41 protein-coding genes (1 of these 41 running past the window's edge) are annotated in these 57671 nt (G+C 43.3%); 21 read left to right on the top strand and 20 right to left on the bottom strand.

The features are described 5' to 3' along the window. The 4 genes from FSB76_RS23255 to FSB76_RS23240 form a co-directional block, all read right to left on the bottom strand. Positions 1 to 1805, bottom strand: the 5' portion of a protein-coding gene (locus FSB76_RS23255; protein WP_147057636.1) for a gliding motility-associated C-terminal domain-containing protein. It extends 727 nt beyond the left edge of the window; the window shows 1805 of its 2532 coding nt (coding positions 1-1805); its start codon is at positions 1803 to 1805; its stop codon lies beyond the left edge, outside the window. Between the two features lie 91 nt (positions 1806 to 1896). After that, a complete protein-coding gene (locus FSB76_RS23250; RefSeq protein WP_147057634.1) occupies positions 1897 to 2775 on the bottom strand; it encodes an AraC family transcriptional regulator in 879 nt (292 codons plus the stop codon). A 41-nt stretch (positions 2776 to 2816) separates the two neighbouring features. Further along, a complete protein-coding gene (locus tag FSB76_RS23245; protein ID WP_147057632.1) occupies positions 2817 to 3914 on the bottom strand; it encodes a glycoside hydrolase family 2 TIM barrel-domain containing protein in 1098 nt (365 codons plus the stop codon). A gap of 30 nt (positions 3915 to 3944) precedes the next feature. Continuing rightward, positions 3945 to 4763: a phytanoyl-CoA dioxygenase family protein gene (locus FSB76_RS23240; protein ID WP_147057630.1), complete on the bottom strand. Its 819-nt coding sequence runs from the start codon at positions 4761 to 4763 to the stop codon at positions 3945 to 3947. Between the two features lie 460 nt (positions 4764 to 5223). Here FSB76_RS23240 and FSB76_RS23235 point away from each other — a divergent pair, with 460 nt between their 5' ends. Next, positions 5224 to 6717: a TonB-dependent receptor gene (locus FSB76_RS23235; RefSeq protein WP_147057628.1), complete on the top strand. Its 1494-nt coding sequence runs from the start codon at positions 5224 to 5226 to the stop codon at positions 6715 to 6717. Between the two features lie 667 nt (positions 6718 to 7384). Here FSB76_RS23235 and FSB76_RS23230 read toward each other — a convergent pair. The 5 genes from FSB76_RS23230 to FSB76_RS23210 all read right to left on the bottom strand — a co-directional run bounded on the left by FSB76_RS23230 (position 7385) and on the right by FSB76_RS23210 (position 15892). Next, positions 7385 to 9220: an alkaline phosphatase gene (locus tag FSB76_RS23230; RefSeq protein ID WP_147057626.1), complete on the bottom strand. Its 1836-nt coding sequence runs from the start codon at positions 9218 to 9220 to the stop codon at positions 7385 to 7387. Between the two features lie 56 nt (positions 9221 to 9276). Then, positions 9277 to 10788 (bottom strand): RagB/SusD family nutrient uptake outer membrane protein, encoded by a 1512-nt coding sequence (locus tag FSB76_RS23225; RefSeq protein ID WP_147057624.1) that lies wholly within the window; start codon positions 10786 to 10788, stop codon positions 9277 to 9279. Positions 10789 to 10824: 36 nt separating this feature from the next. Continuing rightward, positions 10825 to 14181: a SusC/RagA family TonB-linked outer membrane protein gene (locus FSB76_RS23220; protein WP_147057622.1), complete on the bottom strand. Its 3357-nt coding sequence runs from the start codon at positions 14179 to 14181 to the stop codon at positions 10825 to 10827. A 111-nt stretch (positions 14182 to 14292) separates the two neighbouring features. Next, positions 14293 to 15237 (bottom strand): FecR family protein, encoded by a 945-nt coding sequence (locus tag FSB76_RS23215; protein WP_147057620.1) that lies wholly within the window; start codon positions 15235 to 15237, stop codon positions 14293 to 14295. A 46-nt stretch (positions 15238 to 15283) separates the two neighbouring features. Further along, a complete protein-coding gene (locus FSB76_RS23210) occupies positions 15284 to 15892 on the bottom strand; it encodes an RNA polymerase sigma factor (protein WP_147057617.1) in 609 nt (202 codons plus the stop codon). A 217-nt stretch (positions 15893 to 16109) separates the two neighbouring features. Between FSB76_RS23210 and rpiA the strand changes: the two genes are divergently transcribed. After that, positions 16110 to 16796, top strand: a complete 687-nt coding sequence (rpiA, locus tag FSB76_RS23205; RefSeq protein WP_147057616.1) for a ribose 5-phosphate isomerase A — start codon at positions 16110 to 16112, stop codon at positions 16794 to 16796. Between the two features lie 290 nt (positions 16797 to 17086). On the opposite strand, the gene FSB76_RS23200 is transcribed toward rpiA, so the two are convergent. From FSB76_RS23200 to FSB76_RS23190, 3 genes are all read right to left on the bottom strand, one after another. Further along, positions 17087 to 18634 (bottom strand): FG-GAP repeat domain-containing protein, encoded by a 1548-nt coding sequence (locus FSB76_RS23200; RefSeq protein ID WP_147057614.1) that lies wholly within the window; start codon positions 18632 to 18634, stop codon positions 17087 to 17089. Positions 18635 to 19207: 573 nt separating this feature from the next. Next, positions 19208 to 20983 carry a RagB/SusD family nutrient uptake outer membrane protein gene (locus FSB76_RS23195; RefSeq protein WP_147057612.1) on the bottom strand — a complete coding sequence of 592 codons (1776 nt, stop codon included), beginning with the start codon at positions 20981 to 20983 and terminating at the stop codon, positions 19208 to 19210. 11 nt (positions 20984 to 20994) lie between these two features. Continuing rightward, positions 20995 to 24255 carry a SusC/RagA family TonB-linked outer membrane protein gene (locus FSB76_RS23190; RefSeq protein ID WP_147057610.1) on the bottom strand — a complete coding sequence of 1087 codons (3261 nt, stop codon included), beginning with the start codon at positions 24253 to 24255 and terminating at the stop codon, positions 20995 to 20997. Between the two features lie 891 nt (positions 24256 to 25146). On the opposite strand from FSB76_RS23190, the gene FSB76_RS23185 reads away from it, so the two are divergent. From FSB76_RS23185 to FSB76_RS23155, 7 genes are all read left to right on the top strand, one after another. Next, positions 25147 to 26106, top strand: a complete 960-nt coding sequence (locus FSB76_RS23185; RefSeq protein WP_158642965.1) for a sensor histidine kinase — start codon at positions 25147 to 25149, stop codon at positions 26104 to 26106. Then, positions 26103 to 26810 carry a LytR/AlgR family response regulator transcription factor gene (locus tag FSB76_RS23180; protein WP_147057605.1) on the top strand — a complete coding sequence of 236 codons (708 nt, stop codon included), beginning with the start codon at positions 26103 to 26105 and terminating at the stop codon, positions 26808 to 26810. Before FSB76_RS23185 ends, FSB76_RS23180 begins: the two co-directional genes overlap by 4 nt. Positions 26811 to 28028: 1218 nt before the next feature. Beyond that, positions 28029 to 30353, top strand: coding sequence for a TonB-dependent receptor (locus tag FSB76_RS23175; RefSeq protein ID WP_147057603.1), 2325 nt, complete (start codon positions 28029 to 28031; stop codon positions 30351 to 30353). A gap of 5 nt (positions 30354 to 30358) precedes the next feature. Further along, on the top strand, positions 30359 to 31171 hold the full coding sequence (locus FSB76_RS23170; protein ID WP_147057601.1) for a DUF4249 domain-containing protein: 813 nt from the start codon (positions 30359 to 30361) through the stop codon (positions 31169 to 31171). Between the two features lie 110 nt (positions 31172 to 31281). Beyond that, positions 31282 to 31842 carry an elongation factor P gene (efp, locus tag FSB76_RS23165; RefSeq protein WP_147057599.1) on the top strand — a complete coding sequence of 187 codons (561 nt, stop codon included), beginning with the start codon at positions 31282 to 31284 and terminating at the stop codon, positions 31840 to 31842. A gap of 465 nt (positions 31843 to 32307) precedes the next feature. After that, the gene (locus tag FSB76_RS23160; protein WP_147057597.1) at positions 32308 to 33648 is read left to right on the top strand and encodes an SWIM zinc finger family protein; all 1341 of its coding nucleotides are present in this window, start codon (positions 32308 to 32310) and stop codon (positions 33646 to 33648) included. A gap of 7 nt (positions 33649 to 33655) precedes the next feature. After that, complete coding sequence (locus FSB76_RS23155) at positions 33656 to 36562, top strand: DUF6493 family protein (RefSeq protein ID WP_147057594.1); 2907 nt, start codon at positions 33656 to 33658, stop codon at positions 36560 to 36562. 75 nt (positions 36563 to 36637) lie between these two features. Here the strand turns inward: FSB76_RS23155 and FSB76_RS23150 are convergent, their stop codons facing one another. Together FSB76_RS23150 and FSB76_RS23145 are read right to left on the bottom strand one after the other, a co-directional pair. Continuing rightward, positions 36638 to 37801, bottom strand: a complete 1164-nt coding sequence (locus FSB76_RS23150; protein ID WP_147057593.1) for an FAD-dependent oxidoreductase — start codon at positions 37799 to 37801, stop codon at positions 36638 to 36640. A 31-nt stretch (positions 37802 to 37832) separates the two neighbouring features. After that, a complete protein-coding gene (locus FSB76_RS23145; protein ID WP_147057591.1) occupies positions 37833 to 38531 on the bottom strand; it encodes a GIN domain-containing protein in 699 nt (232 codons plus the stop codon). Positions 38532 to 38805: 274 nt separating this feature from the next. Between FSB76_RS23145 and FSB76_RS23140 the strand changes: the two genes are divergently transcribed. Then, positions 38806 to 39807: a helix-turn-helix domain-containing protein gene (locus FSB76_RS23140; RefSeq protein ID WP_147057589.1), complete on the top strand. Its 1002-nt coding sequence runs from the start codon at positions 38806 to 38808 to the stop codon at positions 39805 to 39807. Between the two features lie 275 nt (positions 39808 to 40082). Here FSB76_RS23140 and FSB76_RS23135 read toward each other — a convergent pair whose 3' ends face one another. Next, a complete protein-coding gene (locus FSB76_RS23135; RefSeq protein ID WP_147057587.1) occupies positions 40083 to 40787 on the bottom strand; it encodes a peptidoglycan-binding domain-containing protein in 705 nt (234 codons plus the stop codon). A 289-nt stretch (positions 40788 to 41076) separates the two neighbouring features. On the opposite strand from FSB76_RS23135, the gene FSB76_RS23130 reads away from it, so the two are divergent. The 4 genes from FSB76_RS23130 (at position 41077) to FSB76_RS23115 (ending at position 43160) form a co-directional block, all read left to right on the top strand. Beyond that, positions 41077 to 41898, top strand: coding sequence for an alpha/beta fold hydrolase (locus tag FSB76_RS23130; protein WP_147057585.1), 822 nt, complete (start codon positions 41077 to 41079; stop codon positions 41896 to 41898). Positions 41899 to 42070: 172 nt separating this feature from the next. Then, the gene (locus FSB76_RS23125; protein ID WP_158642964.1) at positions 42071 to 42472 is read left to right on the top strand and encodes a response regulator; all 402 of its coding nucleotides are present in this window, start codon (positions 42071 to 42073) and stop codon (positions 42470 to 42472) included. An 18-nt stretch (positions 42473 to 42490) separates the two neighbouring features. Then, the gene (locus FSB76_RS23120; protein WP_147057581.1) at positions 42491 to 42850 is read left to right on the top strand and encodes a response regulator; all 360 of its coding nucleotides are present in this window, start codon (positions 42491 to 42493) and stop codon (positions 42848 to 42850) included. A gap of 109 nt (positions 42851 to 42959) precedes the next feature. Beyond that, a complete protein-coding gene (locus FSB76_RS23115) occupies positions 42960 to 43160 on the top strand; it encodes a hypothetical protein (RefSeq protein WP_147057579.1) in 201 nt (66 codons plus the stop codon). A 152-nt stretch (positions 43161 to 43312) separates the two neighbouring features. On the opposite strand, the gene FSB76_RS23110 is transcribed toward FSB76_RS23115, so the two are convergent. Continuing rightward, positions 43313 to 44047: a WecB/TagA/CpsF family glycosyltransferase gene (locus FSB76_RS23110; RefSeq protein WP_147057577.1), complete on the bottom strand. Its 735-nt coding sequence runs from the start codon at positions 44045 to 44047 to the stop codon at positions 43313 to 43315. A 79-nt stretch (positions 44048 to 44126) separates the two neighbouring features. Next, positions 44127 to 46781, bottom strand: coding sequence for a phosphoenolpyruvate synthase (gene ppsA, locus FSB76_RS23105; protein ID WP_225976286.1), 2655 nt, complete (start codon positions 46779 to 46781; stop codon positions 44127 to 44129). Between the two features lie 348 nt (positions 46782 to 47129). On the opposite strand from ppsA, the gene FSB76_RS23100 reads away from it, so the two are divergent. Then, positions 47130 to 47723: a hypothetical protein gene (locus FSB76_RS23100; protein ID WP_147057575.1), complete on the top strand. Its 594-nt coding sequence runs from the start codon at positions 47130 to 47132 to the stop codon at positions 47721 to 47723. Positions 47724 to 47872: 149 nt separating this feature from the next. Here the strand turns inward: FSB76_RS23100 and FSB76_RS23095 are convergent, their stop codons facing one another. Then, positions 47873 to 49255 (bottom strand): right-handed parallel beta-helix repeat-containing protein, encoded by a 1383-nt coding sequence (locus tag FSB76_RS23095; RefSeq protein WP_147057573.1) that lies wholly within the window; start codon positions 49253 to 49255, stop codon positions 47873 to 47875. A gap of 403 nt (positions 49256 to 49658) precedes the next feature. On the opposite strand from FSB76_RS23095, the gene FSB76_RS23090 reads away from it, so the two are divergent. From FSB76_RS23090 to FSB76_RS23075, 4 genes are all read left to right on the top strand, one after another. Next, positions 49659 to 50927: an Hsp70 family protein gene (locus FSB76_RS23090; protein WP_147057571.1), complete on the top strand. Its 1269-nt coding sequence runs from the start codon at positions 49659 to 49661 to the stop codon at positions 50925 to 50927. A 126-nt stretch (positions 50928 to 51053) separates the two neighbouring features. Continuing rightward, positions 51054 to 51518 carry a hypothetical protein gene (locus FSB76_RS23085; RefSeq protein ID WP_147057569.1) on the top strand — a complete coding sequence of 155 codons (465 nt, stop codon included), beginning with the start codon at positions 51054 to 51056 and terminating at the stop codon, positions 51516 to 51518. A gap of 705 nt (positions 51519 to 52223) precedes the next feature. Then, positions 52224 to 52961, top strand: a complete 738-nt coding sequence (locus FSB76_RS23080; protein ID WP_147057567.1) for a 3'-5' exonuclease — start codon at positions 52224 to 52226, stop codon at positions 52959 to 52961. Beyond that, the gene (locus FSB76_RS23075) at positions 52958 to 54865 is read left to right on the top strand and encodes a DUF294 nucleotidyltransferase-like domain-containing protein (RefSeq protein ID WP_147057565.1); all 1908 of its coding nucleotides are present in this window, start codon (positions 52958 to 52960) and stop codon (positions 54863 to 54865) included. The genes FSB76_RS23080 and FSB76_RS23075 overlap by 4 nt, the downstream gene beginning before the upstream one ends. A gap of 246 nt (positions 54866 to 55111) precedes the next feature. On the opposite strand, the gene FSB76_RS23070 is transcribed toward FSB76_RS23075, so the two are convergent. Both FSB76_RS23070 and FSB76_RS23065 read right to left on the bottom strand, forming a co-directional pair. Then, positions 55112 to 55678 (bottom strand): thioredoxin family protein, encoded by a 567-nt coding sequence (locus FSB76_RS23070; RefSeq protein ID WP_147057563.1) that lies wholly within the window; start codon positions 55676 to 55678, stop codon positions 55112 to 55114. 141 nt (positions 55679 to 55819) lie between these two features. Continuing rightward, positions 55820 to 56452: a MarR family winged helix-turn-helix transcriptional regulator gene (locus FSB76_RS23065; RefSeq protein ID WP_147057561.1), complete on the bottom strand. Its 633-nt coding sequence runs from the start codon at positions 56450 to 56452 to the stop codon at positions 55820 to 55822. Between the two features lie 97 nt (positions 56453 to 56549). Here FSB76_RS23065 and FSB76_RS23060 point away from each other — a divergent pair, with 97 nt between their 5' ends. Beyond that, entirely contained in the window at positions 56550 to 57023 is a 474-nt protein-coding gene (locus FSB76_RS23060; protein ID WP_147057559.1) for a DUF2214 family protein, read from the top strand. A 1-nt stretch (position 57024) separates the two neighbouring features. After that, the gene (locus tag FSB76_RS23055; RefSeq protein WP_147057557.1) at positions 57025 to 57669 is read left to right on the top strand and encodes an NAD(P)-dependent oxidoreductase; all 645 of its coding nucleotides are present in this window, start codon (positions 57025 to 57027) and stop codon (positions 57667 to 57669) included. Positions 57670 to 57671: the final 2 nt, after the last annotated feature.

The following is a 57671-nucleotide window of genomic DNA, read 5'->3' as shown; positions in this document are numbered from 1 at the left end:
ATATCCAGGTTAGCGTGGTACGCGTTTGCCACAACAGCACCGCCTGAAGTTGAAGAACTGCCGGTAGTAGCAGCGCTTGTTACTACCACCCCGCTGATATCATTAGGAAAACTAAAGCTAAAACCGGCGCCTGTAACGTTATTTGGCCCGTTATTTTTTACCACCACCTTATATACCACCGGCTGGCCCGAACAGGCCGCCACAGCCGTTATACTTTCTACAGAAAGATCGGCTTCCTGCATTACAAAGCTCACGGAAGTTGTTACCGGCTTGCTTTTTATATAACTCCAGGTATCAATAGATTTATTGTTGCCAAAATCGGCATCATTGGTGGCTATACTGGTTGTAGTACCCCACTTATGCCCGTTGATGGCGCTGCTTAACCCTGTAAGGTTTTTTACAGGGTTTGATGGTGTGCCAACAATGCTGATAGGCGTATCGTCCCAGTATAGTGTGTCGTCGGGCGCATAGGTACCGTTTGTACGTGTAAGTAAAAGACCATTAACATTGCGCTCCACATCAAAAAACGGAAAATGAACTTCGCCTGCGGTGGTGGCAATGGTGATATCAACCTGTAGCGACAAGGAACTATTGCCCGCTACTTTGGCGCCAAGGCCATCAAGCCCGTCCCAATATACCTGGTTACCGCCGGTGGTTGCCTGCCCGGTTAATTTACGGTCGATGGCATCGGAATACACACCGTTATGATTTATATCAATACCAATTACATAATTACCGTTCCCGGTTATGTTAAAGTTAAAATTGCCGCCCAACGGGTTGGTTCCGGCCTTTCCAACGGTTCCTTCGGCACCTGTGAAAGTAACGTTACTTATAGCCGGCACCACGGGCGTATTTAAAAGCCATGTTGTGGCCGATCCGGGCGTATTGGCTACGGCGGGCATATCGGTAGCCGGGATATTGAAAAATATTTTCTGGGTGATATCGGTCTGGGTATCGGCCACGCGCGGGTCCTGCACGTTAACGTTGGCGCTAAGGCCATTGATGCTTTTGTACGATGCATTTCCATCCGCGCCTCTAAAACCTTTGTTATTTACAAAAAAGGTAAAGCCATTGCCGGCCTGGCCATTGTTGTTCAATATATATTGATATCCGTCTTTCGTCAGGATGTGGAATATAGCGTTAAAACCCACATTAAACGTACCCAGTATACCCGAAAACACCTGGGTATACACCCTGCCATTTATAAAGCCCGAATTTGAAGCATTGCGTACCGATACATCAAAGGCGGTAATATATTCGGCCTGCGGCTGTGTCCAGTTGGCATTAGCCGGGATGGTAGGCGGATTGCCGTTTAATACCGTTCCGGGATTTTCGGCTACAAAATCAATTTCCCAAACCCCCTCCTGCCCCGCGCCTGCTGTTTTTATAAATGGCGTAAACCCGCCTGCATTGGGCAATGGGCCTGCTACTTCCTGGGCACGGCTATTGATATTGCCGGTGTTTACATCTGTGCCGCTGGTATAATTGTTACCATCGGGCGCGCGCAGGTTAATGGTACCGCCGGCAATACCCTGGGCACTTGAGCCTACATAAATGCTTTCGCCTGCCTTTACGTAAACTTTAACTGTACCTAAAGTGGGGAACGGGAACGAAGAATTGGCCACCGTGCTGCTCGAAAACAGGTATGCGCGGTATCCCCCATTGGCGGCCAGCTCCTTACTGCCTTCGGCATATAAACCTCCAACCTGCAAAAAAAACAAAATTACAGCACAAAAAAAGCCCTTTATAATTAGCTTAAAATATGGATAAGGCATGCCGCAAAAAATTACCGCGCTGTTAAGCATTAAGGTGTATTTACAAAGCCGTAAGTTATAAAAAGCAGGCGAATTGGATACAAAAAATTTACAAGGCGCACCGTGCCGCGCTCAGGCCGTTTTAAACAACGTTCCTCAATTTTCTCAGGTACTCTTTACGGTAAACCTGGGGGCTATGTTTGGTGTACTGCCTGAAAAGTTTATGAAAGTAAGCCACATCTGCAAAACCGCTTTCGAAGCTAATTTCGGTGGCCGTTTTGTTACTGGCTATAAGCAGCTGCATGGCATAATTAAGCCGGTATTGTGTAACAACTTCTATCAACGTTTTGCCTGTCATTTTTTTATAAAACTTGCAAAAGGCGTTAGGTGTCATCACGGCAAGGTCGGCTACCTGTTTAAGGCTTACCCTGTTCCTGAAATTATCTATTATAAAAGCCTGAATGGTATTTAGCCGGTTGTGCTCTGTTACCGTTGATCTGTAAATAAAAGGCTGCTCATTCAATAATTTGTAATCATCGGCCTCGGTAAGTTTATCCAGCACCTCCAGCAACATAATAAGCCTTTTAAATTCGTTATCTGTTTTTGCCATCGTTAGCATTAAATCAATAATGGCCTGCGCTTTAGCACCTGTAAACTGAATTCCTTGCAGGCTTTTGTCAAGCAACTGAACAACCTGCCAGGCATGGTGATCTTCAAAAAAAGCCGTACCTAAAAATCCCCTGTCAAACTGGATCACTACCGAACGGGCATTAATATCTTCGGTACGCAGGCCCGTTTTCCAGCAATGAGGCACATTACCTCCCAGCAATACCAGGTCGCCCTTTTGGTAAGCCGACATGTTGTTGCCCACAAACCTGTTGCCTTCGCCCTTTAAAATTGCGGTAAGTTCATATTCAGGATGAAAATGATAGGGCGAAGCAAACTCGGTCTCTTCAAAAATCCGGACAAGGAAGGTACTGTTCCCATGTCCCGAAAGTGTTTCTAAAGTGGGTTTAATCATGTATCTGGCAGGCTGTTACACAAATAAACTAAATATATGGATTATTTATGTTGGTGCTGCTGTATATATTGTATAGTTTTTGATTTGTCGATAAACATTTTGAGCGAGTCGATCTCGGCAGTTTTATAAGCCTTAAAATCGCCATGGTACAAATCATGCTGCCATAGCTTTTGCTCCGGATCGCCGGGGCGATGGCCCCAGGGCAGGTTAGTTTGGGTTTTGCCGTTAACCAGCCCCCAAAGGTTGCAGCCAACTTTATACTGGTAAAACACGGGGATAATCTCGCTCACTGTCGACTTCCAGGGCCGGTTCATCCATTCGGTATTAATCATGGGACGGTTGTATTGCTTTAGCTTTTCGATGGTTTTAATAACGTTGTCTTTATTACCGTAATCGTGAAAAGTAATCAGGTCTGCATTGTCGGTGATAATGCTGTTCAGCCTCGGGTTCTGATCAAAAATACCAATGGTAAGCGGTTGCACAGGGTCAATAGCCCTTGCCCAAATAATCACCTTTTTTAGCAGCGGAAAAGTTGCCGAACCCAAACCGCCGTTGGTAGGCTCATTGTATAAATCCCACATCAGGATGCGCGGGTCATTTTTAAAGCGGCCAATAACCGCCTTAACATATTTTTCAAGCTTAGGGTGAGTAGCCGAATCAACCACCAAGCTATGCCCCGGGCTTGGCGACCATGCCCAGGCATACCAGCCGGGCAAAGGCTCGGGCTGCCTGCCAATTTTAGGATCATTATCAATACCAAAGGAGCAATCATCAAACAACGCGGGGATAAATTTTATATGATGCTTCTCACATATCGCCATAAACTTATCCAGCGTATTTAAAAAGTATTCAGGGTCATCTGCATAAACTGCATATTGCAATACAGCCCGCAGCGAATTCATGCCCGACTGCCCGGCAAGGGCAAGTTCTTTATCAATAGCAGCGGCGTTAAAACTGGTTTTATCCCACATAGCGGTGTAGTTAATGGCGTATGCCGGGATATAGTTAAACCCGCAGTACCAGGGCTGCTGGTTGTACCATTTCCAGACGCGCTCTTCCGTCCAGCGTTTGCCTGTGTTTTGTGCAAAAGCGGCGCCGATGCCGGTTATCATTATAAGTAATAAAAATATTTTTTTCATAATATGATCTTTATGCCTTACAGGCAATAATTAATAAACCAATGGGTTAAGGTGCGAATTTGCCGGCTGGCCGGGATTAAGACCACCAAGCCAGCGGTTACGGTCGGTTTCCTGGTGCTTGTTTTGCGGTGCCGTAATATGGGCTCCATCGGCATAATAAATAATGGTCATCACTTCACGGGTGGTACTGGCGGTGGAATTGCCCGGGGCGTTGTGCAATGTCCATCCATAGTGCCAGGTGGCATCGCCGGCCCGCATTCGTTCGGCACGGCTGATCGGGTATTTTTTTTGCGCCACATATTTCTGCAAAGCCGTTTCCGATTCGTCGGATATAGGGATATTTTCGGCAAAGCCATCCAGGTGCGACCCCGAAGCAAAGGTGAGCATCCCCAGTTCAACATCAATATCAATCAGCGGCATCCACATGGTAACCGTATTGGTGGTATCAAGCGGCCAATAATATTGATCCTGGTGCCAGGGGGTAAAGCCGCCGCCCGGTTCTTTAAACAGGGCCTGGTCATGGTAAACGCGCACATGATTTACGCCAAGCAGATCGGCAGCTATTTTGGCAAAACGTTTGGCCAGGGTAAACTGTTTTACATCTTCATCCGTGTTCCACAAGTTCATTACCTGCAAAAAGGCTTTACCGTAGGTATCCCTATGCTGCATGGCGCGGGTTTCGGTATTGTGCCGGTAAGCTGCCTGGCGGATGATGTTGCGATAGTAGGCAACTTCGTTTGCCTGAAGGATATTGGGAAGAAGCACGTGCCCATGCAGCCTGAAATTACTTATTTGCCTTTCATCAACATCGATAAAACTGTTTAATACGGGTGTTTTTGGTGAGATCATGCTTATATAATTTGATTTTAACTGGTTGGTAGCCTATTTACTAAGCGGGCATTACAAAACAAGCTGATTATTACATACGCAGATATGTTTAAATTATTCAAACAACAGTAAATACTATCCTATAATAAGTTTTATTAACCAACAACGGGCAAAATTATCTACTGATTTATTGAAATACCGGGCAGCGCTGTTTAACCCGGTGTCTGTTAAAAAAAACGATTAGCACCACGGCAGAACCACCTTTGAACAAAAAATAAAAAAGCTTGGCTATGCTGTACGATCAACATTTGTTAACAATTTATTAAACCCTACGCCAGTGTTGCTATCTAAATCAAAAAACAAAAGCGGTTTCCTTGCCTTTTTACTAATACATGATCCTAACTAATTTAAAAAACCGTATTTTTAAGGCGTCTTTTCAGATCATCATATTGGCAACAATAAACTATAATTGAATAAGGGTATGAATGCCATTCACAACAAGGATATAGGGACCAAGCAAAAGGCACTTGCTATTAACCTTGATCCTAAAATATACGGCTCATTTGCCGAAATTGGTGCAGGACAGGATGTTGCCGCTAACTTTTTTAAGGCCGGCGCATCATCAGGCACTATAGCCAAAACCATGTCGGCCTATGATATGGTTTTCTCTGATGCCATTTACGGCGTACAACAATCAAGGCGTTATGTGAGCGAAGCGCGCCTGATATCAATGCTTGACCACGAATACGGGCTGCTTATTGAACGTTTGGCTGTACAACGTGGAGATTCCACTACGTTTTTTGCCTTTTCTGACACCGTATCGGCTTTAAATTACAATAAAACCAACGATGGCCACGGCTGGATGGGCGTACGCTTTCAGCTAACACCCAACAGCGCGTTTAATGATGTAGTTATTCACGTAAAATTGCTGGATAACGATACCAACCTGCAGCAACAGGCAGTTGGCATTTTGGGTGTAAACCTGATGTATGCCTGCTTTTATTATAACGAAATACCACCGGTATTTTTACTGTCGTTGATGGATAACCTATCGAGAGACAGGATACAGATTGATATGATCCGCTTTGAAGGGCCCGACTTTACCAAGGTTGATAACAGGTTAATGAGCCTGCACCTGGTAAAATACGGATTCTCTGACGCTGCCGTGTTTGGCCCTGATGGTAAAAACATGCAGCCTACCGAAGCGCTGTATAAAAAGCATATTGTGGTTATCCGCGGCCGTTTCCGCCCTATTATTAATGTGCATTTAGATATGCTTAATAATGGCGTTAAACAATTTTTGCAGGAACCCGATGTTGATAAATCAAAGGTGGTAGTGGTTACCGAGCTTACCTTGCAGGCTTTAAAAGAACGAAACGCCGACCTGAATGCCGACATTGATGAAAAAGACTTCCTGGACCGTGTAGATATCCTGTGCTCGCTTGGGCAAACGGTTATGATCAGTAATTTTCATGAGTATTATAAGCTGGTGGCCTACCTTTCAAAAATTACGAGGTTGAAAATTGGCATGGTGCTGGGCTTCCCTAACCTGGAGTATATTTTCTCTGAAGAACACTACCAGGATCTTCCGGGCGGCATTCTTGAATCGTTTGCTACGCTGTTTAGCCGTAAAGTAAAACTGTTTATATACCCTACCCTGCGCGATGGCGTAATATGGAACTGCCTTAAGTTTTACCCGCCACCCCATCTTATTGATTTATACCGCTACCTGATTGCCAACAACAAGATTGAAGACATCAGGCACTATACCGAGGGCAACCTGCATGTTGATACCGATAAAGTACTCCAACTGATAAAGCAAGGCGCTGCCGGTTGGGAAGAATATGTACCTAACGAAGTAGCCGCCATGATTAAAGACAGGTGCTTGTTTGGTTTCCATTGCGAAGTGCCGCCGGTTAATGTTGTTGCTGCTGCTAACGAAAGCGATACGCAAACACAAACCGCTGCTGTTTAAAGCTGGCTCAGTAATAAAAAAGCCGGTTTATCATGATGGTAAACCGGCTTTTTCTGTTTTGATGTATTGGCCCGGAGTTAAATCCCAGGACATCGAAAACCTGCAAAATCCGTTACCTTTTCAATTCCCTCCCTTGCGAGGGCGTAATGCTATTAAGTTGAGAAGTTGACAGGTTGCTCCATCGCAGCAAAACATTTGTAGCATTTTGTAAATCAACATTTTTGCTTGCCGTAGGTACGCTTCATAAGCTCCGTACTTACGGCACGGAGCATTATTTTTCTGTTTTTTCTACAAATGTTACACCCCTACGGGGTTGAATAGCTTAACTCAATAGCATTACCCCCCTCCCAGGGCTACTGTGTGTACACATCTTTTGGAAACGTACTAATAATTAAAAAAATGTCATTTCGAACGAACCGGGGAGGGCTTTGAGCGTTGCCGTGAGGAGAAATCCTATACTACATGCTTGCAAATTTGCATGGTTGAATGCATGTCGTATAGGATTTCTCCTCGTACCTCGTTCGAAATGACATTTTCTTTTGTTTTAAAGATGTGTACGCACAGTAGCGCCCAGGGAAGAAATCGCGCATTCCCAACGCTTTTACAAACAGGATTTGAAATTCATCATTAACAAAGTGAACATAATAATTTCAAAACAGTTCCCTTGCTACTTTATCAATGCCTTCAGCTTATTAAAAATTTCGGTGTTATTAAAAACGCCTCTAAAATCAAGCGAATGCGGGCCATAAGCAAATATGGGTACGGGTGTTCCGGTATGGTCATTGGTGCTAAAATCGCCCCAAACGTATCCTTTGGCGATATTGCCATCCAATAGGGTTAAACCGCCTGTTTCATGATCGGCAGTAACAATAACCAGTGTTTCGCCATCTTCATCAGCAAAGCGCAGGGCATCGCCAACCATCCGGTCAAAATCGCTGTTTTCGGTAATTACCTGTTTCAGGTTATTGGTGTGCCCGCCATGATCAATCTGCGATCCTTCAATCATCATAAAAAATCCGTTTGGCGCACTCTTAAAAGTTTGGGTTACTTTTTTTAATGCCAATGGCAGATAGTTTCCCCGGCCATCCATTTTGGGCCTGGTTACGCTATCGTCCATTAATGCCAGGATCTTTGTTGCAGGTGTATTTAAAAAATCATCAAAATTGCGGATAATGGTATACCCGCGTTGTTTCATTTTATCGATAGGGGTTTGTCCATCTACCGGCTGGGTAAAATCTTTATAAGCCGACCCTAAAAATATATCAACGGGCGATGATACAATTTGATTGGCTATGTTTGTTGAATGGCTTCGTTCAGAGTCATGTGCGTAGAAGGCAGCGGGGGTTGCATCCGTTAATTCGCATACGACAATATCGGCGGTTTTTTTCCCGGCATCGGCGCTATAATCGGCCAGCGAGCGTAAGGGTTTACCTGCCGGATCAACACCTATAGCCCTGTCGTTTGTTTTTTGTCCGGATGCAAACGCCGTAGCCCCCGCGGCAGAATCGGTAATATAAGCATCAGCCGAATAAGTAACCGAAAAGCCCATGTTAAGCATCTGGAATATATTAAGCTGCCCCCTGTTGGCACTATAGGTAGCATATAATTGCGATAAGCCCATGCCATCGCCTATACATAAAATGATGTTTTTAACCTTTTTCACCGTGCCATCTGATTTATAGCTTGGATGATAAATAACATAAGGTTCGGGAGCTTTGTATTCCGACTTCTCTTTCCTGTTTAAAAAATTGCCAAGCCCTTCTATATCATCGGTACCTATAACATCAACGCCCAAACGTAACATGGCCAGCCAGCTGCTTTTGGTATCGGGAGTTTCGTAAAAACGTACTTTTTTACCGGCGTTGTGAACGCTGTCAATACCACCTTTTATTCTTTTAATTTCGTCGGCATTAAATACACCCTTGCCATTCCAATGCACATATTTGCTTAACGGGAAACTTACCAATCCAATTTTTTTCCATTGCGCAGCCGTAAATCCATCTAAATGGTCAACATCAAATGAAATCCAGTCTGGGTAGTTTGGCATGACAGCTGCCGGAGGCACAGCCCCCGTCATCACGATAGATAACCTGCCGGGATGCCCATCGTATGCAAAATATTTTTCTAATGGTTTAAGTTCGCTGATCACCAGCGGTAATATAGCTTTATAATCTTCCTTTATTTCGATTAACAGCCTTAAATGCCGTTGCGGGTCGCGGTTAAATTTTTCAATTAAAGGATCGATATAGAGGATTTTTAACGAACGTTTGGCGCTGATCTCCTTTTTATCATGTGCTACCATCAGTTGACCGTTCACCGCGTAAACATCAGCTTCTATTGAGCCAAAACCTTTTTCATAGGCCCTATAAAAGGGAATATTATTTTTATAATCATTGTGCGAGTGTGCATCGGCCACGGTATAGGCCTTAATTTGTGCGTGGGCAGCAATGCTCATGCCCGTAAGCAGCGCCAACATTGTTGCTGTTCTAATTATTTTTACCATAATGCTGTAAATATAAAAACCGGGCGTTGCCCGGTTTTAAACTTTGTATTATTAAATTACCAACCAGCATTTTGTTTTAGCTGGCCCTGGCTTATCTGGATATCTTTAGGCGGAATAGGCCATACATTATCCCTTGCCGGGTCGAAATTGCGTGCTTTCCACACTACCGAACCATTTGCGCCGTGTAATGGTTTTGCATAAGTAGCCTGCGCATCGCCCCAGCGTACCAGGTCAAAGTTGCGGTCGCTCCACTCGCCTGCCAGTTCTACGCGGCGCTCATGTTTCAAATCGGCCATGGTAGCGCCAGATTTTGGTGCTAAACCAGCCCTTACACGTACCAGGTTTAAGGCGACATCACCATTTTTACCCTGCATAATTTGGGCTTCGGCCTTAATCAGCAAAATTTCGGCATAGCGTAATAACGGAACGTTTAAATCTGTCGACGGTTCATCACCATTAGGGCTTATATGAATGCCACCGGCATAACTAAATGGCTCCATGTATTTATTAAACTGGTAACCGGTTAAGCTGTTGCTTTTGCCGCCAATTGGATAAGTGTAAGTTTGGCCAAAGTATTGAAAAATATCGCCACTTTTAAGAATGGTTGCCGCCAGCCTTTTATCACCAGTTTCAAATTCGTCAACCAGCTCTTTAGTTGGCTGAAAGTAACCGAAACCGTTATATAAACCCCAGCCTTTATTCTCCAGCATAGCGCCCGGCAAAATGCTTTGCCCGTTTAAATTGCTGGCTACCGACCATATATATTCCGAACTATAGTTATTGGCTATTTTAAATACATCGGCATAATTAGCCAACAAAGCGTGTTTGCCGCTTGAAATAACCGAATCGGCATATTTTTCGGCATTGGCATAATCTTTAGCATGCAGGTAGGTTTTGGCCAGGTATGCCCATGCGGCCGTTTTGTGCGCGCGCCCTTTATCAGTAGCTGCCAGCTGATCAAAATAAGGTAATAATGATGCCGCCTTTTTTAAATCAGCCGCGATATAGGCGTAATTATCTTTAACTGATGCCAGCTGCGCCGGGAAAGCGATCGGGTTAGCGCGGTTTTGAACCGGTGCGCCTTGTTTATCGGTACCATATAAATCGGCAATTTCCAGGTGCATTACTGCGTGTACAAAGTAGGCCTGGCCCAATATAAAGTTTTTGGTTGCCTGATCCATGGTGATGCCAGGTACATTGGCTATAACATCATTTGCCCTTTTCATCACCACAAAATGTAACGACCATGGCGCGTAAATACTGCTTTCGTTACCGGTACAAACAAAGTTTTTTATGTTTTCCCTATCGGCAGATGTACGGCCAACAACCATATCGTCGCTGGCATCAATAAGCCAGAAGTAACCACGTCCGTACAGATCTTCGCTGTTACTTTGCTTTTCGTACAAGCCATTGGCAGCTGCCTGGGCATCGCTCGCATTTTTCCAAAAGTTGGTGCTGGTGGGCGTACCGGTGGGCTTAATATTATCTAACGTACTTTTATTACAGCTTTGCGCAAGTATAATTACCATTACACCTAACAAGCCTTTAACTATATTTTTAAATTTCATCTTAATTATCTCCTTAATTCTCTAAATACCTTATTGTTATAAGCCTACGTTAATACCTATTAAAATGATCCTTGATTGTGGATACAAGCCCAAATCGACACCGTTTTGACCAATGCCTACCTCGGGATCAAGTCCTGAATATTTGGTAAATGTGGCCAGGTTTTGTGCATTGGCAAAAACCCTTGCGCTGCGTATGCCTATTTTGGTCATCAATGTTTTTGGCAGCGTGTAACCCAGTGTTACGTTTTTGATACGCATGTATGAACCATCCTCTACGTAAAAATCAGATACGTTACCAAAATTGCCATTGGCATCACTTGCCGAAAGCCTTGGTATGCTGGTATTAGTATGTGTAGGGCTCCAGGCCTTTTTAGCATCGGCCAGCAGGTTATAGTTTTGGATTGATGCGTTTAAGCCGGTGTATTTAACAGCGTTGAAAATTTTGTTGCCGGCAATACCCTGTAAAAACACACTCAGGTCAAAGTTGCCATAGCTAAAGTTGGCTGTAAAGCCGTAGTTGAATTTAGGAAAAGGCGTGCCTAAATAAGTTTTATCGGCATCGTTAAGCTTACCATCGCCATTTAAATCAAGAAATTTAATATCGCCCGGTTTTGCATTTGGCTGGATAAGCGCACCAGATGAACCTGTATAGTTGTTTACCTCATCCTGGGTTTGAAACAAACCGGCGGTTTTGTAACCGAAGAAAGAGTATAGCGAGTATCCCTGCTGTAATTGAACCGGTACAAGGTTACCTCTTACCGTAGGATTTGACAGGATAGATTGCTGGCCCGGCAAAATATCCATAATCTTGTTTTTAATATACGATCCATTGGCAGCTAAGTTGTAATGAAGCTGGCCAATGCTGTTTTGATATTTGATGGCTAATTCGATACCCTTGTTCTGGATTTCGCCACCGTTAACAAATGGCGGATTGGATACGCCAAAAACGGCTGCTACAGGTGGCTGAAATAAAAACCGGGTGTTTTTTTTCATAAATACATCGCCGGTAACATTCAGCTGGCCGTTTAACAAACCCAAATCAAAACCTATATCTGTTTGGGTTGCTTTTTCCCACCTAAGATCAAGATTGGCCAGGCCATCAATTGCCGATCCTGTAATGGCAGTGGCAGGGCTACCCAAATATCCCGCGGTTTTGGTTAAGGATACAGACGTAGGAAAGTTAGGCAAGCCGGCAAGGTTACCCGACTGGCCGTAACTTGCACGCAATTTTGCAAATGATACTAAACCATCGGCAGGAAAAAATGATTCTTTACTAATTAACCATCCTGCAGATACGCCCGGGTAAGTTTCTGTACGGTTTTTACTGCTCAACATGGATGTGGCATCGCGCCTTATAATACCGTTTATAAAGTACTTGCCTTTATAATCGTACCCTACCCTGCCTAAATAAGAGATAAGCGCCGATTCATTCTTGTTACCTTGTAAAGGAACACCTGTTGGGTTTAACGTACCATTGATGATGTAACGGTATGCAGGATCTTCGCTCAGGTAATTATCGGTATTTACACTAAAAAATTCCTGTGTGTCATCCTGATAGGTGTAGCCTGCCAAAGCAGTTACGTGGTGGTCGGTTCCAAATGTCCTGTCAAAGTTTAAGGTTTGCTCGGCAAGTATTGTTCTTGAATTATTTTGCTCCTGGAAAAGGTTGTTATCAAAAAACTTTTTTCCGGGCTCCAGTATCCTGGTGCTAAAGTTTTTGATAGTTTCCAGGTTTTTAGTAACTGCCAGGTTCGAACGGAATTTTAACCCCTTAAACAAACTTACTTCTACATAAGGGTTTATGGTAAAGCTGGTAACCGCATCGCTGTTATCCAGGCGTTTTAGGTAAGCAACAGGGTTTATAACATCGCCGTACGAGCCTGCATAAGCAGCAGGTACACCGCCAAAGCTGCCATCGGCGTTATAAATGGAGGCGTTTGGCGGGTAAAATATGGCCGATAATATAGCACCTGTATAAGCGCTTGTAGTATTGGCCCCCTGGCCGTTATTATAGGAGAACGACATGCTTTCGCCCATTTTAAGCCAGTCTTTTATCTGGTGATCAGAATTTACCCTGAAGTTGTAACGCAGTGCGTTAGTATTTAAAAGGATAGCGTCGTTTTTACGATAACCACCCGATACATAAAACGTTGATTTATCATTACCGCCACTAATGTTCAGGCTATAATCCTGTACATGGCCTGTTCTGAACAATGCATCAGTCCAGTTGGTGCGGGTAATGCGCGAATCGGGGTTTACAGTGGCATCAAAAGCCGGCAGGCGGGTTTTGCCTGCATTATCATAGGCTGTATTAATGGCATCAGCATATTCGGCGGCATTTAGGGCCTGCAATATTTTGAGCGCGTTTTGATTACCTCCTTTTACCGAAATATCTAAATTGGTTTTACCTTGCTTGCCGCGTTTGGTGGTTATCAATATTACACCGCCCGCTGCTTTTGCACCGTAAATAGCAGCATATGAATCCTTCAACACGTCAATTGATTCGATATCATTAGGGTCTATCGGGCCGCCATTGTAAATGGTTCCGTCTACCACGGTTAACGGGCCCTCGTTGTTAAATGAGCTCTGGCCGCGCAACCTGATGCTTGGACCCGATGTTGGGTCGCCGCCTTCATTTAATACGGTAACACCGGCTATTTGGCCCTGCAGCATTTCGGTAACCGAGCCTACGGAGCGATCCTTAACATTTGATACCTTTAATGATCCTACAGCACCCGTAACATCCGATTTTTTTTGCGTACCGTAACCTACCACTACTACTGCCGATAAGCCGGTGATATCTGCGCTTAAAACAACATCAAGCGGCGAATGATCTGCAACTACCTCCTGGGTTTTGTAGCCAATAAACGAAAACACCAATACCTCGCCCTGCTCAACGGATATTTTAAAAACACCGTTAACATCTGTAGATGTACCAGCCTGCGATGTTTTACTGCGGATGGCGACGCCTGCAAGGGGGCCGTCTTTATCGCTCACGGTACCGGTTATCATTACTTTCGCCGGCACTTTTACCACTTTTTTGCGCGAAATAATGATGGTGTTATACTTCTCGCGGTACTCCAGCTGGGTATTGCTGGTTAAAGCATTTAATACATCTTTTAACGGCTTGCCTATAAAAGTGCTTGCTTTTACTTTAACTACCGCCACATCATCTAATTTGTAGTTAAAAGCCACATTGTTCATGGCTTTTTTTAATTTTTCGAGCGATGCATCCATTGTTTCATCGGCAAACTTTACGGTTACCGGCTGGTCAATCAATGATGCTTTACGCTCGGCCAGGGATTGGCCCGGCACCAAGGTTGCGAAAATTGTTAAGAGCAATAAAATTGCGGTCATTAACTTTCTTGAAATCTGGGATAAAGATTTTTCCATACATTTGTTTTTAAAAGTGATTAGTAACCGCCTGTCTGGGTTTAGTCTGGGCAGTTACACTTAATAAGCCAGTGCTTGTTAGTAGCAGGCATTGGTTTTCTTTTATATCTATTATTTAATAGTTACTACATCCCCGTTAAGCCGGTATTTACGGCCATCAATAAACTGCAAAATATCAAGCACCTGGTTAATGGTTAGCTTATTTGAAAACCTAACCGAATAATGTTGCCTGCTTAGCCTTTTACCAGTGTAATTAAAGTTTACGTTATACCTGTTTTGCAGATAAACAGCTACTTCTTTAAACTCAACGTTATCTAAAATCAGGTCGTCATGCATCCAGCTTAGCGCGTGGTCGCCAATAATGGTTTGTCTTGAAAAATTTTGGTTTTGCTTGTTGTAGGTTACCTGCTGCTGCGGTGTGTACATACCTAAAGTATGCTGCCTGTCATGCACTTCAACCTTACCACTGTTTACAAACACCTGTATGGTTGGCAGCTCGCGGTAAAATTTAACATTAAATGAAGTACCCAACACCTGTGTGGTAACGCCAGCTGTATGAACCAGGAAAGGTTTTGTGGCATCGTGCTTTACATCAAAAAAGGCTTCGCCGTTCAGCAAAGTTACCTCCCTTACAGCAGCGCCGAATTTAACCGGGCACCTGATGGCGCTGCCTGCGTTTAATTGCACAAGGGTATTATCGGGCAGTAGTACTTTTTTCATTTGCCCTTTAGGCGTGGTGATCACCTGGTAGGCAATTACCTCTGCAGGTTTAGGGCCTGTAAACATGCGGTAACCCAAAATGCCCGCAAAAAGGGAAATTAAAACAACAGCGGCTACTTTTAACCAGGCGGTGTTTAACCTGGTTATGCGGGGCTGGTTAATGGTTTGCGCTTGTATTTTTTCCCAAAGGGCCTGCTTTAAATGCCCCACCGGTTGCGGCGCATCCTGCCGGCGGTTTAAATCCTGCATCAACATTTGCAAATACGCCAATTCTTCGTCGGTACATTTGCCTTCGTTAAATTTGTCAAGTAGTTTTTTGATTTCCTTTTCTTTCACTTATAAGCCTTTATACTTACCAAGTGACAGCAGGAAGGGAGATGTACTATAACAACCTTAAAAAAATTATCAGCAGCAAAAATTCGCTCAGGTTATCGGGCGGGATGACGTTATAATAATGATGAACCGTTTTTTTTAACCGGCCCAGGGCACTGCTAATCTGGTTACGCACGGTTTGGTGCGATATACCTAATTCTGCAGCTATTTGCTGCCCGTTCATATCCTGTTCGCGGCTGCACAGGTAAACCTGGCGCATTTTCTCGGGCATATCGGCAATTTCGCGGTTTATTAAAAAGCTGAGTTCGGCAAATGACAATTTTTGGGCGGTACTGTCCTCGGCCATATCCGGCAACTCCATAAAATCATTTAATGATTGTGGTTGTTTACTTTGCTTTTTGAACCACTTGTAGGCCATGTAATTTACCGAAACAATTAGGTAAGCCTCCAGCGGGCCGTTTACCTGTATGGTGTAGCGGTTTTTCCATACCGATAGGAAGAGTTCCTGCACCATATCCATCGCCTCATCTTCATTCTGCGTTTTTTTAAAGGCAAATGCTATCAGTTTATCGGCGTAACGCTCATAAATTTCCTGAAATGCACAGTCATTCCCGCTTTGCAGTTCCAATAAAAGTTGAGCATCCGAGTACAGTTTCACAAGCCTTTTTTATAGGGGTAAAGTAACGCCAATGATATTAATTTAAATTTAAGGATATATTAAGATACAAGAGTCAAGATAAGCGCAAAATATCAAATAAAGACAAAAGTTTGCGATTTTACTTAAAGTTTAATTGTTAAAATTAAGTATAAATTATGCTATTATTGTTTTCAATCTTGATTCCTGATTCTTAATTCTTGACTCTTCTTTTTTTGCGATGAACGATTTAAAACTCGAGGCGGCAAAAGCAGCCGTAAAATTTATTAAACCACACCAAATCATAGGTTTAGGGACCGGCAGCACCATTGCCCACCTGGTTACCCTGGCAGCTGCAGATGATGAACTTGCAACATCGGTTACCTTCACATCGTCGTCTTTTAAAACTACAGCCATGCTTGCCAAAAACGGGTTAAGGGTAATGGCGCCGGCACTGTTAAGCCGACTTGATATTTATTTTGATGGATGCGACCAGTTTGATAAACAACTGAACGCCCTGAAAAGCGGCGGCGGCATCCACACTACCGAAAAGATCCTGGCATCAATGGCTGATGAATTTATGCTGATTGGCGATGCGGGAAAATATACAGATAAGCTGGATACTACCTACCCCCTGGTTATTGAAGTTTTACCCGCCGCTCTACAAATCGTATTAAAACGCCTGGCCGCAGATTTTCCGGATGCCCAAATTAATCAACGTATAAGCAACCAAAAGGATGGCGCGGTTATATCAGATAACGGTAACATGCTGGTTGATGTATTTTTTGCGGAGCTTTTACCGCTTGATGAGTTAAACATTAAGGTAAAAATGATACCGGGTATTGTTGAGCATTCTTTGTTTTATGCTATGGCTACCAAAGCTATTATTGCCGGGGAGAATGGGGTTAGGGTGATTGAAGCTGTTTAAGAATCAACCACAGCAAAAAAACAGTAATGACCTGTATGTATACCTAACCGCCCTCATGACCGTTATTGCGCGGCACGAATCATTTATAAGCAATTGACTATCAACGTAAAATATCCGTCATTGCGAGGCACGAAGCAATCCCCGACATGCTAAGTCCCACATAGTTCGGGATTGCTTCGTACCTCGCAATGACGGTAGCTTAGAACATTTATTTAATGATATCCATTGCACGTCATCCCCGTTTTTCAGGTTTTACCTGATGGATACTCACAATGCCTCCTTTTTTAACTTCAGCGCTTCTTACTTAAAAATTTATTATTGTTTTTTAATATCACAAATGGCGTGTGGGTATTCCAGCCGGGCTTTATACTGTCATCATTAATAAAGCCCATTGAAAAGTTGCCTAAAATAATATCCGGACTTCCATCGCCATTATAATCATTAACATCCATACAAATCCAGCGCCCCTGGTTATATATAGGCAGGTTGTGGGGTATAAAATGCAGGGGGCTGTCCTCCTCAAAATAGGTAAAACCTTCACCGGGGTTCTTCTTCAGGTCCGAAAAAAAGGCAATCAGCGCTATGTCCAGCCTGCCGTCGCCGTTAAAATCGGCAGCTACAGCTTTAGTGGCTCCGTTCACGGGGTAAAAATAGGCTTGCTTAAATTTAAAATTCCCCTGGTTAAGGTATATGTAAACGCCGTGGAAGGGTTTCAATATTTTTGAATAGTCGCTGTTATCGCCGCTGGTGTATAAAACATCCGGTTGCCCGTCGTTATTAAAATCAACCAGCTGAAAACTGCTTGAGCCATACATCGGCGGAAACCTCAAAATGTTCCTGCTTGTAAAACCTCCTTTATGGTCATTCAAAAACAACCAGACACCTTCATCAGCCTGCGCAAATAAGCAAGCCACATCGGGCCAGCCATCGTGGTTAAAATCGCCAATAACGGCATGCTCGGCACCGGGCATGGTACTGATGGTATGTTTTTCAAACTGATTTCCCTGCAACTGCTTGTACCAGTACAAGCCGCCCAAATTATGGCCAAAGCCACATACCACCCAATCCTGCAAACCATTTTTATCAATATCTGCCGGTACGGATTGAATTGGCCTTGGCAATTTACCGGCAATCTGTATTTCCTTTTGAGCATTTATGGAATTTAAATCCACCTGTTTTACAAAACCGTTGGCTATATCAACTGCATCCATCGAACCAATAAAAGTAAAAACGCCCTGCGGGTTTCCCTTATCATCTTTACCAAATTGCACATCAACCGCAGGCGAAGGGTATTTAACGGCTGATAGCATCTTCAGTTGGTTGGACCATCTAAAAATACTGCTATTCATCCGGTCGCTTGTATAAATACGCCGCCCGGTGGTATCAAATGCCACCATGGTAGTTGTTGCTAAAGGCACATCGTGGGCAGGTTTTATCAAACTAAAATTGCTCCAATCTTTTAACGGGGCAACAGGAACCCTTGCGGGTATCAATTTCTTTGGTGATGCCCTGGTATAGTAATCAACAATTTTCAACCAATCATCATAAGATACTGCCGATTTTGCCTCCAGGTCGTTCACGTATTGGTCATCTGCATAAACTTTTATGCCCAAACGGGGGGCCATTGCGGGCAGCACATGTTTCGTCCAGGTTTCCTGGTCAAGCAGCCGTGGTTCGGGATACTGATGGCAGCTTTTGCAATAGGCAACAGATAAGCTTTTCCCATCTGTTGCAACCACCTGTGGTTGGGGACTGTTACAATTAACAGAGACCACGCAAACAACTGCTGTAAATAAAAATAAGGTTGATGTTAAAATGTAATGTTTGCTAAACCTCATAACTGGCTGCTAAAGTTTGGTGATGAATGTAGTGTTAGGTTAATCGAGTAACGACGGATTGTCTTTAGTCGAAAGTCTTAAGTTCTAAGAGGCTGTCTAAAAATAAAAAACAGGTCGTTATTGCTTCGTACTCATACATCAAGTATTGGAATTTACATAAACATTTGTTTGAACGCTGGCTACGACTCACCCGGCCGACGCTGCGCTGGGCCACCCTCTCTTCACCTGCGGTGGAAAGAGGGTTTATTATTATTAATTATTTGACAATCAGTTATTTATTAAATTATAATTTCAAAACCCTCTTTCCGGCGAAGCCGAAGAGAGGGTGGTCGGGCGTAGCCTCGACCGGGTGAGTCGTAGACGCTATGCGAAATATGTTGTTGTCCCTTCATTAGAAGCATAAAAACGTTAGCAAAACAAACTTAGACAGATACTAAGTCAAGAAAGAATAAATTTTGCTTTTGACTTAAGACGTAAGACTTAGTACTATGAACTTAACAGTAGCTATATTTTTTACACACAAAAAGAGGCAGCTAATGCCACCTCTTTTCGTTTTATCAAAAATAAACAATATTAATAACCGGGATTTTGTTTCAACGCAGATGATGATCCGGTTGATTCCAGGTCAATCTGTGCCTGCGGAATTGGATAAACCTCGTTTTTACCAACTGTAAAATGCGCGCCGGTAACGTCGGTTATGTTTTTACCATCGTAGCCAAAATAGGTTGCCAGTGATTGCTGTGCTGTACCCCAACGCACGATGTCAAAAAAGCGATGGCCTTCCATGCCTAACTCCAGCTTCCGTTCAAAATAAATAGCTTTTAATGCCAAATCTTTGCTCGTAAAGTAACCGGCAGGATATTGGTTTACTACATACTTTGCAGCCGGTGTGGTAGTATAGCCGCCCATTGGGTTAGCCGCATCTTTATAAGTATACACCATACTTGCCGGTTTAGCAGCCCTTGCACGTACCTGGTTTACATATGATAAACCTAAATCGCCAGTGCCCAGTTGTGCTTTGGCTTCGGCCGCCATGAGCAATACATCGGCAAAGCGGATAATATTAACCTGGTTTGCATTGCCCGGTGCCCAGGTATGGCTATCGCCAAGGGTACCCTTGGTAGCCTGGTAATAAACATTCTTTTTAGGCGAGTACGGGCCTGCCGAACTTTGCTCACGGATCCAGTTTTGGCCTGGGTGATTGCCCCAATCCAGATACGGAATACCGCGGCGGCCAACTGTCCAGTCTAAACGTGGGTCAAGGTTACCGGCATCAAGTGTAAAGGCTGCTGTTGATGCAATACCCTGGTCGTTAACTACAGCGTGACTGTTGTAGTCGTCTAAATAAGGTAAGCCGGTAGCATCGGTACGGAACGAGTTAGCCAGATCTTCGGTAGGCTGAAAAAATCCGCAGCATCCGAAAGGGCTGTTGTACGGGTAGTTCAGCATATCGCCGTTATTGGCTTCACTGATAGTGCCGGTACCATCATTTGCAGCTTGTTGAATAGCAAAAACAGTTTCCTTATTGTTTTTGGTTGATGCGTTAAAGTTATCCTCGTAATTATCGGTTAAACCATAAGCAACACCTGCCGAGTTTGTTCCGCCGGTAATAACTTCGGTAAATGTTTTATCGGCATTGGTATAATCTTTTTGGTACAGGTAGGTTTTAGCCAGGTAGGCACCCGCTGCCCATTTATTTACCCTGCCAACCTGTGTTTGCGTTGCCGGTAAGTTTGCATAGGCAAATGCAAAATCGGCAACTATTTTTGGCCATATATCGGCGGTATTGGGCTGCACAAAATTGGTTGTGGTTTCATCAATATAAGGCACGTTGCCAAACATCTTTTTCAGGTCGAAATAATAATGACCGCGTAAAAACCTGGCCTGGCCAATAATATTTGCTTTATCGGCGGCAGATATACTTGCAACCGCTGCTACTGCTTTTAACACATTATTTGCCCTTGTTACACCTTCATAATCGGCAATCCATTTGGTATTTAAAAAGCCGTTACTGGCATCAACTGTAAATGTTGCTATAGAGTTGATAGCAGGCTGATCGATACCGGAGCTGCCTTTGTGAGCGTCGCCGCCGGCCACGCTGCCATATATCCAGTTATCGGGTGATGACTCCCAGGGGTTGCCGCCGCCAAAAGCAACGTTGCTGCCTTTTTGGCCATCGAGCGCCGAATATGCGCCAATCAAAAGGCCATCTACACCTGCCGCCGTTGTTATTTGCGCCGTACTTAACGCGCCCAACGCAGGCTGGTCAAGAGACGACTTTTTGCATGAACTTTGAACTATACCAGCTATAACTAAAGTACAAACTGATAAACGTATGATATTTTTCATAAAATCTTTAATTAAAATTTAACTTGTACACCTAATAAATAAGTACGGCTTGGCGAGTAGTTACCCCTATCAACACCAAAGTTGGTACTGCTGTTGGTGTTACTGGTTGTACCGCCGCCCACAATCTCGGGGTCAACGCCAGAGTACTTGGTTATGGTAATTAAATTAGCTCCTGATAAGTAAACACGGGCGCTGCTTAAGCCAATTGATTTGATCAGGTTAGGTGCAAACTTGTAACCTATCTGCAGGTTTTTTAAACGCAGGTACGAGCCGTTTTCTACATAATAAGAGTTGGGTACGGTGTTGGTACTAAATGAGCCATCAATTTCCTGGATAGGTGCTTTGGCATTTGTATGGGTAGGCGTCCATGAATCATACAAAGCTGTTTTGCTTTTTGCACCCGCAAAATTGGCGTAAAAATCTGTCCACCATCTTACGTCATTCCAAATCTTGTTGCCGTATGAGCCATACCAGAACATGTTCAGATCGAAGTTTTTGTAGGTAAAATCGAGGTTGAAACCGCCGGTAAATTTAGGGTTAGGGTTTCCAAGCAATGTACGGTCTTTGGCATCTACTTTACCATCGCCATTTATATCGGCATATTTAAAACGACCAACAGCGGCATCGGTTTGATAGGTTCCCCCTGCTTTTGCATTGGCGGCATCAATTTCGGCCTGTGAATTCCAGAAACCATCAGTTTTGTAACCAAAGAAACCACCCACCGGGCCACCTACCTGGTTACGAATAATGGAACTACCATTAAAACGGCCTGAGTTTTGGTCAAAGTAAGGTTGCCCTACGGTAACGGCTTTAATAACGTTATGATAAGTAGTAAAGGTTAACGAAGCGTTCATTTTCAGGTCATGCCCCAGGGTTTGATGCGTGCCGATGGCGATATCCAAACCCGTATTATTCATAGCACCTACGTTGCTGTATGGCGCTGTGGCCGAGCCTGCAGTACCCGGCAGGTTTGGATTGAATAATAAGCCGGTAATAATCTTTTTGTAATAATCGGCAGATATATCCCATTTCTGGTTAAAAAACGAGCCATCAAAACCAATATTTAAGTTTTTATCAAGCTCCCATTTAGCATCGGGGTTACCTATCCTGGTTTGGGTAAAACCGGCAACTGTACTGGTTGATGTACCGGCAATATCATAGTATGAATTGGTTTTGATTGCGCCAAATGTGGTAAAGGCGTTGGATGGATCGACATTGATCTGGTTACCCATTACACCGTATCCGCCACGGATCTTCAAATCGTTTATCCACGTTGCTTTTTTCAGGAAACTTTCCTGCGATATGCGCCAGCCGGCACTTACTGCCGGAAACCAGCCATATTGGTAAGTTAAAAACCTTGATGAACCATCGCGGCGAAGCGTAGCATTTAACAGGAACTCATCGTTAAAAGTATAATCTAAACGCGCAATAAGCGACTGCAGCTTATCTCTCTCAATGGTGCTATAAGCAGTTGGCGTACCGGTACCTGTTGTAATAGTGGTATAATTTTTATCAAAGGTAAAGTAGCCGGTATTGGTAGCGCCTAAGGTTTCGTACCTGTTTTTGTAATTCTCTGTACCTACCAATAATTTAATATCGTGTTTACGAATGGTTTGGTGATAGGTTAAAGTATTTGTCCAGGTGTAATTGTACCCGTTAAATGAGTTCTCGGAGTATGAGTTTGTGGTGTTGTTTTCGGAGTTCTCATATTCCGGGTAAGTAAAGCTGTGGTTATAGTCAGAATAATACTCGCCACCAAACTGGGTGCGTAAGGTAAAGTATTTCAGGAAATCAACCTCGGCAAAGGCATTACCAAACAGCCTGTTATAAGCTCCGTAATTATTGCCGGTACGCTGCTGCACAGCCACCGGGTTACGGGCGTTACCTAAGTTTGCCGTATTTGAGCCGGCATAGTTACCTGCAATATCATATACAGGAATTATAGGCTGCTCGCGGAAAGCCATACCAATACCAGAACCCTCGTCATTTTCATTGATCAGCGGATTTTCTGTTACCGAGTAGGATAAGTTTTCGCCTACCCTGATGTGTTTAGATACATTAAAGCTGGTATTTGCCCTTACGGTATAACGCTTATCATAAGTATCTATCAGGGTACCCTTTTGGTTGTAATAGTTCATGGAGAACAAGTAGGTAGCCAAATCTGAACTGCCGCTTAAAGCCAGGTTATGGCTTTGTATAGGGGCCGATTTAAATATTTCATGATACCAGTCGGTACCTGCTTTGTTGGCCTTTGTAATACGGTAAAAGCCCGATGGATCGCCGGAGGTGTAAAACGGGTTAACGTTATACTTTGATGGATCGACAGCCGGGTCGCCGTCATGTACGCCATAAGGGCCTGTACTGCCTGCACTAATGTAATCGGGCAATACATTGCCATTGGGGCCATACAGGTTGCTGCTTAAATCAACCGGTATTCCTTTTAAAGCAGCGGTATTTTGAATGGCCAGCGTTCTCAGGCTGGTCATTTCCTGCGGATTTAACAGGTTAAACACGTTGCCTCCTTTGGGTACCTGCGTACCGTAATACGCATCATATGATACACTTACCTTACCGGTACCTTTTTTGGTGGTAATAACAATTACACCATTAGCAGCGCGCGCGCCGTATATTGATGCCGAACTTGCATCTTTTAATACCTGCATACTGGCCACATCATTGGGGTTAATGTCGCTTACGTTTGTAGTGGGTACACCATCAACAACATATAGCGGCTGGTTGTTGCCAAATGTATTGGCACCACGAATTTTTACCGAAGGGTTTTCGCCCGGTTGTCCCGATGCAATAACGGTAACACCCGCTGCCTGGCCCTGCAACTGGTTCTCTACCGATGATGTTGGCTGCCTGTTGGCGGCGGCTATATCAACAACGGCTACCGCACCTACCAGGTCTTTTTTCCGCTGGCTGCCGTAACCGGTTACCACCACTTCGTTTAAGGTATTGTTACCGGCAACCAGGGTGATGTTTAAATTAACATCGGTGCCAACGGTTATTTCTTTGGTAACATAGCCTATATAGGATATGACCAGTGTATTACCCGGACTTAACGAGAGGGTAAAATCGCCGTTAACATCGGTAATTGCACCTGTCGCGGCGCCTTTTACCCGTACCGATGCACCAATAATGGGTAATTTGTCATCGCTGGCGATAACTTTCCCCTTGTACTTTGTTTGGGCAGTAACTACCACCGAAGATACCAGGCAGCATAACAGCACACCCAGGAATCTCCCTTTTAGGAGTAAACTTTTAAACATGAATTTGAGATTTAATTGATATATATTTGGTTATTTATTGATTGCAAACAGAACACGTAATCACCTCTTAATCAGCTGTTAAATAGTGCGTTCCGGATCTCACCCCGGAACGCAAATCCAATATCATTTCTCAAGTGATATTGATCAACTAATTCTCAAATGACACGTTTACTAAATCATTTAAGCTCTTCAGATACCGGTGTTATCGACTTTGCTGATTTACATTTTTAGCAGCGCAAAACCGTAAAATCAGTTCATCAATACACCTGTATCGCTAATTCCTTATCCCGATCACCAGGAGCACAAAAGGCGCCTGTTAAAAATGTTTACTTATGTAAAAGAGGCCACACGATCTGCGCGCCCCAGGTAAATGCCCCGGTTTATTATAATTGTTCACAAATAATAAAATAATAGAATTATAGATTTTAATAAAGCGACAAAACATACTTATTGTAAGACCAAACAGGTAAACAATGCGACAAAAATATTTTTGCTTTTGGGGGCGCAGGGATACCAGAACTTGCGGGGATATTATATATTAGCAAGAGTTTAAAAAACTACCAAAAAACCAATTTAAAACCAGTTTCACGTATAAAATCTGGACATTTTTTTTAACAACAGCAATTGTGCGAACATTTCACAATGAGCGGGTACGTACCAGCCAGGCAATCACGTGTTTAAACATAAACAATCGATTGTGTCCTGTTTGTTACTATTTGTATTGTAAAAATAATACTGCATTTATGTATATAATTTCATTAAACCTTTTATAAATGTACTTTAGCCATGCATGATAAAAACAATATAATAGGTTTGAATTTGTACAATAAAAAATTCAGGATTTGGGCGCACGTATGCGTTTGGCTTGTTCTGATGGCGTTACCATACATCATGCATTCAATCAATGTATTGCCTTCCCGCACATTTACGGGCAAAGAAATGAGCGGGTTTATTAAGCTTGATTACGCGGGATACTTTTATTGGATAGCCGCTTTTTATTTTAACAGCTTAATTCTTATCCCTCATTTGTTCATGAAGGGTAAATACCCTTACTATGTGCTGGCCGTACTTTCAATTTATGCCATTTACCTGTTTGTATATCATTATATTTATAACTGGCTGGAGATAGACCTGCCTTATGGCCTGCTGCGCACCAGCTGGCTGCGCCTGCCCGCATTTTTACTCACCATGGCGGCAAGCCTGGCCTATACCACCATAAACGGCTTGCTTGACTACCAGGAAAAGCTGCGCGAAAAGGATAAAGAGAAATTAAAAACAGAGTTGTCTTTCTTACGGTCGCAAATAAGCCCCCACTTTATATTTAATGTACTTAACAACATCGTATCGCTGGTAAGGTTAAATAGCACCGAGCTGGAGCCTACGGTGATGAAACTTTCGGGCTTAATGAAATACATGCTTTACCATACCGATGAAGAGAAAGTAAATATTAAGGTTGAAGAGGAATACCTTAACCATTATATTGATTTGCAAAAGCAGCGGTTTGGCAAAAAAGTTAAGGTAGAAACCTCATTCACCATCCTGAATAAAAACCAGCTGATTGAACCGATGCTGTTGATCCCGTTTGTTGAAAATGCCTTTAAACATGGGGTTGGTTCCATTGATGACCCGCGTATTATAATTGAGTTAGTTACCGACGAACGATTTTTAAATTTTACCGTTATCAATAAATATAATGCTTTAAACACCGGGCCGAAAGACGAATCGTCGGGCATAGGCATAGCTAACGTGAGCCGTAGAATAAACCTGTTGTATGAAAACAAACATCAGTTGAGCATTAAAAGCGAAAACAATTGCTTTGAGGTTAACCTGATACTAAAATTAGATGCATGATAAATTGTATTGCAATTGATGATGAGCCGCTTGCCTTAAGTTTACTTGCCGATAACATAAGTAAAATTCCGTTTTTAAATCTGCAGGCAGCCTGCGACGATGGTTTTTCGGCCAATAAAGCCATGCAGGAAAACGACATCGATTTAATATTTGTAGATATACAAATGCCCGGCATGACGGGGCTGCAGTTTATAAACAGCTTAATAAAAAAACCGTTGGTTATCATTGTATCGGCCTACAAGCAATATGCTTTAGATGGCTTTGCGTTAAACGTGGTTGACTACCTTACCAAACCGGTACCCCTGGACAGGTTTATGCAGGCCTGTAACAAAGCAAAAGAGCTTGCCGAACTTAAGGCGTTAAAATACGCTTCGACCCCGCCCGCCTTAAACTATACTTATATAAATGCCGGGTACACAGTTGTTAAAATTACGTTTGACGAAGTGCTGTACCTGGAAGGTTTGCGGGATTATGTTAAAATATATTTCACCGGCCATAAAAAGCCGGCCATTGTGCGGCTCAGCTTTAAAAATGTAGAACAAAAATGGCCATCGCATTTTATGCGCATTCACAAATCATTTTTTATTAACACGCAAAAAATTGAGGCCATTAATAAAACAGCTGTAATCATTGATGAAAAAGAGATCCCCATAGGCGAGGCTTACCGGGCGGCTGTAACGGCGTTGATTCAGTCAAATAGTTAAAGGGAAAACGGGCAATTACTTTTTGGTAAATTTTGCCAAAACGCTGAAGGAGGCATGACATTCAAGAATAAAAGCCTGTAATACTGAGAGGTAAAATTTCGCGAAAGTCTGAAGGGGAGAAATGACGTATATCGCATGGCGGCTAAGACTCACCCGGCGAGGCTACGCCCGCCACCCTCTCTTCACCTGCGGTGTAAAGAGGGGCTTGAATATTGAATATCAATATATTATAAAGAAAAAATAAACAATAAATTTTCAAGCCCCTCTTTCCGGCGAAGCCGAAGAGAGGGTGGCGGGCGTAGCCTCGCCGGGTGAGTCTTAGCCAGCGTTCAAAGCCAATGTTTGTGTAAATATTAAACAGATTATGGGTATGTACTAAGCAATGAAACTCTTTTTTAATTTTCAGGCAGCGCCTTAAAAACCTTATTTCATAAAAAAGGGCCGAAAAACTCTCGCAGTTTTTTGATCGGCCCTACATCTACCTATGAAAAACAATCCTTTGAGAAGGATATTAATTTATACTCAATAACAGTACCAATGGTTACATCTTAATTAAAATAAATAAAACGGCACTTTATTTTTACTTTCTTAATAGTTTGTAGAAATACTTCTACTACTATTGTGTAATAACGACACGGTTGGGGAGTTCCGCGTAAGCACTCGTGGTTGGCAGTTCGGGTTTGAACCGGCAATGGGCACTGCGCCGGATAGCTGTTGTCAGCTCTATTGGTATCCACTCGTATTTATCATTTCAATTTTTGCCGGTAATTTGCCAAATTTTCAGTATCTTGTATCGAAACAAAAAATGGCCCGCTTTTCCATTCCGGGATTTTACACAAAAAAGCCCAATCCCCAATAAAAACACACAATACACTTATTTACAATAACTTGAGTGTAAAAATAGTTTTAATTGGTGTAGCAAAAGTGATTAAAAGTATTGCAAAAGTGTGTAAAAAGATAACAAAAGTAGCGCAAAAGTATACCAACCGTGTACAACATCATAAGCCGACGTGTTATCTTATTATAGCACCGGGGCAGCCAATCAATTAGCTGGAAAACAGCGAGATAAGCAGACCCGTATTTTTTTTTACAAATTCATGAAATGTTTTGGCTTTCCGGTCGTCTTAAAGGGCAGATAGCAGCGCTTGTTTTTTGATCGGAATTCCGCAAACAACCTGTTGCCGGCAACCCCGGGGTAACCTGTTTAAAACATTTTAAATGACCAAATCACTACTTGTTTTTCTATTTTCATTATTCGCCTTATCGGCTTTTGCTCAAAAAAGGCATATCATCAGCGGCACCATCAAAGATGCTGCAACCGGCGAAACACTTATTGGCGCATCTGTAAGGGTTAAAGAGTTGTCCTCTGTGGGCACGGCCACCAACAATTATGGCTTCTACTCCCTGGCTGTACCCGATGGCTCATATACCTTGCTTTTTAGCTACATAGGTTATGAAACCATCATAAAACAGGTTTCGCTTCAGCATGATTTGCCTATCAGCATTTCACTGTCACCCAAAAGCCAACTGCAGGAAGTGGTTATCAACGCCAACCGGCCCAATAACGACCAGATAGCTTCGCCACAAATGGGGGTTGAACGATTAAACATGACCCAGATTAACCAGGTGCCGGTAGTATTGGGCGAAAAGGACATTTTAAAAACAATAACCCTGATGCCGGGCGTAAAATCGGGTGGCGAGGGAAACTCGGGCTTCTATGTGCGGGGTGGTGCCTCAGATCAAAACCTGATCATGCTTGATGAGGCTACTGTATACAACGCATCGCATTTGTTTGGTTTCTTCTCCACCTTTAACTCCGATGCCATAAAAGATGTAAGCCTGTACAAAGGAGGTATGCCTTCCGAATACGGTGGCCGCCTATCATCGGTACTTGATATCAAGATGAATGATGGTAATAATAAAGATTTTACGGTTCAGGGCGGCCTGGGCCTTATCGCATCAAGGCTTAAAGTAGAGGGGCCACTTGTTAAGGATAAAGGATCATTCATGATAAGCGCCAGGCGAACTTATATCGATTTCTTTTTAAAGGCCTCCAAAGATTCGACCATCAAAGGCAGCAAGCTTTACTTTTATGATCTTAACGCCAAGGCCAATTACCATTTTGACGACCATAATACGATTTTCCTGTCGGGCTATTTTGGTAAAGATGTATTGGGGCTTAAAAACCTTTTTGGCACCAACTGGGGCAATGCCACAGGCACCGTAAGGTTTAACCATATTTTTAGCAGTAAGCTATTTTCTAATACTTCGGTAGTTTTTAGCAATTATAACTATGCCATCGAGAGTTTTTTGAGCGATAACAGCTTTAAGGCCACCTCGCAAATCACCGACTTTAATTTAAAAGAAGACCTGCAATACGCGGTTAATAATGAGCACCGGCTTAAATTCGGCATTAACATATTGCACCACAGCATAGCTCCCGGCGATATCACTACCGATGCTTCGTCCAGCTTCAACTCCAAAAGCATCGAAAAGCGTTTTGGCTATGAAAACTCCGCCTACCTCAGCGATGATTGGAAAGTTAGCGACAAACTAAGCATATTGTATGGAATAAGGCTCAGCTCATTTTCTCTCATTGGCCCTGGCACGTTTAAGTCATATGATGCCACAGGCAAGGCTGCCGATTCTACGAGATACGGCTCTGGTTCAACCGTTAAAAGTTACCTTAACCTGGAGCCAAGGCTATCTGCCGGTTACCAGTTAAATGATGCCAGTTCCGTTAAAGTATCCTATAACCGTAACACGCAAAACATACACCTGCTTACCAACTCTACCACCAGTTCGCCAACCGACCTTTATGTGATGAGCAGCAACAATATTAAACCCGAAATTGCCGACCAGGTATCAGCCGGATGGTTCCGCAATTTCAAGGATAACCTGTTTGAATTTTCGGCCGAAGCCTATTACAAATGGCTGCAAAACCAAATTGACTATAAAGATGGTGCGCAGCTGATAGCCAACCAGGATGTGGAATCACTGCTCACCTACGGCTCGGGCAGGGCTTATGGTATTGAGCTGTTTTTGAAAAAAAAATATGGCAGGTTTAATGGCTGGATAGGTTATACCCTATCACGTACGGAGAATAAATTTGCGGCTATCAACAATGGACGTTACTACCCATCAAGGCAAGACCGTACGCACGACCTATCGGTGGTTGGCATTTACCAGCTTACCAAACGGTTATCTTTTTCAAGCTCGTTCATTTATCAAACCGGTAGCGCCGTTACTTACCCAACAGGCAAATACAATGTTGGCGGGCTTACCACTTTCTCCTACTCGGAACGTAACGGCTATCGTAAACCGGCAAACAACAGGCTTGACATTGGCGCTACGTTAGAAGGCAAGCAGCACAAAAGATACCACTCCAGCTGGACATTTAGTATATACAACGTGTATGCACATCGCGACCCATATAGCATTACCTTCCGCGACAGCAAAACCAGCCCCAACACAACCGAGGCTGCCGAGACCAGCATTTTTGCCACCCAGATACCATCAATTACCTGGAACTTTAAATTTTAAGCCTCATGAAAACATTCAAACTCCATATCATATTGTTACTTGCCTTACCGCTCCTTTACTCGTGTACCAAAGTTATTGATCTTAACCTGGGCAACAATACGGGCAAACTGGTTATTGAAGGCAATATTACCAACGCAACCGGGCCTCAAACTATAAAACTGAGCCAAAATGTACCCTTTTCAAACACCAATACTTATCCGCCGGTTACGGGGGCTACCGTTGTCGTAACCGACCAGGCCGGCAAAAACTACGCGTTTACAGAAGTTACCCCGGGCACCTACACGGCCAATACACTTTCGGGCATACCCGGAACCTCCTACACCATGACGGTAACAACGGGCGCAAAAACTTATACGGCCACTTCGGCTATGCCCGCACCAATTGCGTTAGATTCGCTGACCTCGAAAGACGATGAGTTTAATAGCAGTAAGCACAAAAAGAATATTACCGTTCACTACCATGACCCTGCAGGCGCTGTTAACCAGTATCGTTTTGTAATGTTTGTAAACAAGGTACAAGTTAAACTAATTTATGCCTTTAATGACGATTTTAACGATGGCCGTACCGTTAGCATCGATTTGCGCACCGATAACAACAGCGACCGGGATTTTGGAATCTATGCCGGTGATACCGTAACCGTCGAAATGCAGTGTATAGATAAGCCCGTTTATACCTACTGGTTTACCCTGATGCAGCAAGGCGACAACGGCCCCGGCGGCGGCGTTACCCCTGCCGATCCGCCGAGCAATATTAAGCCAACAGTTTTGGGCTATTTTAGCGCCCATACCACCCAAAGCAAAACCATTGTGGTTAAATAATCAGGCTTACAGGTAAGTCTCCCCTGCCGGGGGAGATTTAGAGGGGGCTCAAGTACGTAATACTCAAAAAAGCGTATATCTTTGCGCACAAATTTTATAATTATATTTTCATGGCAAAGGCATCTGAAATTAAAGTAGGAAACATTTTACGCTACAACGGCGAATTGGTAACAGTTACCGAAGTACTGCATCGTACACCCGGTAAAGGCGGAGCTTTCTACTTAGATAAATTTCGCAACATAAAAACCGGAAAAATTGTAGAGGCCCGTTTGGCAACCGACGAACAGGTTGAAATTTGCCGTGTAGAAACCAATGATTACCAATACCTGTACGAAGAAGGCGATTATATGGTGATTATGGATAATACCACCTATGATCAGCTAAGCATCCCAAAATCGTTATTTGGCCCATCGGCAAGGTTTTTAAAAGAGGGGATGAATGTGATCGTTTCTGTTGAAAGTGAAGAACCCATTATGGCCCAGGCACCCAACTTTGTTGAGCTGGAGATTACCTACTCTGAGCCGGCCGTTAAAGGCGATACATCCTCTGGTGCATTAAAGGCAGCAACTACCGAAAATGGCGTTGAAATAAAAGTGCCACTATTCATCAACCAGGGCGATAAAGTAAAAGTTGATACCCGCACCGGCGAATACATCGAGCGCGTAAAATAATAAACTGTTTGTACAGGTGTTCGCTTTAGGGCGAGCCTGATTGGGTGTTCGGGGAGGAGAAAATCATCTGCAAAATCTCTTCCCGGACACTTTTGTTTTTTTATCCTGTTATGCGGATGATCGTAAAACACCAAATCACTGCAAAAAACATATAAAAAAGGTCAAAAAACTATGGGCGTTTCCCCAACCGGTAGAAGTTGGGGCCAGGCCTTACATTCATACGCGCACAAGGCCTTAAGCGCGGCTGATACTCAGGCTCTCTCCCCCGGCCGGTATCCATTTCAGTCCTTAACGCGAAAGCGGCTATAACCAAATGTCGTGGTAAATTATTAGCAGAAGCTAAATTAGCTACCGGCAACATTCAGGCGCCGGTTATTCGCGGCCAACGCAAAATTTTATCCCCCTTCTCATCCGTCGCTAAAATTATTTAGTAATTTTATTTCGCAGTATAACCTAAACAAGATTATGTCCGAAACAATAACCTATCAATATAGCCAGCCATCAACCCTAAAAAAGTCGACATTAACCGACGAACTTTTTTTGGCCAAATACAGCGAGGTACAAAAAAATAATGCCCCCTGCTTTTTCTGGGGACAACTTACCGACCCGTATACCGTGGCCCGTTGCCTGCTAACGCTCTCCAACGTGGTAAAATCGAGCTTTAGCCTGTCGCCGTTTGAGCTGGCTATGCTTAAAGACCCTATTGTAACGGCCGGCAACGAAAAGATCCGCTTTGAGGGATTTTCGCACTGCGCGGGGGTGTATGCCCGGGTAGATATTTTGGGCGACGGGCACGATGGCGAGTTTTTGGATAACGGCACCACCAATGTCGATTTTAACCAGCCCATGCTGGCGGCGCTAAGCAATATCCGCCGAAGCGAAAAAGTACTGCTATCAGTAGGCCGAAAAGAAGTGGCCCTGCACCGCGAAGGCGAAAAGGTGGTAGAGCGCAAAGTGCCCCTGCCTACCAAATGGATAAAAGGGCTTACCTCGGTACAAATGTTTTTGGCCGGATCGGAAAAGGTGCACAGTTTTAACCGCCTCCAGGCCTTGCAGCTGTTTAAAACCATCCCGCTGGGCAAACCCAAAACAGATTATTATTTGATAACCCGCGGCGGCAAACCCATGTTTTCGCCCGTAAAATCGGGCGATGCCATTACGGTTGGCGGTGTGCACCGGTTAAAACTGATAGAGCCCCTGCTGGCCATTGCCGATGAGCTGCGGGTGTTTCCGCATGCTACCATGCAATCAACCACCTGGCAAATTTATATTGGGCCAGTACGGTTTAGCCTGTCCATTTCACGCGATGCCTGGCGGGGCTTCTCGGGCGAGGGCGCCGCGCTTGAATCATTGATAGAAGATGTGCCTGATAACTGGGTAGAATCGCTGGATAACTACAGCTATGCCAACCAGGAGTTTAACCCTACCCTGCTGGCCGTAAACGAAGGCCTGGATATGCAAAAGGTAGATAACATTACCGGCCGCCTCTCGGCCATTGGCTTGCTGGGCTACGATCTGGATGAGAACAACTTTTTTTACCGCCGCCTACCCTTTAAGCTTAGCCGCATCATGAGCCTTAACCCGCGTTTAAAGGATGCCGAAAAGCTTTTGCAAGAAGGCAAGGTACAGATAACCAAACAACAGGATGATAAGGTAGAAGCCCGTGTGGAAGGCAGCGGCGTACACCACATGGTTGTATTAAACGGCGATAAAGCCCAGTGCACCTGTACCTGGTTTAGTAAAAACCAGGGCGAGCGGGGCATTTGCAAACATATTTTAGCAGTTAAAAAAAAGCTGGCCAACTAATACCACCATGAGCATAGTTGACGATTTTACCCGCATTTTAGAGAAAGGGCAGGAAGCCAAAATCATTCCCTTTTTGCAAACGCTTGATAAGGCTCAGAAAAAGCAACTGGTGCCCGAATTAAAAAAGCTGTATAAAATTTATTCGGAATACAAGGAGACCAAAAGTGGCAGTTACAAGCGTAAAGGAACCGACGCGCAAATCCATATACTGGGCGTAACCGGTTTTGTATGCCATAACCGCAAAGATTTTGCGCAGGATCAGGAGGGAATACTGAACAAAAAGACGATGGACGCTATACTGCCGTGGTATTGCCCAACCTGGTTTAACGATTTTATAAACCACCCCGCCGCCAACGAATTTTCTATATGGTTTTTAGATTATGCATGGTATATGGAAATGGCGGAGCACGGCTACATCGGCTTTAACCCGGCAATATTAGCCAGGTTACTTCCCTATTACCTATATAAAGCAGGAAGAGCGCAGCAACAAACTTACCTGCCCGATAACCTCATATACAGAAGTATTACCCTGGCCGAACACATCTGGTATCTTTTTGAACATGAATCGGACGTGCACCTCGCCGACAAACCGTTCAACCTCCCCGGTGTACCCGCCGAAGGTATCTGGACACATGCCTTTAAAACCCACAGCGATGCCGGCAGAATTGATAGGCAGCGGGTTTTAAAGGAGTGTTTAAAAGCGGCGAACAGCAACTTTGCCCAATATGCAGCCAACTGGTTCGTCTCCCTTTTTATGCATCTCGAGCCTTCAAAAACAGAACTGCTAACCTTGCAGGACGATTTGCTGCACCTCCTCAATTCGCCACACAGCAAACCCGTAAACACGGCCATAAAATATATAAAGGATATTTGCGACGATGCCGGTTTTAACATCGACGCGTTTTTAGATCATGTGCCGCTGCTGCTGTCCTCGGAGTCAAAAGCCACGGTATCCACCACGCTGATGACTTTGGATAAGCTGGCTAAAAAGTATAAGGACAAAGCCGAAACCATCATGGGCATCGGCTGCCAGGCATTTATTCACCAGGATAACAGTTTGCAGGTTCGCGCGGCCAAACTGCTGCAAAAATATGGCGATCCTGCATCCGAAGATCTGAAAGCCGCCCTGGCCGCTTACCAGGATGCCCTCCTTTTTGACGCCCGCAATTTGTTAACGGCTTTTTTGGATAACAGCGAAGAAGTACCGGCAGAAGCAAGCCATCCCCAGGAACAACCCGAACCTCAACAGGCCCTTGTACAAATACCCTACCCCCAAACCTTTGATGAACTGGTATTTTTAGCCAGCCAGGCCTTTGATAACAATCAGCCGTATCATTTCGACCTGCTGCCGGCCGCCCTGCTGCATTTCCAAGGCGAAATGACGGCCAAAAATATCAGCAAGCTTATCCCCGCCTTCCAGCGGGCCTGTAAAATGATCTCGTCCGATTTTACCAGTACCATGGGTTACCTGGATAATATGCTGGCCACCTTTTTTGCCGACTACAGCCGCCTGCTGGTTGAACTTTACCCCTTGCAAACAACCGAACTGAAACAGCTTCGCGAATCGTTTATGGAAGCATTTAAAAAGCACGAGCTATGGGGCAGGTACATCAGCCGGATAGATAACGTAAAAAGCTGGAACAGGGGCTCAAGCTATAAAACACACAAACACGTGCTACTGGCGGCCTTTTTTATGCTCGAGCGTAAAATAAACCTGCCCATGCTCTCCACCCCAACGCACGAGCCTTGCTGGGTATCTCCCCTTACGCTGGTGCAGCGGCTTATTAAATATAAGGTGGCCAATGTGGCGCCCGCCGATATCGATTTCCAGGTGGCAGTGTCCCGCTGCTCGACTGAATACCACCAGGAAGCGTTGGAACTGGCGGCCCGCGAATTAGCCGGCGAGTACCGCCAGCTCATCAGCTTTATGCTGGGCGGCGAATACCAACCACAGGAGATGTATAAATACAAGCCTGTTTGGCTGGTAGCGGCCCTTACCCGCGCCAAACAACCGGCAAACCCGCAATGGTTTGCATACAGCAGTCTCCCGGCCAGCTACCTTACCGCCAATTTTACCTGGGCTCCTGTAGTAGAGCCCTATACCTATAAAAAGTGGGATTACGTTACCCGCAAAAATGTAGATACCCAGGCCAAACGCAGTAAAATAGTTATTGAGTTTGAGGAAACAGAAAAGAAAATAAGCGCCATCAAAAACCTGTTTGCCAAACTGATGCCCGCCAAAACGCCGATAGCCCCATCGGTGTATGATATGGCCACCATAACTTTTAGATATAGTTCAGACGCCGATAACGATGTGATGCGCCTTATTTATTTAAACCCCAACCATCCCGAACTATGGCTGGCACGAATCATCAATGCGGCGATGCAAAGCCCGGATTTTAGCAGTGAGAGTGATAAAAGGATTATTATCCACGCGCTCGAGGGCATGATGGCGCTCGGCACCGCTTACGGCCCCATGGCGCACCTGCTGGTGGCATCGGCCATGATCAGCAACGATAAAACCGTACGCGCCTACGCCGCCGAAGTGTGGATACATGGCGCAAGCCAAAATACCATCAGCAGCCAGCAAATAGGCGACATTATTGGCCGCCACCAGGCCATTGAATTAAGCCCCTTTAAACGCTTTACCGACCTGCTACAATCCAACCTGTTCCAGGTATCCAAACCCCACAACCAGGCCCTGCAAACCCTCCTGAACGCCTGCCTGGCCCGTTTAAGCAATAAACCCGCCACCGGGTTAAAAAAACTATTGGAAATTTACACTGAGGTATTGGCTGCTAATAAACCGGCTGTTATCCCGGCCGAGGTATTAGCTAAATTGGATATTTGGGGAGAGGTGGAAGCGTTGGGGAAAGTTGTAGGAAAGGTGAAGTTGGTGGGAGGGGTGAAATAGGTATTTTTGTCTTAAATCTTCCCGTCCCCTCGATGCGTCTCCCCGCTGGGACGGAATTCTTTTCCCGAGCCACCACTATGGCCGATAACCATAAATCCAGTCGAGTTTTTTTACCTGCGATTTGATAAAATATTTCAAAAAAACATCTCTGAACCATGTGGCAACAGGATTTGGCTTTGATTTCGAATCGCCCGCTTTACGCGATTCCTTTATAATTCTTTCAACCCTTTGTTGACGGATAGCCTGAAATTCTTTAAACGCTTTTTCGATATCCCTGTTTTGTGCCATGCACTTTAATACCGCCACCGTATCCTCCATAGCCATTGAAGCCCCCTGCCCTACGTGGGGCGATGTAGCATGAGCGGCATCGCCTAGAAGGCAAATTTTGGAGGTTGACCATTTTTCGAGTTTAGGGATATCGTAAACCGGATAAACAGACAGTTGATGCGACGCATTTATGATTTCACTAAATAACCGATCATCGTTTTTATGCAATTCTAAAAGATACGAACGGATCTCCGCATCTAATTTGGTTTTAATCTCTTCCTTATCTGGTTCCTTTTCCCGGTAATAATTATTAAACCACCAAATTTCACCCTTATTGGATACGGCATAAGCAAAGAAACCGCGTTCGCCAAACGTCATATTGATCCCTGCGGATGGTTTATTTAGTTGCGGTAAATAAGCGAATCCTCCGGTGCCGATATTTTTTGTATACAAAGGTTTTCCCGCGTTTGCGAAAGCTGTTTTTCTTACAACAGAGAATGCACCATCACATCCGAATAATATATTTCCTGAAACTTTGGTATTATCATCAAAAATAGCAACAACGTCTTTCTGTGTTTCGGAAATGCTTACAACCCTTTTATTATAATTTATTATGATACCCTCATCTTCTGCCGCCTTATGGAGTAATTTATGTAGGTGCCCCCGTTTTACCTGGATAGTTTCGGCACCATATTTTTCTTTTTGATAGCCGGTAAGTAGTTCGCCAATCAGTTTACCTTTACTATTATAGAAATACATGGAACCATGTGCAAATTCGCTTTTTAAAGACGCTAACGGAATGTATTGCATCAAAACGTTTAAACCGTTTGGAGTTAAGCCCAAAAAGGCGCCTTCACCGGCGTCCTGTTCCCGCGCTTCATAAACCTCCACAGCATACCCGTTTCGTTTTAATTGAATAGCTAATAATGGTCCTGCTATTCCTGCACCTATAATAATTGCTTTGTTTGACATTGTCTGTTTTTTATATGATAATTGTGTTGTATCAATTGATGTTTTCCAGATGTTTTATCTGGCCTGTGCCATATTGTTTTACTTCCTTTAGCACCGCATTTCCCCAATAATTTACCTGCCCCTCTCCATAATGCGAAATTGAAATCTGTTTTTCGGCAAATAATTTAACATCGCCGACCGACATATTTTTGAATAATAAAATGTCCGTCGCCATTTCCCTGGAAGTAAAACTTCCCTCACTTTGATTTTTTACTTCCAATAACTGGCATTTGCCTTCCAGCGTAACATTTCCCTGACATTGGCTTAGTAATTTAATAGCCGGTGCGTTGATATTTAAAGACGTATTCCCGATACTCTGGATTTTTATTTCCAGCAAATTTTGAAGTGTTATCAGATGATCACATTTAATGTCGCCCTGATCACAGCGAATATATAGGGAGTCAATTTGTCGCAGAAATACTCTTACGATACATTGAGTATAAACAGGTTTTCTGAATTTCCCGTCCGCAGATATGTATAGCGTTCTTCCGGAATTTACTATTTCAAAAAAGTCAACTAAATTTTCATCAGTTTCAACAATAACCTTTTCTTCGTTCGACTGAATTAATTCAAAAAGGCCTTTCCCCGATAGGTGAAGCCGTATAAATGAACTTACATGTATCTCTTTGGAAACTATGTTTCCATTTCCTTTTATTTGTATCATTTCTCTTAATTTTTTAAACGTTGCCATTTTTAAGCTTTCTGGTAAAAAACAAGACAATCACAAGCTGCCTCACACTGTGCCCACTGTGCAAGATTGCGCTAATGCGGGCTCTTCGCTATATTTTTAAAAGTTACTTTGTAACCAGAAGACACCTGTAATTCGCAGATTTTTTGGTCACTTGTTCTTTCAATACATTTGCCTGGATGCCTGCTGACTGCCATTTTTTTGTAACACAAATGTACCTTGGGTGTCAAACGCTTATGTTACAGCTAACGGATAAAAACTTATACAAAACGGAATAATGCCATTTGAACTTAAAAACAATATAGATAGCAAGGTGCTATTTTCAGGGCATTACACTACGGCCGATTATGAAAACAAAACCGCTAATGATACCAGTATGGACGGCGTATTTAATATCCCTCTCCCATCTGGAAATTTAAAGGCGCAACAGTGGTTTGTAAACGGCGTAAGGTTAATGTATTCAGAATATGAGCTAAACAGCTATACAGAATTTGAATGGAAAGGCGACCTGGAGTTAATTACCATGTACTTTAATCTTAAGGGAAAGTTTTCGTTGGCCTCTCCGGGGGCTGCCAAAATCATTGAATTAGGAAATAATGAGCATAATCTTTTTTACGGAAAAGAGGCAGAGGGGATTATTAAGGTTGAAGAATTAAAAATGAAATCTTTTATGATCCAGTTTACCAGAGATTCCTTTTTTAATATCGCACGCGATGGTAATGATGCCTTAAAACGGTTTGCAGATAATATTGTTAATGGTAAATTGGTTGCTTTGTCAGAAACTAACCTCAACATCGACATTGCAATACAGAGCTGCCTCCGGGCTATACTTGAATGCCGATATACAGAGTCGTTAAAAAGAATTTTTTACTATTCAAAAGCTATTGAATTATTGGTTTTGCAGGCGGGAGCCTTCGATAACTCAAAAATAAACCATACCCGGTACCTAAAATCCGATTATGATAAAGAACGGATTTTATTTGCCCGTGATTATATACTGGATAAATTGGAAACCCCGCCGACGTTAATGGAATTGGCAAGAATTGCGGGCATTAATGAATTTAAGTTGAAGAAAGGCTTTAAAGAGGTATTTGGTACAACAGTATTTGGCTATTTGAACGAAATAAAGATGGAGTTGGCAAAAAACGATTTGCTGGAAAAAAGAAAAAACGCCACCGAAATAGCATTTGAATTAGGTTTTTCGTCCGTTCAACATTTTAGCAATGCATTTAAGAAAAAATTCGGGGTGTCACCTAACCAGGCATGGAAAGTAGCTTAAATTTTAAGAGTATTAGTTTTTAAAATCGAACCAAGTACAAAACAATCACAAGTCGCCCCCTACCCACCTACTACACAAGACTTGCGCTAAAATTGGGGGGGCCTCTGCCGAAAGGCCCCGCGGGGAAGGGAAATTCACTCACACCGTCCCCTCGGGGCCTCTTTGAAAAAGCACCCTGAGGTTCCCGATCACCTCGCATCAACGCGGCTTCAGGGATTACGACCGACTTCATACAACCGCCGGGTCCTCTATCGAGAGACCCCGCAGGGACGGAATTACGGTAATGTTATGCCCAGCGCGGCAGCGGTATCTTTACCAACCTCACCGTCAACTGTGAGGCCGTTAGCTTTCTGAAAATCAATAACCGCGTTGCGTGTATTTACCCCAAAAATATCATCGATGCCTTTTGTTCCGAAACCCACGCCGGTAAGCGCCTGCTGGATCTCGCCTATTTTTTTTGCAACCATCATGGGGTTTGTATACCGGTAAATTACATAATCGGGCGGGGCAACCGGCACATCTTCCGGCGAGGTATAATCAATGCCGGGTACCAGTATCCCATAATCCCAACGCCGGTTATCTAAGGTATCCTGAACAACGCCCCAGTTTTTCCCTTTAGCCTCAATAGTGCCGCCATTGCCATCCGAAACAACGATATGCCCGCCAAGTGCCGCGCTTGGTGCCCTAAGTACCATAGCGCCGGGGATACCGGCAGCCTTTTGCACGGGGATAATTATCCCTTTTGATTCCGCGTCGATTTTCCAGGCACCTGAGTATGCATCGGCATGGGCAGGCGATGCATGGTCATTGGTGCAGCCATAAATTAAATTTGCCACCTGGTAAACCGCCCATGAACAAAGTTCGGCACAGTCCCAGGGACCATTCCAGTTCGGGTCGTCTTTGGGTGCCAGCGTTCCTTCAATATAGGCTTGCCCTTTCCTGGTTAATGCTTTTTGATAAATGTCTTTTCCTGTGGCCATGATATAAGTCAAGTTAAATTAATAAGTGTTGGATATGAAGCTAATATTTAATAAAAATCGACAATAGATTTGCGCCTTATAACCGTTAAAATACGGTATTTACGTAGGTAGTTTTACGTATTTTTTTAATGCTGGAGCGGGGCCTCTCAGCACAAAATACATCCGCTGCAGAAATCATATAAAATTTTGCATTGAAATGATCATTTCTTAATCTATATCAAGTGTTGCTGAATTCAAAAAGCTGCACATTTGTATCACAAAACAAATACATCACTTAAAAATTGAAAACATGAGCACAATCACCACAAAAGACGGAACCGAAATTTATTACAAAGACTGGGGTACAGGAAAACCGCTGGTATTTCATCATGGCTGGCCATTATCCGGCGACGACTGGGACGCACAAATGATGTTTTTCCTAAAAAAAGGTTACAGAGTAATTGCCCATGACCGCCGCGGTCATGGCAGATCGAGCCAAACTGCCAATGGACACGATATGGACACCTACGCAGCCGACGTGGCCGCGCTTACCGAGGCATTGAATTTAAAAGATGCCGTACATATTGGCCACTCAACAGGCGGCGGCGAAGCTATTCATTACGCTGCCAACCTGGGCAAAAGCCGTGTGGCCAAAGTTGTACTCATCAGCGCGGTTACGCCCCTGATGGTTCAAACAGAAAACAACCCAGAAGGTGTACCGATGGCTATATTTGACGAGATACGTCAGGGTACGGCATTTAACCGCGCCCAATACTTTAAAGATTTTACCGTACCCTTTTATGGCTATAACCGCGAAGGCGCAACCGTAAAACCGGGCATTCAAGATAATTGGTGGCGCCAGGGAATGATGGGCGGCGTAAAAGCACAGCACGACGGTATTAAAGCCTTCTCGGAAACCGACTTTACCGAAGACCTTAAAAGTGTAGATATCCCGGTTTTGGTTTTGCATGGCGAAGACGACCAGATTGTTCCGTTCCCTATTTCGGGCGCAAAGGCTGCTAAACTATTAAAAAACGGCACCTTGATATCTTACCCGGGATTCCCTCATGGCATGCCGGCAACCGAAGCCGACACCATTAATAAAGACCTTTTGGCTTTTATTGAAGCTTAAACAAATCTTTCCAAAGCAGAAGCTGTCCTTTAAACGGGGCAGCTTTTTTTTTGCCCATAATTATTAACTAAGGAAAGTTTACCCCAGGGGCTATTTTACTTTCGCCAAAGAACAACAATTATCTTTTCAAAACATATTGCCTTATTGCGTGTTTAAAAACCCAATGGATAACATGGATACAATCCCTAAAATCATGGTTATTGATGATGGAGAGCTCGACAGCATTATTTTTAAACTGGTGGTAAAAAGGGTTTTACATAACTCCAATATTGAAAGTTGCAACAGTGGCTTAACAGCCATAAACAGGCTGAAATTTTTAATAGAGAAGCAGCCTAATGAACTGCCCGACTATATTTTTCTTGATATTATGATGCCTTTGATGGACGGATGGGAGTTTTTACTTGAGTATAAAAAGCTAAAGATAGAACCGATTTACAAAAGTAAAATTTACATGTTATCGTCGTCTATTGATCGCGATAATATTTTAAAATCATTGAGTAACCCCTGGGTAGAGGCCTATTTGGCCAAGCCAATAGATGTACCCACTTTAAAATCAATTTTTCAGGCCAACTAAGAGCCGAAATAATTTATTATGGCTAAACAAATACTTATAATAGAAGATGATGACGATATCCGCAGCATATTGGAAACTGCGTTGGTTTTATACGATTTTGACGTTCAGGGTGTAGAAAGGACCGATGATATTATCGAATTAATCAAAATTCACGGGCCCGACCTGGTATTAACCGATTATATGATGCCCGGGTTAAACGGCGGCCAGATTTGTAAAATGATTAAAACCAATAAAGATACCAGTCATATCCCCGTTATACTTATGTCTGCATACCACAAATCGGCAATTGATTTAGTCAATTTTAATTACGATGCTTATATTCCCAAGCCCTTCGACTTAAAAAAGCTGGTGTTAACTATAAATAAATTATTAAACTGATGCAGGCCAGCTTAATGGTAGGTGGCTTGTTTTATTAACAATTATTTACATGGTAACCTTTATAGTATAACTACCGTATAAACTACGGTGTGTTATTATAACTGGAACCATGAACAATAAAAAATTCGGCCTGCTGCTATCAGTTGTCAATGTACTAAGTGTTGTTACATTTGAAAAGTATTGGAAAAGGGGTTTTAAAATTACGTTCAAAAAAAATCAGGTGCAGGCTGCGGCTGCTTCTGCGCCGGTAGTTCCTATCTCCTCAGTCTCTGCCAGCCCCGTTAAAAGCCCGCTTTCTATAGTGGCATAACCGGTTGTTTTTGTTAGCAACTTTTATATCGCAACGAAAGCTTTATACGGGATAAACACAAACGTGAGGTAAAAAACAACCAACATTTCCCGATAGGAGAATTATATACCCCCAAGAGAGAATATATACCGAAAAACGAAATTGATTTACTTTCAGGATTTATATTTTAAATTAAAAGTTTGTTTAACTATACGGCGCACCATAAGGTAACAAAAGGCAGGGTAGGTTTTCATGGAACGCGAAAAAAAACCACCTTCCTTATAACTACGATAGATAAAACGTAAATTAAGCCTGTTGATAAAATTAGGATAAAAATTAATTTCATGTTTGCTTTGGTGCAAAAAGCCGCCGCAGGTGTAAATTGCACCGCTATAACCTCTCGATCTTAAATTCAAGGCCATTGTTTCCTGTAAAATAACTCCCATCCCAACAAAAACAATATCAGGGTTTAAGCTTACTATATTATCAATAGCACTCCACCTGTTGGCATAAGTATCAAAATACCCGTTCCGATAGCCTGCTATGGGCAGCAAAGGATATTCTTTTTTAAACGTCTTAACGGTGTCGGTAATGCTTTCCTCGTCGGCGCCTAAAAAATACACACTTAGTTGATTTTTTACAGCTATGTCAAAAACAAATGGCGCCACGGAAGTCATGTCGCACGAAAAACGTTTTATTTTAAAGGCTGTTGCTTTAAATAAATTTAAAATGAGCACTATTAATATTCCGTCGGGTGCTATCCAGTCAAATTTCTCGAACAATTCAGGGGCATTAAAGGCTAACTTATAGGAGTGCGGATTTAAAAAAGTTATTAGTTTTTTCTGCCTCGGGTCAAACTCCATCATCGAAGCGGGAATTTTTGAGGTGAATATATTATAGATGTCCATTAACAGGCTGTTATTATTTATTAATGGAAGGCAAAAACAGAGCCACGAATTGGTTATCCTCAATTGCCAGGTGCTGCGTTTAAAAAAGAACCTCTATATACCCGTCCGTTCCGTTTACCCTGATGCGTTGCCCGTTTTTGATGAGTTTGGTAGCCTGTTCCACTCCTACCACTGCCGGCAGTCCATACTCGCGTGCTATGACCGCGCCGTGCGTCATCAGGCCGCCAACTTCGGTTACCAGGCCCCTAATGGATACAAACAGCGGTGTCCAGCTGGGGTCGGTAAATGTGGTTACTAATATATCGCCATCTTCCAGCACGGCGTTTTCCATCTCTAAAATAACGCGGGCGCGTCCCTCTATAATTCCCGACGACACCGCCAGGCCGGCAATGGCACCGGCCGGGAGGTTTTCGCTGTTGTATTTCCCTGAAATAATCTCTCCATCAGAGGTAATAACACGCGGCGGGTTTAGTTTTTCATTTATTTTATGCTCCTCTTTTCGTTTGCCAATTAGCTGGTAATCCAGTTTATTGGTGCGTACCACTTCGCGCAATTCCTGGAAAGTAAGGTAGTAGATGTCTTCTTTTTCGTTAATTATTCCCGCTTGCACCAATTTTTCGGCTTCCTTCATTAAAGCCTGCTTATAAACAAAAGAACGGCTGATTATACCGTATTTTGGATACTCGCGATAACCTGCAAAATTGCGCAGCAGGCTAATCATTTGTTTTGTCTCATCGGCTTTCTGCTCTCCATCCGGTAATTGCTTTAACCTATTTAATATTTCTGCCTCTTTTTTTAAAGCCTCCTGCCGCCCCAGTTCAAACTTGCACTTGCCGGCGCCAGGCTCAAAGTTTTTGATATTGCCGAGGAGGATGGGGATAAGTGTACCTGGTTTTTCGCTCCAGCGGGTTTTGGTAATGTCTATTTCGCCGGCGCAGCGCATCCCATATTTGTCCAGGTAAGTTTCAATAGCGTACAGGGCTTCCTTCCCGCCATCCAAATTGACCAGGCCATCCAAAAAATTATCATCCTTTGCCTGTTGTAAATATTCAATCACCTGGGGATAAGGCCGTATCACGTCTGCTACGTTCAATAGCTCCAGTCCCATTTCTGATGTAATATTATTTGGTGCCGATTGGGCAAGCGTATCAGCCGCGTTTTTATCGCCTAACCAGTTTTTAATATTTTCGTTAATCCACCATAAGGCATCCATCGAAGCCATAATAGCCCCCCTGTTTTGCGGGGCGAATAAATTTTTTTTTGCCTGCTGATCATCCTGCACAATAAAATCAAACAACCCGGGTCCTGATATTGCCTGAATATTATATTTCAACTCTTTTACTGATAGCTGGTTACTTGTTATCAAATCAGCAACAATTGCCGGGTCGTTTTCAACTTGCCCCAGGATATCTGCGAACGATTTGCCTGTACTGTTGATAATAGCGGCGGGGTCCTGTTTATCATTTGGTAACAATTTTATGAAATCGCCCCGCTCCACAATGGTAACCAGCGCGTGTTTTATAAGCGGATCGTGCGCGCCCATGGCGTCTATTATCATTTTTTGGCCTGCGGGCGTGCTTAGGTTGTCTGTAATATCCACAAACAATCTTCCGGCGGCTTTAAACATCGGCCTAAAGGCTGTTAACTGCCACAGCGACAATCCCAACGGTTTCATAGCATCCGTCATCATTTGTTGATGCCCGACAGATACATAGACGTGATTTCCCTGTTCATTCCCTTCGGGGATTGGGTACAGGGTGGTGATTGGCCTGCTTTGTACAATATAAAATTCACCATCAGCCAAACACCATTCAATATCCTGCGGGTAGCCGAAATGTTTTTCAATTTTTCTGCCAATTATTTCCAGCTGTAAAATCTGTTCATCGGTCAGCGCTTGCCTGTTTTGCCACCCAGGCTCAATCTCCTGCTCTTGGGTACCGCCGTGTTTTAACGTATAGATAGCCAGTTTCTTTGCCGCAATCTTTTTATCAATAATCTCACCATTGCATAGTTTGTAATTATCTGCATTCACCAGGCCGGCTACCATAGCCTCGCCAAGGCCGAAGCCGGCATCAATAGATAGAACCTTCCTGTTACCGGAGACAGGGTCGGCAGTAAATATAATTCCTGCTGCGTGCGGAAACACCATCTGCTGAACAACCACTGCCAGCTGCACTTTACGATGATCGAAGCCGTTTTGGATACGGTAAATTACTGCCCTATCTGTAAACAGCGACGCCCAGCATTTGCTAATATGCTTTAGAATTGCCTCCTGGCCAATAATATTCAAATAAGTATCCTGCTGCCCTGCAAAGGACGCCGTTGGCAGGTCTTCCGCGGTAGCGCTCGAGCGTACAGCGAAGGCATCTTGTTTCCCAAACTTTGCCAGGTGCTCCGTAATCTCGTGGACTATATCCCCTGCAATAGCTATCGCTTCTATAACCCTGCGGATCTTAGCGCAAATAGTGCCGATACTTTCCCCGTCATCAGCCTTAAAATGAATTAATTCATCCAGCAAGCTCATAAGCTCCGTATTACTCCCGGTTATTTTTTTATACGCTTCGGTGGTAACGCAAAAACCGCCGGGCACCTGTATTTGCTCAATCCGGCAAAGTTCGCCCAGGTTAGCGCCCTTGCCTCCTGCAAGCATGAGCATCGATTTGTTAATCTCCCGGAAACTGAGTACATATTTGGATGATTTTTTTGCCGGGCTAAGTTTATTTTCAGGCATCATATGGGGTTTATTTTTGGTATATGCAGCCAAAAATATAAGGTATAACCTATCAAAATGCCGTTTTTAAACTATATTTTTTCGAGCGCAATAATCATTAAAACAGGGCGTTATCCTTACAAACAAAGGGGATGTGAGGAAGGGAAAGCTTTCGTTTTTTGACGGCTGGTTGAACGCAGGTTAACCACCATAAAGTCGCCTCTCACCTATCCACTACATAATCGTTAAAGCAGGTCTCTATTTAAAATCCATTTTCTAAATAATACTTGAAGAGGTTATCGTACAAACGAAATTATAGTATATTTATCGCAAAAAGTTCAGTCGAAACTCAAACCGATCTACTAATTCAATATGCAGGCTGTTACCAAAGCTGATATAGACAGACCGATAAATGGTATGTCATTTATGATATTAAATACTTTTATATGGACTACTATAGCTGTAGTTAGTTATCGTAATACCTATCTATCTTTAGCAGAGGGTATTTTCGCATTAGGAATTATTATACTGTTATATAACTTTTTCGTCTTTAAAAATTTCAGAAAGGAATTGCCGGATGAAAGCGCCATTGGTGATGATGAAAAGAAGAGAGGAAAGGGGTTCATGCTCATATTCGCGATAGAAGGATTGGCAATTTTGTTGGCAAAAAACATTTTGGTAAATATAAAAATGGATTATTTATTCATTTCTTCAATCGCTCTCATCGTTGGGCTTCACTTCTTTCCGTTAGCTAAAGTATTCAGGCGTAAATTCGATTATTTTATGGGCACCTGGACTACATTAGTTGCTATTTTAGGGATGACATTCATTTTAAAAACCAATGCAGACCGAAATCTGATAAACGCGGTAGTAGCAATGTGTTGTGCAATTTCTACATCTTTTTACGGAATAAAAATGACGATGGAAGGACGCCGGTTATTGTCACTAAAGAAAGAAGCCATATAATGCTTAGCCCTCTCTTAGCACCGCAGTGGCCGACGAGGTGTGGGTTATAACAATGAGCTCATTTATCGCCGTGTCAGTTTAACAATCAATTAATAACCGCCACAGCCTTAACCTCTTCGGCACTATGCTTTATCTGCAGTATGCCAACCTCAATACTCCGTAGCCCCAATTTCAAAAGCAACACCCGACGGCCGCTTAGCACCGTAATAATCAAAGCTTACGCCATATGATAACACGTTTGCCCCCTTATTGATAAGCGGAGACGACGACAGCAAATGAAAATTGCCACCGGTATAGTTTACAAATTTACAGGCGTTTACGTCGGTACCTGTATAATTATTTGAAGCGGTTAGTTTAACGCTGCTGCTTTTTCTGATTATTGGTTGTACTGATGCTGGTTGTATAATAACATTATTGATAACCGTATTCATGGGGATAGTTTCGGAGTTTAATTTGATGCCCCCTAATGCCGAAGCGATGATGGTGTTATTAATAAATTGAAAATGAGGCCCTGGGGTATACCTGGAATCGGCAAAAATGCCATATGATTTTGAGTTAAGGATGTAGTTATTAAACACTACATTATCGCCAAGGCCAAGCACAATGATGCCGTTGCCCGGCGCGTTTCTTACTATATTGTTAAAGCACCTGCCCCCGGTACCTTCGCCTATCTGGATGCCGTTATCCTGGTAGGCCGAAAATGGGCTAACTCCCGGATTTTTTACCGTGTTGCTATAAATCTGGCAGCCCGAAGTTGCGCTGCCAACCTGTATTCCTTCGCTACCGGTAGAATCGGTAAGGTTTTGGTATACTTTAACGTTTACCACATCATGAGGCAAAACTGTGCCGCATGAAATTGACACCCCATCGGCATAGAAAGAATTGCCTACATATAGCCCTTCGCCGCCCGTTTTGTGAACATAGTTATTATGAATAATCACGTTTTTCATGGTAAAATGGCCACGCCAGGTTGCGGCATCGCACGATGGATCGGTTTTCGCCATAATCCCGGCGAAGCCGCTATTCCTTACTTCAACATTGGCAATCTCAAAATCCGTGCTCAGATCATCCATCGTCATGCCGATATTGCCTCCGTTTACATCAAACCCATAGGCAATACCCGGTGTTCCGTTGCCCAACACTTTAAAAAACTGGGAGTTTTGGGTCTTAAATCCGTACGATGCCGTAATATCTGCAGAAATGGTCACTTTACCACCTTTGTTGACAATGGTGATAGGCGCTGCAGCCGTCCCTTTAATATTTTTTAGCAGTAAGGCGCCCCTTTTGCCGGCAGGAATATATATTACAGCCCCCGCAGGTATCTTAGTACCGTCAACCATCCATTCGGTAGGTTGCACCGTGTATGTATAAGGAGTTACAGCCTGGGCTTTTAAATTTAAGTTAACGCTATCCTGACCGGGAGCTGCTATAGCCGGTGCCTCAATTTTATTTAAACTCTTGGTACACATCGTAAAAGACGATAAAACCAATGCAGCGCCTAATAAACGAATAAGGTAATTTTTATTTCTCATATGCAAACTTTAAACGGACCGTTATGTATCAAAAAGGACAAATCCCTATATCCATGTATTTTAGGCTGTCCTGGGGCCGTAATCCCGTTTTTATACGATAGCTATCGTAATTTAGTTCAATAAGTTTATCTAAAGTTAAATAATTGCCTTATTCAACCTGCAAGCCTCATTCATTGTAAACTATATCCCTTTTAAGTTAAAAATAATCAAGTAACCGACTAAGCTTACCTTTGCTTTCTTTTTATAATGACGTGATTATTGTGGAGTAAATGACTATTGGTTCGACAAATCCGCATTTTTTTGTAAGATATCCTCGTTTGGCCGGCAGGGCTTCATTTTGTCGCTAAACTATTTTTTTATACTTTCGCCGCCCTTTAATTTTTACCGCTTTACCTGTTTTGTTATGAATAAGTTTTTATACGGAATTGATTTTGGAACAACCAATTCGGCTTTGGCAATTTACAACCAGGAAACAAAAGCCATCCACGATACCATCATCATCCCATCGCTCATCTATTTCTTTAGTCAGCCGGGGTTACAAACCACAAAAAACTATGTAGTGGGCGAAGAAGCGATTGCAGCTTATCTTAATGACGGAATGAAGGGCCGGTTTATTAAATCGGTTAAACAAATTTTATCCAGGAGCAGCTTCACCGAAACCCGCATTCAAAATAAAAGGTTCAACGCATCTGACCTTGTGGCTATTATTTTAAAGGAATTGAAAGAACGGGCCGATGAACTAACCGGGGAGGATTGCCGCACAGCGGTAATTGGCCGGCCGGTTTTTTTTGATGACGACGATGTGCAAAAAGATACCCTTGCGCAAACCCGGCTAAGCAAAGCGGCAGCAATTGCAGGTTTTACCAATGTACGTTTCCAGTTTGAACCTATAGGTGCCGCCTTTGCCTATGAAAAAACACTGGCAAAAAAAGAAAATGTGTTGGTGGCCGATTTGGGCGGGGGCACAACAGACTTTACCTACCTGGTGCTCGACCCTCAAAAAGTTGGCAGCAAAAACCGCAAAGACGATATGATAGCCAACGGCGGTATTTATGTTGGTGGCGATAGCCTTGATTCGGCTTTTATGTGGGAAATAGGCACGCCATATTTTGGTAAGCACACGCAATACGAGGCTACTCCGGGCAAGGTACTAACCGTTCCCAATTCGCTTTTTGCAAACATTTGTTCATGGGAGCAGATGAACTTTTTTAATGGCCCACGTATTAAAAAAGATATTGACGATTACTACTATTTTTCGGGCAACAACCGGAAATTTAAAAATTTGATCACCCTTATTGACAATAACCTGGGCTACTCGGTATTCCAGGCAATCGAAAAAACAAAAATTGAACTTTCAAACGCAGATACATCTGCGTTTAGTTACCATAACATGGATATCGATATTGAAGAGGATGTCCCATTGCCTGGTTACGAACAAATTATAGCCAAAGATGTGGATCGGATTGCCGGATACCTGGATCAATTTATGCAACAAAACAACATCGATCCTGAAAAAATTGATAGTTTGTTTTTAACAGGCGGCACATCGCTGGTAGGCAGTATTCAAAAGCTGTTTAAAAACAGGTTTCCGCATGTTAACCTCAACTCGGGCGATAATTTTAAGAGTGTAGCTACAGGTTTGGCGTATAGCGGTTATTTGTTTGAGGAGTAGGCTTAGCAAGCACGGCGCTGGTCATATATATTCTGTTTTCATAGCTAAATCCGGGTACATTATATTTAAAACGACGTTCCTATCCGAGATGGAATATTGATTAAAATGCCCGTGAGCTAACCTGCCATGAACAATTACGACATCCAATCAAAAGATTTTGCTTTGTCGCCACAAGGCGTTCACCTGCTGCGCAACCGGTTCAATTACAAAACCATCAATTATTACGACATCCACAAAGCCACTTTCGCCAGGGCTGTCGAAACAAAAAACGTTGCGCTTACCTTAATCGTCGGGGTATTATTTATTGCTTTCGCGGTGTACAACACCCTAGGCGTATACCAAAACTTTTATGATCCTACCGTACACCGCATCTACATAGAATCAATAGCACTGCCGGTTTTGCCGGTACTACTGGGCATATATTGTATTTACATAGCTGTAAAAAAAGTCCCTTCGCTGATTATTGAGCTTGAAAACAAAAAACATAAGCTAAGTATTCAGGACATTTACAAGGCCGGCCGAACTCAGGTTCTGGAAATTTATTTAAAAGACAAGCTAAAAGCGAGATTTTACGATAGCCCAATGCTGTAAAATAGCCAAGTCCAGTTTCCTTACTGTTATTTATAGTGCCCCCGGGAGGGATAATCATTAATAACCGAACCACTGCAAAAAAAGCGCTAACGTTTTTTTTATTAAAATATTTTATCAAATTAAATTTTTTTGTAATTTTATCATTACCAATTAATTAATACCATTGATAACTCTGATTTTAACATTGCTGCTGCTAAGTGCAATAGTGTGTATAATTTCTGTGCGGGTGCTTCCAAGAGATGAATAAGAAATTGCATAACTGTGCATGTTAGTGTATTAGGATTTATTTCCTGATGTTTTAGGTCGCGTCAGCCAAACGCACTTGTATATCTCCTTTGATCCACATCAAGGCCGTTGCTCCTGCCTACAAATAAGCTGTAGCTAACGGAATAAGCTTAGGGGGCGAAAAAGATATATGCATTAGATATATGCATTAAACAATACCTTGCGTTATCCCCTTACTCCGGTTAAAAGAAAGCGCCTGTTCGGCACCTGTTTGGCCAACAACAGGCACAAGCATTTGTATGCGTTTAAATTACGTAAAACATCAGTTTAGTGTTAACCATGATAAAATACTAAAACATTGTTTTACAGAATTTTATATGGAATTTTTCTTAAAACATGTTAAGTTATGTTAACCCAATCTGGATACGTTTGCCCTGCCACAATTTTATTCTCATCAACTTTTACCGGAATTAATTACTTTTGAATACAACCGCAAACAGCAATTGGGCAAACACTTTGAACGACTATTTTTTATTTATCGACACAGAAGCCTCGGGCCTGCCGCTTAAGTGGAACTTGCCTTACAGTGCCGATGAAAACTGGCCGCACGCGTTACAGGTATCATGGCTTATTTACGATAAGCATCACAAGCTCATCAAACAACAGGACTACTATATCCAAAGCGAGGGAATCACGATTACCCCTGCAGCTCTGGCCATCCACCATCTGACACCTGAGTTTTTGAAACTGAGCGGCAAAACCCGCACCGAGGTAATACAACTACTGGCAGCTGATGTGCAGCAATACAACCCTATGCTGATAGGCCATTTTATCCGGCTGGATTATCACCTGCTCGGTGCGACATTTTACCGGTCGGGCATAGCAAACCCGCTCGGTAACCTCCCTGTTTTTTGTACCATGGTTGCCACTACGCAACTGGTGCACAGCTCGCTTACACGCCACTTAAGGCTGGAAGAGTTGTACTATATGCTGTTTAATACCGATTTACAAAACCAGCATAATGCACTATATGATGCCCAGGCCACTGCCGCCTGTTTTTTTGAATTGCGTACTCGTGGCGAAATATCCGATAAAAGCATCCGTCAGCAAAATCTGGATTTTGAGCAGCAGCGCGACCCTGCCCAAAAACAAAAGGGCTGTTTACTGCCTGCATTAATGCTTATATTGTTAATGGCCATTATCATTTACAGCCTATGAACAACCGACTGGAATATTTAAAATCCATTACGCCTTTTAACGCCCTGCCCACCGAGGTACTGCAAGGCGTAGCCGAACAATTACAGGAAATCAATTATCAAAAAGATGTGGTAATTTACCAGCAGGATGTTACGATGATGAAAGGTGTTGACATTATTGTACAGGGCAGTTATGAATCTTTTTTTTATGATAGTGCAGGCAATAAGCGATTGATAGAAAACCACGAACCTGGCTTTTGTTACGGCGGCGTTTCGGTATTACTTAACAGGAGGCGATCGTTACGAACGGTTGTTGCCAAAAAGGGAACGCTGGTTTATTTTTTGCACCGTAAAGATTTTCGCCTGCTGTGCAAAACCTACGAAGATTTCTTTTTGCATTTTACTGCCGAGTTTGGTAAACGGATGCAAAATGAGGAGTTTGTCCATTTTTTCAAGCAACCGGCATCGTTTGCCGAAAGCTATATTGCATCTGAGCAATTATACTCGCGCCGTGTAGAAAGCATTGAATACCGGCCTGTAATAGCCTGCCAGGGCCACACACCCATTTACAAAGCAGCTCAGCTGATGGCTGCCCAAAAAACCAGCTGCCTTTTTATTTTGAACGACGGGCAAAAGATTGTTGGCTACGTAACCGATATTACGCTGCGCGATAAGGTGATAGCCAGGCAACATGATACCGCCGACGCCGTAAGCCTGGTGATGGATACGCCGATAGTAAGCATCAGCGCGGATGCCTTGGTTTATGAGGCCTTGTTGATGATGTTTCAGACTAAAACCCGGTATATACTGATTCAAAAGGCGGCCGGATATGTGGGCTTTATCAGCCGCAATAAGCTATTAAGCGAGCAGGCACAGTCGCCGATGGTATTTATACAATCTGTTAAGCTGGCCCTATCAACAGATGAGTTAAAACGTAAGTGGCAAAGCGTGCCACAATTTGTAACCCAGTTACTGGGCCGCGGCGTTAATGCCGAAATTGTGAACCAGATTATCACTACCGTTGCCGATACCATTGCCCAAAAAGTAATTGAAAGCGTAATTGCCCAAATAGGGCCGCCGCCCGCCAAATTTGTGTTTATGGTACTGGGCAGCGAGGGCCGCAAAGAACAAACCTTTAAAACCGACCAGGACAACGCCATTATTTATGAAGATAAGGCAAATGAGCACCGCGAAGAAGTACGTGCCTATTTCCTTGACCTGGCCACCAGGGTATCAACCGATTTGAATAACATTGGCTTTGTTTACTGCACAGGCGATTTCATGGCCCAAAACCCCAAATGGACCCACTCGCTATCGCACTGGAAACGCAATTACGATTACTGGATGGACGAATCTATCCCCGAAACGGTCATCAACTTCTCTACCTTTTTTGATTGCCGCACCATTTATGGCGACAACACCATTATGGACGAACTGCACCAGTTTTTAGACGAGCGATTGCAGCAGCCTTTGGAAAAGTTATTTTTCCACATGGCTAAAAATGCCCTTCAATATGAGCCGCCGTTAACATTTTTCAATACTATCCGCACGTTTAAAAAAGATAGCCGGGAAGTTTTTGATATTAAAAGAACAATGAGCCCTATTGTTGACCTTGTTCGTGTTTACGCCCTTAAAAACAGAATTTTTGAAGTAAACACCGGCGAGCGTATGAAAGCCCTGAAGGCAAAAGGAATTTTCTCCGAATCGGAGTACCATGAGCTAATCCAATCTTACTACTTTCTGATGAACCTTCGGCTAAAAAAACAAACCGAGCAGATCATTCAGGACCATACCGAACCAGATAATTATATCGACATCTCGCAGCTTTCAAAAATTGAACGCGTTACATTAAAGGAGATTTTCAAGATCATTGAAAACTTTCAATCAAAGATCAAGGTTTCATTTACAGGTGGAGTGTTGAGTTGATCTATACCCCGGATAAGCTGAAACAATGCCAGATTTTCGACAGCCTGGCATTCCTTTGTCAGGGTTTCGCGAAGTGCTATCACTACACATAAAATATTGGAATAGCCCATTGTCATTCTTAACGGAGTGAAGAATCTGTTAACCGACATGTATCACCGACAAAAAGTTCGCGAATAGATCCTTCACTACGTTCAGGATGACAATTCTCTTATTGTATTTCACCACCCCTTCAGAATTTTGCGAATTTTAACTCCTCACAATAGCTTTAAAAATAACAATCAACTCCTGCTGCAAACTCACGCCCTTATCGGCATTGTACCATTGTTGCAAAGCTATCTTTTGCTGCTCCATAACAACATGGTCTTTAACTAACTGCTCATACAATACCTGGCAACCGGCCGGTCGTGGCCCCCATGTGGCCAGGTCTTGATGTTGGGCATCGGCAATAATCAGTTTGGGTATCGATTTGCTGCCCCGGGTAAGGTAACTGTTTATTAAAAACGGCTCGCTATCTCTTAATTGATAATCGACTTCAATTAATGGGTTTAATTCCGATAGCCTGTGAATAAAAGGCAAACTGTGGGATGCGTCGCCACACCACGGCTCGGTAATAATAGTCCAGTTTTGTTTGGTGTTGATACCTGTAATAAGTTCAACTAATTCTTCATTCAGCGCACCCACTTTTAGCCAGCGTTCCTGTCGCGACCAGTTTAACCGGGTATAATTTAAATAATGCGGGTCATCATAAGGAAACCGGGGATTGGTATCCATTAAAATATGTTGAAAGAGTTGCTGGTAGGCTATGAAATCCATAAGTTGGTATAGCTAATCTGTATTAACAAATCTACGCTTAAATAAGTAATTAAAGCAGGCTTTAGTATATACCTAATGGCCAGATGTGAGTTGCCGCATCAAAAGCCCCATCTGGTTGATAAGGGGTTACCCTCATTTTGCTTAACCAACATTTTCAAGGTAAATATCATCAAATGACTTGGCGCGTTGTTTTTGAAACAGGCCCGAAAACCGGCGGTCAATAGGGCTAAGCAGTTGAATGCATAAGCGCTTTTGCTCGTCGCTCAGGTCATTAACCATCATGCGGGCTACCTTCAGTACAACTTCTTTGGCAGTTAACAATGTGGCCTCGCCTTTGGCGGTTAGTTTAAGGCGTTTTACCCGTTTATCCTGCTCATCGTCGTACTCGCTCACCAAACCTCTTTTTTTTAGCCTGATCAGCATATTACTGCCGCTGGATAGTTCCATAATGTTGTTGTATATGGCTTCTGATTTTATGGGGTTCTTTTGATTATAAATGGTTACAAGTATCCCAAATTCTTCCATCTGGTCAAGCCCCGTACCCTCCAGCGCTTTGTTTGAATAAGCTATATGGAATTTACCTATCCGGCGCAACAGGATCACCAACTGACCGTTCAGGTCAGGTCGCAGTTCGCCTTTGGGCTTGCCGTAACTTTCGGACTTAACATTTTGGGCCAGCTGGTACCGGCAAAAATCTTCGATACTGGCCCCCGGATGCTGCGCTTCGTAAGCGCCCCAGAGCTTCACTAACTCTACTGTTTGATTTACTACCATTTGGAAGCAAAATTATAAAAAAATGACAAAAGTTATTTGCCATATGCTACCATATGGTATAATATTGTATATAATTTACTACCAAAAAGTTTAAAATATGCAAATCACTTATCTTTTACCCACTTTTCTGGTGCTGCATTTAACGGCATTAGTATTAATGGCCGGTACAACATTGGTTGATTACCTGGCTTACTCATCGTTTTGGAAGTTTGCAGACCAGGGCAGTCGCCCCGATGCTTTGTTGAATACGATGGCCAGGCTGCCGCGTGTAGCCGGTATTGGCGCTGCCGTGCTCATCATAAGCGGCATAGGTATGATGGCCGTAACCCACGGCGTTTTTGGCGAGCAGCTTTGGTTCAGGATCAAGTTTGCACTGGTGCTCCTGGTAATCCTCAATAGCCTGCTCATAGGGCGTCGGCAGGGTTTAAAGCTTCGCAAGTTACTGGAAGCCGGCGAATTGGTATTTACAACCGAAGTTGCCCGCATCAAAAGCAACATCAAAACATTTCACCGGCTTCAACTGCTGCTGTTTTCGCTCATTATTTTTTTAAGCGTATTTAAATTTAACTGATATGAACATATTTATTGCAGGCGCCAATGGCGGCATTGGCCGCCAGGCGGTGGAGCAGGCTTTAAAGGCGGGTCACCGGGTAACCGCATTGGTACGTAATCCGGCAAAATTGCAGCTGATGCATCCTAATCTTAAAATAATAACGGGTGATATTATGCTGTTCGAAAGTTTTGCCGACGAGATGAAAGGCCAGCAAATTGTGCTATCGGCATTAGGTGTAAGCGGCGGTTTATTTAGCGATAAGCCTACCACCCTTTACTCACAGGGCAATGCTAACCTTTTAAAAGCAATGGAGCAGCATGGGGTAAAACGGATTATTTGTATCTCGGCTTCGGCGCTGGAAATAAGCCCGGTGATTCCCTGGTATGTGCGCCTGGTTGCCCGGTATGTAATTCAAAAGCTACTTAAACATATGTATGCCGACCTGCGCCGGATGGAAATTATTATAAAAGAAAGTAGCGCCGACTGGACAATTATCCGCCCGCCACAGTTAAACAACAAACCATTAACAGGTAATTACCGTACCGCTGTAAACCGGTTTTTAAAAAACTGCCTCCAGGTATCGCGTGCGGATGTAAGCCATTATATGGTGAGCAACCTTATTAATAAAGAAATTTACCAGGCAACTGTAGAGATAGCTTACTGAGC

This window comes from Mucilaginibacter ginsenosidivorax (genome assembly GCF_007971525.1).
Classification (GTDB): Bacteria; Bacteroidota; Bacteroidia; order Sphingobacteriales; family Sphingobacteriaceae; genus Mucilaginibacter; species Mucilaginibacter ginsenosidivorax.
This window is presented reverse-complemented; position numbering and strand designations above follow the sequence as displayed.

What these genes read in the sequence shown, in the direction of transcription:
- FSB76_RS23125 (WP_158642964.1), top strand. Translation starts at nt 42,071, where the DNA reads ATGGATACAATCCCTAAAATCATGGTTATTGATGATGGAGAGCTCGAC.
- FSB76_RS23175 (WP_147057603.1), top strand. Translation starts at nt 28,029, where the DNA reads ATGACCAAATCACTACTTGTTTTTCTATTTTCATTATTCGCCTTATCG.
- FSB76_RS23200 (WP_147057614.1), bottom strand. Translation starts at nt 18,634, where the DNA reads ATGAGGTTTAGCAAACATTACATTTTAACATCAACCTTATTTTTATTT.
- FSB76_RS23075 (WP_147057565.1), top strand. Translation starts at nt 52,958, where the DNA reads ATGAACAACCGACTGGAATATTTAAAATCCATTACGCCTTTTAACGCC.
- FSB76_RS23155 (WP_147057594.1), top strand. Translation starts at nt 33,656, where the DNA reads ATGAGCATAGTTGACGATTTTACCCGCATTTTAGAGAAAGGGCAGGAA.
- FSB76_RS23055 (WP_147057557.1), top strand. Translation starts at nt 57,025, where the DNA reads ATGAACATATTTATTGCAGGCGCCAATGGCGGCATTGGCCGCCAGGCG.
- FSB76_RS23185 (WP_158642965.1), top strand. Translation starts at nt 25,147, where the DNA reads ATGCATTCAATCAATGTATTGCCTTCCCGCACATTTACGGGCAAAGAA.
- FSB76_RS23190 (WP_147057610.1), bottom strand. Translation starts at nt 24,255, where the DNA reads ATGTTTAAAAGTTTACTCCTAAAAGGGAGATTCCTGGGTGTGCTGTTA.
- FSB76_RS23135 (WP_147057587.1), bottom strand. Translation starts at nt 40,787, where the DNA reads ATGGCCACAGGAAAAGACATTTATCAAAAAGCATTAACCAGGAAAGGG.
- FSB76_RS23195 (WP_147057612.1), bottom strand. Translation starts at nt 20,983, where the DNA reads ATGAAAAATATCATACGTTTATCAGTTTGTACTTTAGTTATAGCTGGT.
- FSB76_RS23250 (WP_147057634.1), bottom strand. Translation starts at nt 2,775, where the DNA reads ATGATTAAACCCACTTTAGAAACACTTTCGGGACATGGGAACAGTACC.
- FSB76_RS23120 (WP_147057581.1), top strand. Translation starts at nt 42,491, where the DNA reads ATGGCTAAACAAATACTTATAATAGAAGATGATGACGATATCCGCAGC.
- ppsA (WP_225976286.1), bottom strand. Translation starts at nt 46,781, where the DNA reads ATGATGCCTGAAAATAAACTTAGCCCGGCAAAAAAATCATCCAAATAT.
- FSB76_RS23085 (WP_147057569.1), top strand. Translation starts at nt 51,054, where the DNA reads ATGAACAATTACGACATCCAATCAAAAGATTTTGCTTTGTCGCCACAA.
- FSB76_RS23180 (WP_147057605.1), top strand. Translation starts at nt 26,103, where the DNA reads ATGATAAATTGTATTGCAATTGATGATGAGCCGCTTGCCTTAAGTTTA.
- FSB76_RS23235 (WP_147057628.1), top strand. Translation starts at nt 5,224, where the DNA reads ATGAATGCCATTCACAACAAGGATATAGGGACCAAGCAAAAGGCACTT.
- FSB76_RS23240 (WP_147057630.1), bottom strand. Translation starts at nt 4,763, where the DNA reads ATGATCTCACCAAAAACACCCGTATTAAACAGTTTTATCGATGTTGAT.
- FSB76_RS23110 (WP_147057577.1), bottom strand. Translation starts at nt 44,047, where the DNA reads ATGGACATCTATAATATATTCACCTCAAAAATTCCCGCTTCGATGATG.
- FSB76_RS23160 (WP_147057597.1), top strand. Translation starts at nt 32,308, where the DNA reads ATGTCCGAAACAATAACCTATCAATATAGCCAGCCATCAACCCTAAAA.
- FSB76_RS23065 (WP_147057561.1), bottom strand. Translation starts at nt 56,452, where the DNA reads ATGGTAGTAAATCAAACAGTAGAGTTAGTGAAGCTCTGGGGCGCTTAC.
- FSB76_RS23140 (WP_147057589.1), top strand. Translation starts at nt 38,806, where the DNA reads ATGCCATTTGAACTTAAAAACAATATAGATAGCAAGGTGCTATTTTCA.
- FSB76_RS23170 (WP_147057601.1), top strand. Translation starts at nt 30,359, where the DNA reads ATGAAAACATTCAAACTCCATATCATATTGTTACTTGCCTTACCGCTC.
- FSB76_RS23225 (WP_147057624.1), bottom strand. Translation starts at nt 10,788, where the DNA reads ATGAAATTTAAAAATATAGTTAAAGGCTTGTTAGGTGTAATGGTAATT.
- FSB76_RS23150 (WP_147057593.1), bottom strand. Translation starts at nt 37,801, where the DNA reads ATGTCAAACAAAGCAATTATTATAGGTGCAGGAATAGCAGGACCATTA.
- FSB76_RS23145 (WP_147057591.1), bottom strand. Translation starts at nt 38,531, where the DNA reads ATGGCAACGTTTAAAAAATTAAGAGAAATGATACAAATAAAAGGAAAT.
- FSB76_RS23230 (WP_147057626.1), bottom strand. Translation starts at nt 9,220, where the DNA reads ATGGTAAAAATAATTAGAACAGCAACAATGTTGGCGCTGCTTACGGGC.
- FSB76_RS23070 (WP_147057563.1), bottom strand. Translation starts at nt 55,678, where the DNA reads ATGGATTTCATAGCCTACCAGCAACTCTTTCAACATATTTTAATGGAT.
- FSB76_RS23095 (WP_147057573.1), bottom strand. Translation starts at nt 49,255, where the DNA reads ATGAGAAATAAAAATTACCTTATTCGTTTATTAGGCGCTGCATTGGTT.
- efp (WP_147057599.1), top strand. Translation starts at nt 31,282, where the DNA reads ATGGCAAAGGCATCTGAAATTAAAGTAGGAAACATTTTACGCTACAAC.
- rpiA (WP_147057616.1), top strand. Translation starts at nt 16,110, where the DNA reads ATGAACGATTTAAAACTCGAGGCGGCAAAAGCAGCCGTAAAATTTATT.
- FSB76_RS23060 (WP_147057559.1), top strand. Translation starts at nt 56,550, where the DNA reads ATGCAAATCACTTATCTTTTACCCACTTTTCTGGTGCTGCATTTAACG.
- FSB76_RS23130 (WP_147057585.1), top strand. Translation starts at nt 41,077, where the DNA reads ATGAGCACAATCACCACAAAAGACGGAACCGAAATTTATTACAAAGAC.
- FSB76_RS23115 (WP_147057579.1), top strand. Translation starts at nt 42,960, where the DNA reads ATGAACAATAAAAAATTCGGCCTGCTGCTATCAGTTGTCAATGTACTA.
- FSB76_RS23090 (WP_147057571.1), top strand. Translation starts at nt 49,659, where the DNA reads ATGAATAAGTTTTTATACGGAATTGATTTTGGAACAACCAATTCGGCT.
- FSB76_RS23220 (WP_147057622.1), bottom strand. Translation starts at nt 14,181, where the DNA reads ATGGAAAAATCTTTATCCCAGATTTCAAGAAAGTTAATGACCGCAATT.
- FSB76_RS23100 (WP_147057575.1), top strand. Translation starts at nt 47,130, where the DNA reads ATGCAGGCTGTTACCAAAGCTGATATAGACAGACCGATAAATGGTATG.
- FSB76_RS23245 (WP_147057632.1), bottom strand. Translation starts at nt 3,914, where the DNA reads ATGAAAAAAATATTTTTATTACTTATAATGATAACCGGCATCGGCGCC.